The organism is Pantoea sp. X-Soil-YNGN-785 (assembly GCF_059730585.1).
This window is the reverse complement of record NZ_AP035942.1, coordinates 3,900,453-3,958,123: the sequence shown is the minus strand read 5'-3', so window position 1 is coordinate 3,958,123 and position 57,671 is coordinate 3,900,453. Positions and strand designations below refer to the sequence as shown.

52 protein-coding genes, 1 tRNA gene and 3 rRNA genes (2 of these 56 cut by a window edge) are annotated in these 57,671 nt (G+C 53.3%); 30 read left to right on the top strand and 26 right to left on the bottom strand.

The window, feature by feature from the left end; translation table 11 throughout:
* The 4 genes from rbsC to rbsR form a co-directional block, all read left to right on the top strand.
* Positions 1-365 carry the 3' portion of a ribose ABC transporter permease gene (gene rbsC, locus AC6I8E_RS18475; RefSeq protein WP_013359547.1) on the top strand. It extends 607 nt beyond the left edge of the window, so 365 of the gene's 972 nt are visible here — the last part of the coding sequence; the start codon falls outside the window, past its left edge; the stop codon is at positions 363-365.
* Positions 366-390: 25 nt separating this feature from the next.
* Positions 391-1,266, top strand: a complete 876-nt coding sequence (gene rbsB / locus AC6I8E_RS18470) for a ribose ABC transporter substrate-binding protein RbsB (RefSeq protein ID WP_033784335.1) — start codon at positions 391-393, stop codon at positions 1,264-1,266.
* A 62-nt stretch (positions 1,267-1,328) separates the two neighbouring features.
* Positions 1,329-2,258, top strand: a complete 930-nt coding sequence (gene rbsK, locus AC6I8E_RS18465) for a ribokinase (protein ID WP_497824297.1) — start codon at positions 1,329-1,331, stop codon at positions 2,256-2,258.
* Between the two features lie 13 nt (positions 2,259-2,271).
* Positions 2,272-3,255, top strand: a complete 984-nt coding sequence (gene rbsR / locus AC6I8E_RS18460; RefSeq protein WP_497824296.1) for a ribose operon transcriptional repressor RbsR — start codon at positions 2,272-2,274, stop codon at positions 3,253-3,255.
* Here rbsR and mdtD read toward each other — a convergent pair.
* Positions 3,252-4,652 (bottom strand): multidrug transporter subunit MdtD, encoded by a 1,401-nt coding sequence (gene mdtD / locus AC6I8E_RS18455; protein WP_013359543.1) that lies wholly within the window; start codon positions 4,650-4,652, stop codon positions 3,252-3,254. The genes rbsR and mdtD overlap by 4 nt on opposite strands.
* A gap of 534 nt (positions 4,653-5,186) precedes the next feature.
* Here mdtD and AC6I8E_RS18450 point away from each other — a divergent pair.
* From AC6I8E_RS18450 to AC6I8E_RS18430, 5 genes are all read left to right on the top strand, one after another.
* Positions 5,187-6,726: ribosomal RNA gene (locus tag AC6I8E_RS18450) — 16S ribosomal RNA — on the top strand.
* An 88-nt stretch (positions 6,727-6,814) separates the two neighbouring features.
* A tRNA-Glu gene (locus tag AC6I8E_RS18445) sits at positions 6,815-6,889 on the top strand.
* A 230-nt stretch (positions 6,890-7,119) separates the two neighbouring features.
* Positions 7,120-10,028 (top strand): 23S ribosomal RNA (locus tag AC6I8E_RS18440).
* 92 nt (positions 10,029-10,120) lie between these two features.
* Positions 10,121-10,236: ribosomal RNA gene (gene rrf, locus AC6I8E_RS18435) — 5S ribosomal RNA — on the top strand.
* The 16S, 23S and 5S rRNA genes sit together here with 1 tRNA gene alongside, the layout of an rRNA operon.
* A gap of 408 nt (positions 10,237-10,644) precedes the next feature.
* Positions 10,645-10,959 (top strand): hypothetical protein, encoded by a 315-nt coding sequence (locus tag AC6I8E_RS18430; RefSeq protein ID WP_041457144.1) that lies wholly within the window; start codon positions 10,645-10,647, stop codon positions 10,957-10,959.
* Positions 10,960-11,202: 243 nt separating this feature from the next.
* Here AC6I8E_RS18430 and mobA read toward each other — a convergent pair whose 3' ends face one another.
* Positions 11,203-11,778, bottom strand: coding sequence for a molybdenum cofactor guanylyltransferase MobA (gene mobA / locus AC6I8E_RS18425; protein ID WP_370417549.1), 576 nt, complete (start codon positions 11,776-11,778; stop codon positions 11,203-11,205).
* A 47-nt stretch (positions 11,779-11,825) separates the two neighbouring features.
* Between mobA and AC6I8E_RS18420 the strand changes: the two genes are divergently transcribed.
* The 5 genes from AC6I8E_RS18420 (at position 11,826) to spfP (ending at position 17,285) form a co-directional block, all read left to right on the top strand.
* Positions 11,826-12,101 carry a YihD family protein gene (locus AC6I8E_RS18420; protein WP_201252774.1) on the top strand — a complete coding sequence of 92 codons (276 nt, stop codon included), beginning with the start codon at positions 11,826-11,828 and terminating at the stop codon, positions 12,099-12,101.
* Between the two features lie 45 nt (positions 12,102-12,146).
* Positions 12,147-13,133 (top strand): serine/threonine protein kinase, encoded by a 987-nt coding sequence (locus AC6I8E_RS18415; RefSeq protein WP_013359540.1) that lies wholly within the window; start codon positions 12,147-12,149, stop codon positions 13,131-13,133.
* Positions 13,134-13,159: 26 nt separating this feature from the next.
* The gene (gene dsbA / locus AC6I8E_RS18410; protein WP_013359539.1) at positions 13,160-13,789 is read left to right on the top strand and encodes a thiol:disulfide interchange protein DsbA; all 630 of its coding nucleotides are present in this window, start codon (positions 13,160-13,162) and stop codon (positions 13,787-13,789) included.
* Positions 13,790-14,166: 377 nt separating this feature from the next.
* Complete coding sequence (polA, locus tag AC6I8E_RS18405) at positions 14,167-16,953, top strand: DNA polymerase I (RefSeq protein ID WP_013359538.1); 2,787 nt, start codon at positions 14,167-14,169, stop codon at positions 16,951-16,953.
* A 284-nt stretch (positions 16,954-17,237) separates the two neighbouring features.
* Positions 17,238-17,285 (top strand): small protein SpfP, encoded by a 48-nt coding sequence (gene spfP / locus AC6I8E_RS18400; protein ID WP_071892919.1) that lies wholly within the window; start codon positions 17,238-17,240, stop codon positions 17,283-17,285.
* A gap of 85 nt (positions 17,286-17,370) precedes the next feature.
* Here the strand turns inward: spfP and yihA are convergent, their stop codons facing one another.
* Positions 17,371-18,006, bottom strand: coding sequence for a ribosome biogenesis GTP-binding protein YihA/YsxC (yihA, locus tag AC6I8E_RS18395; protein ID WP_013359537.1), 636 nt, complete (start codon positions 18,004-18,006; stop codon positions 17,371-17,373).
* A 549-nt stretch (positions 18,007-18,555) separates the two neighbouring features.
* Here yihA and yihI point away from each other — a divergent pair.
* Complete coding sequence (yihI, locus tag AC6I8E_RS18390) at positions 18,556-19,080, top strand: Der GTPase-activating protein YihI (protein ID WP_497824295.1); 525 nt, start codon at positions 18,556-18,558, stop codon at positions 19,078-19,080.
* 233 nt (positions 19,081-19,313) lie between these two features.
* A complete protein-coding gene (gene hemN, locus AC6I8E_RS18385; RefSeq protein ID WP_497824294.1) occupies positions 19,314-20,687 on the top strand; it encodes an oxygen-independent coproporphyrinogen III oxidase in 1,374 nt (457 codons plus the stop codon).
* A gap of 41 nt (positions 20,688-20,728) precedes the next feature.
* Here the strand turns inward: hemN and glnG are convergent, their stop codons facing one another.
* From glnG to glnA, 3 genes are all read right to left on the bottom strand, one after another.
* Positions 20,729-22,138: a nitrogen regulation protein NR(I) gene (gene glnG, locus AC6I8E_RS18380; RefSeq protein ID WP_010258440.1), complete on the bottom strand. Its 1,410-nt coding sequence runs from the start codon at positions 22,136-22,138 to the stop codon at positions 20,729-20,731.
* 7 nt (positions 22,139-22,145) lie between these two features.
* Positions 22,146-23,195 carry a nitrogen regulation protein NR(II) gene (glnL, locus tag AC6I8E_RS18375; RefSeq protein WP_013359534.1) on the bottom strand — a complete coding sequence of 350 codons (1,050 nt, stop codon included), beginning with the start codon at positions 23,193-23,195 and terminating at the stop codon, positions 22,146-22,148.
* 138 nt (positions 23,196-23,333) lie between these two features.
* Positions 23,334-24,743, bottom strand: a complete 1,410-nt coding sequence (gene glnA / locus AC6I8E_RS18370; protein WP_013359533.1) for a glutamate--ammonia ligase — start codon at positions 24,741-24,743, stop codon at positions 23,334-23,336.
* A 438-nt stretch (positions 24,744-25,181) separates the two neighbouring features.
* On the opposite strand from glnA, the gene typA reads away from it, so the two are divergent.
* The 5 genes from typA to fabY all read left to right on the top strand — a co-directional run bounded on the left by typA (position 25,182) and on the right by fabY (position 30,112).
* On the top strand, positions 25,182-27,005 hold the full coding sequence (typA, locus tag AC6I8E_RS18365; protein WP_013359532.1) for a ribosome-dependent GTPase TypA: 1,824 nt from the start codon (positions 25,182-25,184) through the stop codon (positions 27,003-27,005).
* 199 nt (positions 27,006-27,204) lie between these two features.
* Positions 27,205-27,801: a glucose-1-phosphatase gene (gene yihX / locus AC6I8E_RS18360; RefSeq protein WP_033784325.1), complete on the top strand. Its 597-nt coding sequence runs from the start codon at positions 27,205-27,207 to the stop codon at positions 27,799-27,801.
* A gap of 3 nt (positions 27,802-27,804) precedes the next feature.
* Positions 27,805-28,674 carry a virulence factor BrkB family protein gene (locus tag AC6I8E_RS18355; RefSeq protein WP_497824293.1) on the top strand — a complete coding sequence of 290 codons (870 nt, stop codon included), beginning with the start codon at positions 27,805-27,807 and terminating at the stop codon, positions 28,672-28,674.
* Positions 28,671-29,108, top strand: coding sequence for a D-aminoacyl-tRNA deacylase (gene dtd, locus AC6I8E_RS18350; protein ID WP_033734544.1), 438 nt, complete (start codon positions 28,671-28,673; stop codon positions 29,106-29,108). Before AC6I8E_RS18355 ends, dtd begins: the two co-directional genes overlap by 4 nt.
* A 56-nt stretch (positions 29,109-29,164) precedes the next feature.
* Positions 29,165-30,112: a fatty acid biosynthesis protein FabY gene (gene fabY / locus AC6I8E_RS18345; protein WP_013359528.1), complete on the top strand. Its 948-nt coding sequence runs from the start codon at positions 29,165-29,167 to the stop codon at positions 30,110-30,112.
* 32 nt (positions 30,113-30,144) lie between these two features.
* On the opposite strand, the gene AC6I8E_RS18340 is transcribed toward fabY, so the two are convergent.
* The 7 genes from AC6I8E_RS18340 to gmk all read right to left on the bottom strand — a co-directional run bounded on the left by AC6I8E_RS18340 (position 30,145) and on the right by gmk (position 39,280).
* On the bottom strand, positions 30,145-31,824 hold the full coding sequence (locus AC6I8E_RS18340) for an AsmA family protein (RefSeq protein ID WP_278495755.1): 1,680 nt from the start codon (positions 31,822-31,824) through the stop codon (positions 30,145-30,147).
* A 118-nt stretch (positions 31,825-31,942) separates the two neighbouring features.
* Positions 31,943-33,316, bottom strand: a complete 1,374-nt coding sequence (locus AC6I8E_RS18335) for a nucleobase:cation symporter-2 family protein (protein WP_497824292.1) — start codon at positions 33,314-33,316, stop codon at positions 31,943-31,945.
* A gap of 105 nt (positions 33,317-33,421) precedes the next feature.
* Positions 33,422-35,500, bottom strand: coding sequence for an ATP-dependent DNA helicase RecG (gene recG / locus AC6I8E_RS18330; protein WP_033784321.1), 2,079 nt, complete (start codon positions 35,498-35,500; stop codon positions 33,422-33,424).
* Positions 35,497-36,195: a tRNA (guanosine(18)-2'-O)-methyltransferase TrmH gene (gene trmH, locus AC6I8E_RS18325; RefSeq protein ID WP_013359524.1), complete on the bottom strand. Its 699-nt coding sequence runs from the start codon at positions 36,193-36,195 to the stop codon at positions 35,497-35,499. Before trmH ends, recG begins: the two co-directional genes overlap by 4 nt.
* Positions 36,196-36,197: 2 nt before the next feature.
* A complete protein-coding gene (spoT, locus tag AC6I8E_RS18320) occupies positions 36,198-38,306 on the bottom strand; it encodes a bifunctional GTP diphosphokinase/guanosine-3',5'-bis pyrophosphate 3'-pyrophosphohydrolase (RefSeq protein WP_013359523.1) in 2,109 nt (702 codons plus the stop codon).
* A gap of 20 nt (positions 38,307-38,326) precedes the next feature.
* Positions 38,327-38,602: a DNA-directed RNA polymerase subunit omega gene (rpoZ, locus tag AC6I8E_RS18315; RefSeq protein ID WP_003851346.1), complete on the bottom strand. Its 276-nt coding sequence runs from the start codon at positions 38,600-38,602 to the stop codon at positions 38,327-38,329.
* Between the two features lie 54 nt (positions 38,603-38,656).
* Positions 38,657-39,280 (bottom strand): guanylate kinase, encoded by a 624-nt coding sequence (gmk, locus tag AC6I8E_RS18310; protein WP_033734537.1) that lies wholly within the window; start codon positions 39,278-39,280, stop codon positions 38,657-38,659.
* Between the two features lie 239 nt (positions 39,281-39,519).
* Between gmk and ligB the strand changes: the two genes are divergently transcribed.
* Entirely contained in the window at positions 39,520-41,271 is a 1,752-nt protein-coding gene (ligB, locus tag AC6I8E_RS18305; protein WP_497824291.1) for an NAD-dependent DNA ligase LigB, read from the top strand.
* On the opposite strand, the gene AC6I8E_RS18300 is transcribed toward ligB, so the two are convergent.
* From AC6I8E_RS18300 to lpxP, 6 genes are all read right to left on the bottom strand, one after another.
* Positions 41,209-41,826, bottom strand: coding sequence for a trimeric intracellular cation channel family protein (locus AC6I8E_RS18300; protein ID WP_013359520.1), 618 nt, complete (start codon positions 41,824-41,826; stop codon positions 41,209-41,211). The genes ligB and AC6I8E_RS18300 overlap by 63 nt on opposite strands.
* A gap of 440 nt (positions 41,827-42,266) precedes the next feature.
* Positions 42,267-42,911, bottom strand: coding sequence for an oligosaccharide flippase family protein (locus AC6I8E_RS18295; protein ID WP_041457277.1), 645 nt, complete (start codon positions 42,909-42,911; stop codon positions 42,267-42,269).
* Between the two features lie 82 nt (positions 42,912-42,993).
* Positions 42,994-43,260: a hypothetical protein gene (locus tag AC6I8E_RS18290; protein ID WP_497824290.1), complete on the bottom strand. Its 267-nt coding sequence runs from the start codon at positions 43,258-43,260 to the stop codon at positions 42,994-42,996.
* 434 nt (positions 43,261-43,694) lie between these two features.
* Positions 43,695-44,090, bottom strand: a complete 396-nt coding sequence (locus tag AC6I8E_RS18285) for a hypothetical protein (RefSeq protein ID WP_033734531.1) — start codon at positions 44,088-44,090, stop codon at positions 43,695-43,697.
* 136 nt (positions 44,091-44,226) lie between these two features.
* Positions 44,227-45,369 (bottom strand): alanine racemase, encoded by a 1,143-nt coding sequence (locus AC6I8E_RS18280; protein WP_041457141.1) that lies wholly within the window; start codon positions 45,367-45,369, stop codon positions 44,227-44,229.
* A gap of 218 nt (positions 45,370-45,587) precedes the next feature.
* Entirely contained in the window at positions 45,588-46,511 is a 924-nt protein-coding gene (gene lpxP / locus AC6I8E_RS18275; RefSeq protein WP_013359516.1) for a kdo(2)-lipid IV(A) palmitoleoyltransferase, read from the bottom strand.
* A gap of 20 nt (positions 46,512-46,531) precedes the next feature.
* On the opposite strand from lpxP, the gene AC6I8E_RS18270 reads away from it, so the two are divergent.
* Positions 46,532-46,762: a hypothetical protein gene (locus AC6I8E_RS18270; RefSeq protein ID WP_143813119.1), complete on the top strand. Its 231-nt coding sequence runs from the start codon at positions 46,532-46,534 to the stop codon at positions 46,760-46,762.
* A 319-nt stretch (positions 46,763-47,081) separates the two neighbouring features.
* Here AC6I8E_RS18270 and AC6I8E_RS18265 read toward each other — a convergent pair whose 3' ends face one another.
* From AC6I8E_RS18265 to AC6I8E_RS18255, 3 genes are all read right to left on the bottom strand, one after another.
* A complete protein-coding gene (locus AC6I8E_RS18265) occupies positions 47,082-47,561 on the bottom strand; it encodes a DUF943 family protein (protein ID WP_061061140.1) in 480 nt (159 codons plus the stop codon).
* Positions 47,561-48,373 carry a DUF3289 family protein gene (locus AC6I8E_RS18260; protein ID WP_346436952.1) on the bottom strand — a complete coding sequence of 271 codons (813 nt, stop codon included), beginning with the start codon at positions 48,371-48,373 and terminating at the stop codon, positions 47,561-47,563. Before AC6I8E_RS18260 ends, AC6I8E_RS18265 begins: the two co-directional genes overlap by 1 nt.
* Before the next feature lie 327 nt (positions 48,374-48,700).
* Complete coding sequence (locus tag AC6I8E_RS18255; protein WP_013359515.1) at positions 48,701-49,564, bottom strand: YicC/YloC family endoribonuclease; 864 nt, start codon at positions 49,562-49,564, stop codon at positions 48,701-48,703.
* Between the two features lie 155 nt (positions 49,565-49,719).
* Here AC6I8E_RS18255 and AC6I8E_RS18250 point away from each other — a divergent pair, with 155 nt between their 5' ends.
* The gene (locus AC6I8E_RS18250) at positions 49,720-50,145 is read left to right on the top strand and encodes a DUF3574 domain-containing protein (RefSeq protein WP_497824289.1); all 426 of its coding nucleotides are present in this window, start codon (positions 49,720-49,722) and stop codon (positions 50,143-50,145) included.
* Positions 50,146-50,183: 38 nt separating this feature from the next.
* Here AC6I8E_RS18250 and AC6I8E_RS18245 read toward each other — a convergent pair whose 3' ends face one another.
* Entirely contained in the window at positions 50,184-51,368 is a 1,185-nt protein-coding gene (locus AC6I8E_RS18245) for a NupC/NupG family nucleoside CNT transporter (RefSeq protein WP_013359513.1), read from the bottom strand.
* A gap of 150 nt (positions 51,369-51,518) precedes the next feature.
* Between AC6I8E_RS18245 and rph the strand changes: the two genes are divergently transcribed.
* Together rph and pyrE are read left to right on the top strand one after the other, a co-directional pair.
* A complete protein-coding gene (rph, locus tag AC6I8E_RS18240; RefSeq protein ID WP_003851334.1) occupies positions 51,519-52,235 on the top strand; it encodes a ribonuclease PH in 717 nt (238 codons plus the stop codon).
* A 49-nt stretch (positions 52,236-52,284) separates the two neighbouring features.
* Positions 52,285-52,926, top strand: a complete 642-nt coding sequence (gene pyrE, locus AC6I8E_RS18235) for an orotate phosphoribosyltransferase (protein ID WP_003851333.1) — start codon at positions 52,285-52,287, stop codon at positions 52,924-52,926.
* A gap of 35 nt (positions 52,927-52,961) precedes the next feature.
* Here pyrE and slmA read toward each other — a convergent pair whose 3' ends face one another.
* The 3 genes from slmA to coaBC form a co-directional block, all read right to left on the bottom strand.
* Positions 52,962-53,558, bottom strand: coding sequence for a nucleoid occlusion factor SlmA (gene slmA / locus AC6I8E_RS18230; RefSeq protein WP_033734520.1), 597 nt, complete (start codon positions 53,556-53,558; stop codon positions 52,962-52,964).
* Positions 53,559-53,677: 119 nt separating this feature from the next.
* Positions 53,678-54,136: a dUTP diphosphatase gene (gene dut, locus AC6I8E_RS18225; RefSeq protein ID WP_013359511.1), complete on the bottom strand. Its 459-nt coding sequence runs from the start codon at positions 54,134-54,136 to the stop codon at positions 53,678-53,680.
* Positions 54,114-55,334, bottom strand: a complete 1,221-nt coding sequence (coaBC, locus tag AC6I8E_RS18220; RefSeq protein ID WP_095706495.1) for a bifunctional phosphopantothenoylcysteine decarboxylase/phosphopantothenate--cysteine ligase CoaBC — start codon at positions 55,332-55,334, stop codon at positions 54,114-54,116. Before coaBC ends, dut begins: the two co-directional genes overlap by 23 nt.
* A 180-nt stretch (positions 55,335-55,514) precedes the next feature.
* Between coaBC and radC the strand changes: the two genes are divergently transcribed.
* The 4 genes from radC to mutM form a co-directional block, all read left to right on the top strand.
* On the top strand, positions 55,515-56,171 hold the full coding sequence (gene radC / locus AC6I8E_RS18215) for a RadC family protein (RefSeq protein WP_095706496.1): 657 nt from the start codon (positions 55,515-55,517) through the stop codon (positions 56,169-56,171).
* Positions 56,172-56,412: 241 nt separating this feature from the next.
* Positions 56,413-56,649, top strand: coding sequence for a 50S ribosomal protein L28 (gene rpmB, locus AC6I8E_RS18210; RefSeq protein WP_013359508.1), 237 nt, complete (start codon positions 56,413-56,415; stop codon positions 56,647-56,649).
* 19 nt (positions 56,650-56,668) lie between these two features.
* Complete coding sequence (gene rpmG, locus AC6I8E_RS18205; RefSeq protein WP_001051798.1) at positions 56,669-56,836, top strand: 50S ribosomal protein L33; 168 nt, start codon at positions 56,669-56,671, stop codon at positions 56,834-56,836.
* A gap of 69 nt (positions 56,837-56,905) precedes the next feature.
* Positions 56,906-57,671: the 5' portion of a bifunctional DNA-formamidopyrimidine glycosylase/DNA-(apurinic or apyrimidinic site) lyase gene (gene mutM / locus AC6I8E_RS18200; protein WP_013359507.1), read on the top strand. Its footprint extends 44 nt past the window's final position; the window shows 766 of its 810 coding nt (coding positions 1-766); it begins with the start codon at positions 56,906-56,908; its stop codon lies off the right edge, out of view.

Here is a 57,671-nt window from a genome sequence, read left to right as displayed (position 1 = left end):
TTGGCGGTAACGAAGCGGCAACGCGTCTCTCCGGCATCAATGTGAATCGCGTCAAAATCATCGTCTATTCACTGAGCGGCATGCTGGCAGCGCTGGCGGGCACCATTGAAGTGGCGCGTCTCTCATCAGCACAGCCGACAGCGGGTACCGGCTATGAGCTGGATGCAATTGCTGCGGTCGTGCTGGGCGGAACCAGCCTGGCTGGCGGTAAAGGCCGTATTTTCGGCACCCTGATTGGCGCGCTGATCCTCGGCTTCCTGAACAACGGCCTGAACCTGATGGGCGTCTCTTCGTACTACCAGATGATCGTTAAAGCGGTGGTCATCCTGCTGGCGGTGCTGGTGGATAATAAAAGCAGTAAATAACTCTGACCTTACACAGGATAATAAGATGAAAAAGTTAACCGCACTGGCCATGATCCTCGGCGCAACGCTCAGTACCAGCGCCATGGCAAAAGATACCATCGCGCTGGTGGTTTCAACCCTCAACAACCCGTTCTTTGTTTCTCTAAAAGAGGGTGCTCAGAAAGAAGCGGACAAACTGGGCTACAACCTGGTCGTGCTGGATTCACAGAACAACCCGGCTAAAGAGCTGGCGAACGTGCAGGATCTGACCGTTCGCGGTACTAAGCTGCTGCTGATCAACCCGACTGACTCTGATGCTGTGGGCAACGCCGTGAAGATGGCTAACCAGGCGAATATTCCTGTCATCACGCTGGACCGCGTTGCGGCACAGGGCACGGTGGTCAGCCACGTCGCTTCCGATAACCGTTTCGGCGGTAAAATGGCCGGTGACTTCATCGCCAAAAAAGTCGGCGAAAATGCCAAAATTATTGAGCTGCAGGGCATTGCCGGAACCTCTGCTGCCCGCGAACGTGGCGAAGGCTTCAAACAGGCCGCTGATGCGCATAAATTCCAGATCCTCGCCAGCCAGCCTGCTGACTTTGACCGCACCAAAGGTCTGAACGTCATGCAGAACCTGCTGCAGGCACACCCGGACGTTCAGGCTGTATTCGCTCAGAACGACGAAATGGCGCTGGGTGCACTGCGTGCGCTGCAGACTGCCGGAAAAACTGGTGTGATCGTGGTGGGTTTTGACGGCACTGCTGATGGCGTGAAAGCCGTAGAAGCTGGCAAACTGTCTGCCACCGTGGCACAGATGCCAGAAAAAATTGGCATGATCGGCGTGGACACCGCTGATAAAGTGCTGAAGGGTGAAAAAGTGAAGGCGATCAATCCGGTCGACCTGAAGCTGGTCACTCAATAACTCAAAGAAAAGCAGGGCACCGCGCCACCCTCCCGGTGGCGCACTTATTCCGGACTCCCCTAATGAGCAAAAACGCAAAACTGGCCGTTCTTGGCAGCATTAATGCTGACCACATCCTTAATCTGGCGCACTTCCCTCGTCCCGGTGAAACGGTGATCGGGCAGAATTATCAGGTTGCGTTTGGCGGTAAAGGCGCGAATCAGGCGGTCGCCGCGGGTCGTGCGGGTGCCGATATCGCCTTTATTGGCTGTGTGGGCGCTGACGACATTGGCGAACGTATTCGTGAGCAGCTCGCGCAGGACAATATTGATACCACGCCCGTAGAAGTGGTTGAGGGCGAGTCGACCGGTGTGGCGATGATTTTCGTCAACGGTGACGGTGAGAACAATATTGGTATCTACTCCGGAGCAAATGCGGCCTTAACACCCGATTGCGTGGCGCGTCATCAGCAGGTTATTGCCAGTGCCGATGCACTCTTAATGCAGCTGGAATCGCCGCTGGAGAGCGTGCTGGCCGCCGCGACATTTGCCCGGCAGCATCAGACGCAGGTAATTCTCAATCCGGCACCCGCTACCCCTCTCTCCGATGAGCTGCTGGCGCTGATCGACATTATTACGCCGAATGAGACCGAAGCCGAGAGTCTGACCGGCATTGCGGTTAACAACGATGAAGATGCGGCTCGCGCTGCGGCAGTGCTGCATGCGAAAGGCATCGGCACGGTACTGATTACGCTGGGTCGCCGCGGTGTCTGGCTGAGCGAGCAGGGAGACGGTCAGCGCATTGCGGGCTTCAGCGTTAAAGCTATTGATACCATCGCGGCGGGCGACACCTTTAACGGTGCCTTTATTACCGCGCGACTGGAGCAGAAGCCAATGTACGACGCGGTGCGATTTGCCCATGCCGCCGCCGCGATTGCCGTTACGCGTTCAGGTGCGCAGCCCTCCGTGCCGTGGCGCGCGGAGATTGATGATTTTTTGCAACAGCAGGGCTAAGCCTTTGAGCACCATGAAAGATGTCGCTCGGCTGGCGGGCGTCTCTACCTCCACTGTCTCGCACGTGATCAATAACAATCGCTTTGTCAGTGAAGGCGTGCGGGAAAAAGTTGAGCAGGCTATCCGCCACCTTAACTACGCCCCTTCTGCACTGGCGCGCAGTCTGAAAATCAATCAGACGCACACCATCGGTATGCTGCTGACCACCAGTAGTAACCCCTTTTATGCCGAAGTGGTGCGGGGCGTGGAAGAGAGTTGCTATCAGCGTGGCTACAGCCTGATTCTCTGCAACACGGCGGGTGATGAGGAGCGGATGAACCGCAGCCTGGAGACGCTGATGCAGAAGCGCGTCGATGGTTTACTGATCATGTGCACTGAAAGTCACCTGCCGTCGGCAGACATCCTGAATCGTTATCCCTCTATACCTGCGGTGATGATGGATTGGGCACCGTTTGAAGGTCGCGGTGACATCATTCAGGATAACGCGTTGCTGGGCGGCGAGCTGGCCACTCAGCATCTTATCGACAGCGGCTATACCCGCATCGCCTGTATCGCCGGTCCCCAGGATAAAACCCCGGCCCGTATGCGCCTGGAAGGTTATCGCAACGCCATGACTAAGAGTGGGCTGGAGATTGTGCCTGGCTATATCGTGAATGGTGACTTTGAATTTCAGGGTGGCTACAACGGGATGGTCGAGTTGCTGGCGCTGGAAACGCTGCCGGAAGCAGTATTTACCAGTAACGATGCGATGGCTGTCGGCGTTTATCACGCCCTCTATCAGGCTGGCATGCAGGTTCCGCAGCAGATGGCGGTCATGGGGTATGACGATATTGAACTGGCGCGCTATCTCACTCCGCCACTGAGTACGATTCACCAGCCCAAAGATGCGCTGGGCGAACTGGCGATAGATACCTTAATTCATCGTCTCAGCGATCCCGACGCCAGCCAGCAAACGCTGGTGCTGACGCCGGAGCTGGTGGTACGTGGCTCAGTTTAGCGTTTTTTCTTCCTGTCGCGATTCGTGATCAGATTACGGCCATCGCCATTTTTCAGCAGCAGAAAAGTCAGCGCTGAAAGCACGGTAACGACACCCATGGTCAGGAACGTGGCATGGAACTGTGAAATGGTGCTGGTTTCAAACTCCTGATAGAAGCGCAGTACCGCAGCACTGACCGCCACACCGAAACTGATCGCTAACTGCTGCGTCACGGCCAGCACGCTGTTACCCCCGCTGGCGTTATCATCATCCAGATCGGCCAGAGTAATGGTGTTCATGGCGGTGAACTGCGTAGACATCGCCATGCCGAGAATAAACAGCGGAAGCAACAGCACAAAGATGCTTTCAGCAGGCGACTGCAGAGAGAAGCTGGCGATCAGGATGCCAATAATAGCGGTGATGCCGACCAGCAGACGGCGGTAGCCCAGCCAGCGCAGCAGTTGTGTCACCGTGGACTTCGCCAGTATTGAACCAATGGCGGTAGGTGCCATCATGCAGCCTGCAATAATAGCTGAATAGCCAAAGCCAACCTGCAACATGAGCGGCATTAAAAAGGGGACGCAGCCGGTACCGAGACGTGATGCAATGTTGCCGCCAATGCCAACCGAGAAGGTCCGGGTTTTAAACATCGGCAGGTTGATGAGGGGCGACGGGTGATTTCGGGCATGCACTATATAGAGAAGTAAAAGCACGATGCCGCTGAGTAATATCCCGCCAGCCAGCCAGGCGGAAACAATCCGCTCACCGAACAGCTCAATCCCAATCGAGATCATTACCAGCCCAGCCCCGAACAGTATAAAGCCCAGAAAGTCGAAGCGGCGCTTAGGCGTGGTGAAGTCCGGCATATATTTGCGTGCGTAGATAATGCCGAGAATACCTATCGGGATATTAATCAGGAAGATCCAGTGCCACGTCGCATAGGTGACCAGCACACCGCCCAGCATCGGGCCCAGTATCGGGCCAACCAATCCTGGCATGGTGACGAAATTGAGCACCGGCAGCAGTTCACTGCGCGGATAGGCGCGTAGCAGTGCAAGTCGTGCGACCGGCATCATCATTGCGCCACCCACGCCCTGCACGATTCGCGATATAACCAGCACCGAAAGCGTCGGTGAGAGCGCACACGCCAGCGAGCCGAGGGTGAACAGCGAAACCGCAATGATAAATACCTTACGCGTGCCGAAGCGATCGGCGAGCCAGCCGCTGACCGGAATCAGCATCGCGACAGTGAGGGTGTAACTGATGACGGCGGATTGCATGGCCAGGGGAGAACGGTCGAGGCTGGTGGCGATAGCGGGCAGGGCAGTATTCAGTATAGTGGCGTCGAGTGACTGCATGAAAAAGGCCATAGCCGCTATCCATGGCAAACCTGCCATGCTGCGCGAGGATTTTATCATTGAGTGTCCTTCCTGGGGTTATCCTGCGAGAAGAAGCAAAATAATAGCACCCGCAACCCGCAACGGCAGGTCTCTTTACAACGTTTGATCGCTGTTTTTGTGCGTTATTCGGCCATGAAACGTCTCTTTTTAAGCCGTTCGTTTAAAAAAGATGCGCTCAGTAAATTAATTCGAAGAAACACTTGTCAGCCTGAGGAATCTCCCTATAATGCGCCTCCATCAACACGGAACACCGGCAACGGGAAACGCGCTGAGAGGCACAGGAGACTGCGCCGCCGGAGAAAAACTTCTGAGAAAGAGGTTGACTCTGCAGGAGGAAAGCGTAATATACGCCACCTCGCGACAGGACGCTAACGCACTGTTCGCACTGCTCTTTAACAATTTATCAGACAATCTGTGTGGGCACTCGCAGGATTGATATCAGCGTCTTAGGACGCAACAAAATATCAAAGCCTCACGAGTGAACACATAATGAAATTCATTATGACGTTTTACAGATGAGCACCGCTTAACTTGTTTAAGCAAATCAAACTTAAATTGAAGAGTTTGATCATGGCTCAGATTGAACGCTGGCGGCAGGCCTAACACATGCAAGTCGGACGGTAGCACAGAGAGCTTGCTCTCGGGTGACGAGTGGCGGACGGGTGAGTAATGTCTGGGGATCTGCCCGATAGAGGGGGATAACCACTGGAAACGGTGGCTAATACCGCATAACGTCGCAAGACCAAAGAGGGGGACCTTCGGGCCTCTCACTATCGGATGAACCCAGATGGGATTAGCTAGTAGGCGGGGTAATGGCCCACCTAGGCGACGATCCCTAGCTGGTCTGAGAGGATGACCAGCCACACTGGAACTGAGACACGGTCCAGACTCCTACGGGAGGCAGCAGTGGGGAATATTGCACAATGGGCGCAAGCCTGATGCAGCCATGCCGCGTGTATGAAGAAGGCCTTCGGGTTGTAAAGTACTTTCAGCGGGGAGGAAGGCGATGCGGTTAATAACCGCGTCGATTGACGTTACCCGCAGAAGAAGCACCGGCTAACTCCGTGCCAGCAGCCGCGGTAATACGGAGGGTGCAAGCGTTAATCGGAATTACTGGGCGTAAAGCGCACGCAGGCGGTCTGTTAAGTCAGATGTGAAATCCCCGGGCTTAACCTGGGAACTGCATTTGAAACTGGCAGGCTTGAGTCTTGTAGAGGGGGGTAGAATTCCAGGTGTAGCGGTGAAATGCGTAGAGATCTGGAGGAATACCGGTGGCGAAGGCGGCCCCCTGGACAAAGACTGACGCTCAGGTGCGAAAGCGTGGGGAGCAAACAGGATTAGATACCCTGGTAGTCCACGCCGTAAACGATGTCGACTTGGAGGTTGTTCCCTTGAGGAGTGGCTTCCGGAGCTAACGCGTTAAGTCGACCGCCTGGGGAGTACGGCCGCAAGGTTAAAACTCAAATGAATTGACGGGGGCCCGCACAAGCGGTGGAGCATGTGGTTTAATTCGATGCAACGCGAAGAACCTTACCTACTCTTGACATCCAGAGAACTTTCCAGAGATGGATTGGTGCCTTCGGGAACTCTGAGACAGGTGCTGCATGGCTGTCGTCAGCTCGTGTTGTGAAATGTTGGGTTAAGTCCCGCAACGAGCGCAACCCTTATCCTTTGTTGCCAGCGATTCGGTCGGGAACTCAAAGGAGACTGCCGGTGATAAACCGGAGGAAGGTGGGGATGACGTCAAGTCATCATGGCCCTTACGAGTAGGGCTACACACGTGCTACAATGGCGCATACAAAGAGAAGCGACCTCGCGAGAGCAAGCGGACCTCACAAAGTGCGTCGTAGTCCGGATCGGAGTCTGCAACTCGACTCCGTGAAGTCGGAATCGCTAGTAATCGTGGATCAGAATGCCACGGTGAATACGTTCCCGGGCCTTGTACACACCGCCCGTCACACCATGGGAGTGGGTTGCAAAAGAAGTAGGTAGCTTAACCTTCGGGAGGGCGCTTACCACTTTGTGATTCATGACTGGGGTGAAGTCGTAACAAGGTAACCGTAGGGGAACCTGCGGTTGGATCACCTCCTTACATGAAGATACCTTCCCGCGCAGTGTCCACACAGATTGTCTGATAAAAAGTAATGAGCAGGACGGCTGCGAAGTCGTGACACTATCGTGTCCCCTTCGTCTAGCGGTTAGGACTCCGCCCTTTCACGGCGGCAACAGGGGTTCGAATCCCCTAGGGGACGCCACCTGCTTGGTGACAGGTGAAAGGTGTCTCCATACAGTATCTCAAAACCGATTTGGTTGCGTAAGCAGCCGGGCCGCGTTTGAGATATTTGCTCTTTAACAATCCGGAACAAGCTGAAAATTGAAACGACGTGTCGTTTTCATTCTCCGTAATAAGAATGAAAAATACGATGCGTTCGAGTCTCTCAAATGCTTGCAGTTCGCAGCGTTGTAAAACGCCTGTGGGTTGTGAGGTTAAGCGACTAAGCGTACACGGTGGATGCCCAGGCAGTCAGAGGCGATGAAGGACGTGCTAATCTGCGTAAAGCGACGGTAAGGTGATATGAACCGCTACAGCCGTCGATGTCCGAATGGGGAAACCCGGTGCACTCTGTGCATCATTGCAGCATGAATACATAGTGCTGCAAGGCGAACCGGGGGAACTGAAACATCTAAGTACCCCGAGGAAAAGAAATCAACCGAGATTCCCCCAGTAGCGGCGAGCGAACGGGGAGCAGCCCAGAGCCTGAATCAGCATGTGTGTTAGTGGAAGCGTCTGGAAAGTCGCAGGGTACAGGGTGATACTCCCGTACACAAAAGCGCATATGCTGTGAGCTCGATGAGTAAGGCGGGACACGTGGTATCCTGTCTGAATATGGGGGGACCATCCTCCAAGGCTAAATACTCCTGACTGACCGATAGTGAACCAGTACCGTGAGGGAAAGGCGAAAAGAACCCCGGCGAGGGGAGTGAAACAGAACCTGAAACCGTGTACGTACAAGCAGTGGGAGCCTTCTTTATGGGGGTGACTGCGTACCTTTTGTATAATGGGTCAGCGACTTATATTCTGTAGCAAGGTTAACCGTATAGGGGAGCCGCAGGGAAACCGAGTCTTAACTGGGCGTTAAGTTGCAGGGTATAGACCCGAAACCCGGTGATCTAGCCATGGGCAGGTTGAAGGTTGGGTAACACTAACTGGAGGACCGAACCGACTAATGTTGAAAAATTAGCGGATGACCTGTGGCTGGGGGTGAAAGGCCAATCAAACCGGGAGATAGCTGGTTCTCCCCGAAAGCTATTTAGGTAGCGCCTCGTGAACTCATCTTCGGGGGTAGAGCACTGTTTCGGCTAGGGGGCCATCCCGGCTTACCAACCCGATGCAAACTGCGAATACCGAAGAATGTTATCACGGGAGACACACGGCGGGTGCTAACGTCCGTCGTGAAGAGGGAAACAACCCAGACCGCCAGCTAAGGTCCCAAAGTCATGGTTAAGTGGGAAACGATGTGGGAAGGCACAGACAGCCAGGATGTTGGCTTAGAAGCAGCCATCATTTAAAGAAAGCGTAATAGCTCACTGGTCGAGTCGGCCTGCGCGGAAGATGTAACGGGGCTAAACCATGCACCGAAGCTGCGGCAGCGACGCTTAGGCGTTGTTGGGTAGGGGAGCGTTCTGTAAGCCGTTGAAGGTGTGCTGTGAGGCATGCTGGAGGTATCAGAAGTGCGAATGCTGACATAAGTAACGATAAAGCGGGTGAAAAGCCCGCTCGCCGGAAGACCAAGGGTTCCTGTTCAACGTTAATCGGAGCAGGGTGAGTCGACCCCTAAGGCGAGGCCGAAAGGCGTAGTCGATGGGAAACAGGTTAATATTCCTGTACTCGGTGTTACTGCGAAGGGGGGACGGAGAAGGCTATATCAGCCGGGCGACGGTTGTCCCGGTTTAAGCGTGTAGGCGGAGGGTCCAGGTAAATCCGGTCCCTTATTAACGCTGAGGCGTGACGACGAGGCACTACGGTGCTGAAGTGATAAATGCCCTGCTTCCAGGAAAAGCCTCTAAGCATCAGGTAACACAGAATCGTACCCCAAACCGACACAGGTGGTCAGGTAGAGAATACCAAGGCGCTTGAGAGAACTCGGGTGAAGGAACTAGGCAAAATGGTGCCGTAACTTCGGGAGAAGGCACGCTGGCGCGTAGGTGGAGGGATTTACTCCCCGAGCCGAAGCCAGTCGAAGATACCAGCTGGCTGCAACTGTTTATTAAAAACACAGCACTGTGCAAACACGAAAGTGGACGTATACGGTGTGACGCCTGCCCGGTGCCGGAAGGTTAATTGATGGGGTTATCCGCAAGGAGAAGCTCTTGATCGAAGCCCCGGTAAACGGCGGCCGTAACTATAACGGTCCTAAGGTAGCGAAATTCCTTGTCGGGTAAGTTCCGACCTGCACGAATGGCGTAATGATGGCCAGGCTGTCTCCACCCGAGACTCAGTGAAATTGAACTCGCTGTGAAGATGCAGTGTACCCGCGGCAAGACGGAAAGACCCCGTGAACCTTTACTACAGCTTGACACTGAACATTGAGCCTTGATGTGTAGGATAGGTGGGAGGCTTTGAAGCGCGGACGCCAGTCTGCGTGGAGCCAACCTTGAAATACCACCCTTTAATGTTTGATGTTCTAACGTAGGCCCGTGATCCGGGCTGCGGACAGTGTCTGGTGGGTAGTTTGACTGGGGCGGTCTCCTCCTAAAGAGTAACGGAGGAGCACGAAGGTCAGCTAATCACGGTCGGACATCGTGAGGTTAGTGCAATGGCATAAGCTGGCTTGACTGCGAGAGTGACGGCTCGAGCAGGTGCGAAAGCAGGTCATAGTGATCCGGTGGTTCTGAATGGAAGGGCCATCGCTCAACGGATAAAAGGTACTCCGGGGATAACAGGCTGATACCGCCCAAGAGTTCATATCGACGGCGGTGTTTGGCACCTCGATGTCGGCTCATCACATCCTGGGGCTGAAGTAGGTCCCAAGGGTACGGCTGTTCGCCGTTTAAAGTGGTACGCGAGCTGGGTTTAGAACGTCGTGAGACAGTTCGGTCCCTATCTGCCGTGGGCGCTGGAGAATTGAGGGGGGTTGCTCCTAGTACGAGAGGACCGGAGTGAACGCACCACTGGTGTTCGGGTTGTCATGCCAATGGCATTGCCCGGTAGCTAAGTGCGGAAAAGATAAGTGCTGAAAGCATCTAAGCACGAAACTTGCCCCGAGATGAGTTCTCCCTGACCCCTTGAGGGTCCTGAAGGGACGTTGAAGACTACGACGTTGATAGGCCGGGTGTGTAAGCGCAGCGATGCGTTGAGCTAACCGGTACTAATGACCCGTGAGGCTTAACCTTACAACGCCAGAGGCGTTTTTGAGAGACACGATTTTCAGCCTTGTACCGGATATTCTGCGCGGCCCCCGGCGGCGGCGCGGAGACAGAATTTGCCTGGCGGCTTTAGCGCGGTGGTCCCACCTGACCCCATGCCGAACTCAGAAGTGAAACGCCGTAGCGCCGATGGTAGTGTGGGGCCTCCCCATGCGAGAGTAGGGAACTGCCAGGCATTAAATAAGTGAAGAAGCCCCGCACGCGAGTGCGGGGCTTTTTTACGTCTGCAGATCGTGAAAAACCGCACCATAATCTCCGAAAACAGCCTGAGAACCCCTCTCTGATACGGTAAACTACGGCCAGTGATCTCCTTTATATTGACTATTACGACACTCAACAGGTGAAAAATAGAATAAATATCGAGTTAATTACTTTTAATATTCTACAATTTAATATTTAACTAACTTATTAACTTAATGTGATTGTGGATTTTATAACAGACGGAAAATATATTGCTGGAATAAATGGATTTTATTCTATTTACATTTATTAGTAACTGATTGAAACTAATGATGATGTTTAATTAAGTTAAATGTCTTAGATGGATTTCAATTGCGTATTAACTAATTTAAGGAAGATTAAAATGAAAGAACTTACTATCGCTGAAACAGAATTAGTATCAGGTGCTGCCTCTACTGGATTCTTAGACAGCATCGGTGGCGCAGTGGTTGGAATGATTGCTGGCGCAATGGGCGTTGCATGGTCCTGCTATAATATTTCTGCTAATACTGACGGCGTAACCAGTGGAATTCTGGCTCCAGCACAGGGTGTCCTTGGTGGCCTGTTTGGCGGTATTTGGGGTGCTGTTTTTGGACTGGTAGTCGGTGCTGCTGAAGGGACTACTGACTCAGTGGCCCGTGCTGATGCAGTTTGGACTAATATCCTCACTGCTGGCTGATAGCTCTCTAAAGCGCCTGGGCAGTAATGACTATTATTGCCCATTTAATGTAGTCCGCTGACTTCCCGTTAACAATTTTATTGGTCACTTTCAGGAAAATTCAACTCAGATACAATTCTATTATTTTAAATGAGTAACGGATTATTTTTTCGAGCGTGATAAATTGCCTGCCTTATTTTTAATAAAAAAAGACATTGTTAACTGAGCTTCGTTTTTTAAATTTTATCTATATTAATCCCCTCCTCAGTTGGTTGAGCTAGTATGATTTAGATCATCAGGCGTATTGATATTGCGGAAGGCAGCTTCATCATTATCCAGCTGAACAGCATGGCCGCCGTGGTCGCGCAGGAAATGCATCAGACGTCGTTCACCGGCGTGAAGATAGTCATGAAGAGGCACTGCCATCTTCCGATGAATCAGCGCCAGCGTGGGGTGGTCGCGTGATTGTGAGCGGACCCAGACTGCAGGGGCGTCTCCACGTTGTTCAGCCAGCTTTTCAACGAAGTTAAGAGGAACTGCAGGCGTATCACAGGAGCAAAACGCAGCCCATTCACCGTCGATAGCTACTAATGCACTGTAGATACCGGCCAGCGGACCCGGATAGCCATCAAAAACATCCTGCACAACCCGACACCCGCTTAACTGATAGCGATCAATATTACGATTGGCATTAATCATGACAATGTCGACTTGTGGCCTGAGCCGTTCAAGGACATGCTGATAAAGCGGCCTGCCATCCAGTTGCACTAATCCTTTATCCTGACCACCCATACGGCGGCCCTGACCACCAGCCAGAATGATGCCGGTCAATATTGTCATGGCTTTGCCCTCGCTGATGACGCACTGTGAATAACGGAGAAACCTCAATGAAATGCCATCGTTTAAACGAGTTGATCGAACTGCTGCAACCCGCCTGGCAAAAAGAGCCTGACCTGAATCTGGTCACATTTTTACAGAAACTGGCGCAGGAATCTGGTTTCCGTGGCCCGTTAAGTGAATTAAGCGACGATGTATTAATTTACCATCTCAAAATGCGTGACTCAGCCAGCGATGATGCGATCCCAGGCCTGAAAAAAGACTATGAAGTTGATTTCAAAACCGCACTGCTCCGCGCACGGGGTGTCATTAAACAGGACGAGTAGTGTTATCCTTGGCTGCTATTTGCAAGGGCAACTACAGGTAATATGATGAGCGACGCTGCTTTCAACTTCCAGACATTGAATCCCGACGTATTGCTTGATGCGCTCTGGGATACAGGAATTCGCGTCGAATCAGGTCTGACAGCCCTGAACAGCTATGAGAACCGGGTTTACCAATTCAGCGATGATGAAAAACGCCGCTATGTCGCGAAGTTTTATCGCCCACAGCGCTGGCGTGCTGAACAGATCGCTGAAGAGCATCAGTATGCGCTCGATCTGCTGGCTGATGAGGTGCCCATCGCGGCACCATTGCGGTTAAAGGGCGAGACACTGCACAGCCACGCTGGCTTCTTCTTTGCCGTATTTCCCAGTCTGGGCGGACGGCAATATGAGACAGACAATGAAGATCAGATGGAATGGGTAGGCCGATTCCTGGGCCGCATTCATCAGACCGGGCGCAAAGCGCTGTTCAACCATCGTCCTGCCATCGGTCTTGATGAGTATCTGCATGAACCCCGACAGGCGCTGGAGCACTCACAATTAGTGCCTGCTTCGCTTAAGACCGCGCTGCTACAGGCTATCGATAAGCTAGGTAACACGCTGCAGCAACAGTGGCATACCACGTGGCAGCCGCTACGATTACATGGCGACTGTCATCCGGGGAATATCCTGTGGCGCGATGGACCGCTATTTGTCGATCTGGATGATGCCCGTAATGGTCCGGCGGTACAGGATTTGTGGATGCTCATCAGCGGCGATCGACAGGAACAGCGTATACAGTGGGATATTTTGCTGGAGGCTTACAGTGAATTCAGTGACTTTGATATTAATGAATTGTCACTGATTGAACCTTTACGCGCTATGCGCATGGTTTATTATCTGGCCTGGGTTGTCCGACGCTGGCAGGATCCCGCTTTTCCGCGCGCTTTCCCCTGGATGACAGATGAAGATTTCTGGCGCAGGCAAATTTCACTCTTTACCGAGCAGGAGAAGCTGTTGCAGGAACCTCCTCTGCAGCTGACACCGCAATATTAACGACGTAGTCAGGAGAAGTTTTCACGATGAAAAAAATTTGGTTTGCACTGATGGGTTTAGTGCTGGCATTCAGCGCGTCTGCTGCCCAGTTCACTGAAGGTAAACAATATGTGAGTCTGCCAAAACCTGTGGCCAGTGAACCTCAGGTGATGGAGTTCTTCTCCTTCTTCTGCCCGCACTGCTATCAGTTTGAACGTATTTATCACGTTAATGACGCGGTGAAAAAGAATCTGCCTGCTGATACAAAGCTGGTGAAATACCACGTCGATTTCCTTGGTGGTGATCTGGGACCGGTTGTGACTCAGGCATGGGCTGTCGCCATGGCGCTGGGCGTTGAAGATAAGGTGACAGCACCGATCTTTGATGGCATTCAGAAAACGCAGACCATTACCGATCCTGCCAGTCTGAAAGAGGCTTTTGTTAAAGCGGCCGGTATCTCCGCTGCTGACTACGATGCTGCCTGGAACAGCTTTGCCGTAAAAGCGCTGGTTGCACAACAGCAGAAAGCGGCTGCGGATGTTGATCTGCGCGGTGTGCCAGCGATGTTCGTGAATGGCAAATATATGGTGAACAACGGCGGCCTCGATACCAGCTCTATGGACAATTTCGTTGCTGATTACGCGAACGTGGTTAAATTCCTCGTAAGCCAGAAGTAATCTGCCTTACCACCCCATCTGACGCCAGCTCTGCTGGCGTTTTTTTATGCCATTAAACAGAGACGTAAATTTTGTCCATCTCCAGGGCATAAATTTAATATCCACACAAGGGATCACGTAATTAAAAATGGCGATCGGGTCACGGAAATTAAATAAGCTAATGAAAATTATGTATTTTATTAATAGCCAAATCATTTAAGATCCTGAATAGCAGCGCGTTATAATTTTTACGCACAAAGTTATCCACAGAATGATCGTTGCGATCTTTCCTCCAGAACCGTTAAAAACGCGACATATCCTGTGCCTTAGTTCACCATTTCCGCCAGCTTGTGGCATCCTTATAGACCAACCCATAGCAACGAAGACAACACAGACTTATGGCGCAAATAGCAGAAAATCCCCTCATTCTGGTCGATGGCTCATCCTATCTTTATCGCGCGTATCACGCGTTTCCGCCGCTGACCAATAGTGCAGGTGAACCCACTGGCGCCATGTACGGCGTGCTCAACATGCTGAAAAGCCTGCTGGCGCAATATAATCCGAGTCACGTTGCTGTAGTGTTCGATGCCAAAGGCAAAACCTTCAGGGATGAGCTGTTCGAGCATTATAAATCTCATCGTCCGCCGATGCCTGACGAACTGCGGGCGCAAATCGAGCCGCTGCATGAGATGGTGCGGGCGATGGGTCTGCCGCTACTGGCTGTGAGCGGCGTTGAAGCCGATGATGTTATCGGTACGCTGGCGCTGGAAGCGGAGAAAAAAGGCCTTTCAGTGCTAATCAGCACCGGCGACAAGGATATGGCGCAGCTGGTCACGCCAGCCATCACGCTGATTAACACCATGAGCAACACCATCCTGGGGCCGGAAGAGGTCGAGCAGAAATATGGTGTGCCACCAGCCTTAATCATCGATTTTCTGGCCATGATGGGCGACAGCTCAGATAACATCCCTGGCGTTCCCGGCGTGGGTGAGAAAACGGCACAGGCTCTGCTGCAGGGTCTGGGCAGCATGCAGACCATCTATGACAATCTGGATAAAGTAGCGGATCTCGGGTTTCGTGGCGCGAAAACCATGGCGACCAAACTTGAGCAGAATCGGGATGTGGCGTTTCTCTCTTACCAGCTGGCGACCATCAAGACGGACGTCGAGCTGGCGCTGCCCTGTGAAGAGCTCACGGTCACTGAACCCAATGTCGAGGCGCTGCAGACCCTGTTCAGCCGTTATGAGTTCAAACGCTGGCTGAGTGACCTGCAGGATGGGAAATGGCTGCAGGGCAAGAAAAGTAATACTCAGGCACAGAAAGCGCTCTCCGATGAGCCGGTTGCTGTGCCTGAAACCAGCAGCGTATTACCGACCGAGAATTATGTCACCATTCTGGATCAGGATCTTTTTGACAGCTGGCTGGAGAAACTGAAAAACAGCGAGGTCTTCGCCTTTGATCTGGAAACCGACGCGCTGGATACCCTGAGCGCTAACATCGTGGGCATCAGCTTCGCGATTGCGCCCGGCGAAGCCGCCTACCTGCCGGTTGCCCATGACTATCTCGATGCGCCTGAACAACTGGATCGCGCGGCCGTTCTGGCACAGCTCAAGCCCCTGCTGGAAGATGACAGCGCCTGGAAAGTGGGCCAGAACCTGAAATACGATCGTGGCGTACTGAAAAACTACGATATTGAACTGGCCGGTATCAAATTCGACACCATGCTTGAGTCCTATATTCTCAACAGCGTGGTGGGTAAACATGACATGGATAGCCTGGCTGCTCGCTGGCTTAACCACAAAACGGTCACCTTCCAGGAGATCGCTGGTAAAGGCAAAAATCAGCTGACGTTCAATCAAATCGCATTGGAGCAGGCATCCCATTATGCTGCCGAAGATGCCGATGTGACCCTGCAGTTGCATCTGAAGATGTGGCCAGAGCTGGAGAAAGAAGCGGGCCCGAGAAAAGTCTTCGAGCAGATTGAGATGCCATTACTGACGGTAATTTCCAGGATTGAGCGCAATGGCGTGTTAATCGATCAGGCTATTCTGGCGCAACATTCGAAAGAGCTGACTGCCCGACTGGCTGAGCTTGAATTAAAAGCACATGAGCTGGCGGGAGAACCCTTCAACCTCTCATCCACCAAGCAGCTGCAGGTGATCCTGTTTGAAAAACAGGGTATCAAACCCACCAAGAAAACACCGGGCGGTGCGCCGTCAACCAGCGAAGAGGTGTTAGCTGAGCTGGCACTCGACTATCCGCTGCCCAAAGTGATTCTGGAACATCGCGGCTTATCTAAACTTAAGTCGACCTATACGGATAAATTACCCCTGATGATCAACCCGCTGAGCGGGCGGGTGCATACCTCTTATCATCAGGCCGTTACCGCAACCGGTCGCTTATCCTCTGCCGATCCGAATCTGCAAAACATCCCGGTGCGTAATGACGAAGGACGCCGAATCCGTCAGGCCTTTGTCGCGGCCAAAGGTTATCGCATTGTGGCGGCAGACTATTCACAAATCGAACTGCGTATCATGGCGCATCTCTCTCAGGATAAAGGATTACTGGACGCTTTTGCCCAGGGCGAAGATATTCACCGTGCCACGGCATCCGAAGTATTTGGTGTACCACTGGACAAGGTCAGCGCCGAACAGCGCCGTAGTGCGAAAGCGATCAACTTTGGTCTGATCTATGGCATGAGTGCATTTGGTCTTTCGCGCCAGCTGAACATTGGCGCAGGCGAAGCGAAAAAGTATATGGACCTCTACTTTGAACGTTATCCGGGCGTACTGCGCTATATGGAGAACACCCGCCAGCTGGCGGCAAGTAAAGGCTATGTCGAAACGATTGAAGGCCGTCGACTGTGGTTGCCGGATATTAAATCCAGCAATGCCATTCGCCGGAAAGCCGCTGAACGTGCCGCGATCAATGCGCCGATGCAGGGAACGGCAGCAGATATTATCAAGCGGGCGATGATTGCTGTTGATGCGTGGCTGGAACAGCAAAACGACAATAGTGTCAGAATGATCATGCAGGTTCACGATGAACTGGTGTTCGAAGTGAAAGCGGAGGCCGTTGAAGCAGCCAGTCAGAAAATCCGCGCGCTGATGGAAGGTAGCGTGCAGCTCGACGTGCCTTTACTGGTTGAAGTCGGTGTGGGTGACAACTGGGATGAAGCCCACTGATTCACGGCTTCAGGTCGGTTCCACAGAGCGGAATCGACCCTTAGTCAGGTATAAGTAAATCGTTTAATTACCTGGTTTAACCCGGCCAGCGCTGGTACTGAGATTACGCGCTTTTCTAACTGCTTATCGGCTAAACACTTTTTTCGTTATTTAACTACATCGCAACGCTATTTTTGTGATGTGTATGGTAAAAAAAGCCCTGTTTGATGTAAGTAAGCAACAAAAAAGCCTTTGTCACGCACACAAAATCAGGTAAAGTTCGTCGCGTAGGGTACAGAGGTAAGATGTTCTATCTTTCAGACCTTTTACTTCACGTAATCGGATTTGGCTGAATTTAGCCGCCCCAGTCATTCTGTGACTGGGGCGTTTTTTATTGGGCTTTTTGTACCGCCAGCTTCAGCGGCACCGTGTTGCCAGTTACTCTTCCCCGTCCTGATCCTCAACCGCCGGTTCAAGCGTATTAAACCAGCTGTCCAGCTTCTGACGAACCTTATCCACGCCGATTTTCTTCAGCGAGGAGAAGAGCTCTACCTGCACATCACCCACGAATTCGAGTGCGGCTTCACGCACGACATTGAGCTGCGCTTTACGGGCACCTGAGGCCAGTTTGTCTGCTTTGGTCAGAAGCAACAGCACCGGAATACCGCTTTCCACTGACCACTGAATCATCTGTCGATCAAGGTCTTTCAGCGGATGACGGATATCCATCAGCACGACCAGTCCTTTCAGGGCCTGACGTTTTTGCAGGTATTCTCCTAATGCACGCTGCCACTTCAGCTTCATCTCTTCCGGCACTTCGGCATAACCGTAACCTGGCAGGTCGACCAGACGCTTACCTTCTTTCACTTCGAACAGGTTAATCAGCTGCGTACGTCCCGGCGTTTTACTGGTACGTGCCAGACCTTTCTGATTGGTTAACGTATTCAGCGCACTCGATTTTCCCGCGTTCGAACGGCCAGCAAAAGCCACTTCAATTCCGGTATCGGCAGGCAGATGACGGATATCCGGCGCGCTCATGACAAAGTGGGTAACGTGATAATTCAATTCAGACAAGGTAACACTCCAGAAAACGCATTAAGGCAATGGCGGCGATTATACGCGTTATGGCGCGAAAGTGCTCAATCACATCTCGATAACAAAGTGTGTAAGAGATTTGCCATTCAGGCTGCAGGTTATTTCGCTTTTTACTTTAATTACTAAAAATAAAAAACATTAAAATTCATAATGTTGGCAATAATCGTTCTTTTTTTGAACTAACTATTTTTGACACCGACTTGAGGCTTTTACCAGTTGGTCTACATTATTGTGCAGTGAACGGCAGCACACATCAGTATGATGCGCTCAGGGATGTCAGGAAGGCAACGAGCGGTGGAATGGAAACGGTCAGGGATACGGCCAGACAGGGATAAGGAAAAGCTCAGGAGTTGAGCAGGCGCGGGATTGACCGGGATGTTACGAGCCGAAAAGGACTTAAAACATGATTCCTTCTTATGAAGGTATGAAATAAGGCGACAGCTTGAGCTGTCGCCTTTTTTCTTTGTCTGGTTTCTGCTAGATTTCGCCGCAATTCTATACTGAATAAAAAAGCCGGGACCGAATACTATGAAGCAACCTGCACGAGCTGCTAACGGCAAACCTGCCGTCAAAGCCAAACGCAAATCGCGTGACGATATCAACCATGAAGCACGCGATCGCAAACGTGATAAAAAGCATCGCGGACACGCATCTGGCAGCCGTGCTAATCCGGCTGCGTCCGAAAGCAGCGGCGGACGTCAGGAGAGCAGCGTAAAAGATCCGCGTATCGGCAGTAAAAAACCGGTGGCCCTGATTGCTGAGGGGAAAACCGCAGCCGTTAAGCCAAAGAAAAGCGTGGCAAAACCGGCAGCTGAGAAGAAAGTGCGTCTGACGCCCGAAGAAGAGCTGGCGAAGCTGGAAAATGACGAGCGTCTGGATGCGCTGCTGGATCGTCTGGAAAATGGCGAAACGCTGTCGGCTGAAGATCAGGGCTGGCTGGATGCCTCGCTGGATCGTATCGACGAACTGATGGAGCAGTTAGGCATTGTGATGGATGATGCTGAAGATGAGCAGGCTGAAGAAGATATGTACCGTCTGCTGAAGGGCAACTAAGCAGATTTGATCGGCATGCGGTTTCCGCATGCCGTACTTATCAGGTAAACAACAATGTTTTGGCCTGGATCAATTTTCGCGCTGCTGGCGACATGTTATCTGCTGTGGTTATTGTTTAAACTACGACGCCTGTCGCGGCTGAAGCAACGTTTACGTCGGGTCTCAACCCGCTCACCTTTCATCTCCTCTTCTTCGCGACCTTCTCTAAGACGACGTCACCGGAAGGAGTGAGCATGCCATCGCAGCAGATTGAGTGGGATCAGGCGTTAATTGAAAAGTACAATTATGCCGGCCCGCGTTACACCTCTTATCCCACCGCGCTGGAGTTCAGCGAGCACTATGCGGAAGGCGATTTTCAGCGAGCCGTGGCGCGCTACCCTGACCGTCCGCTGTCACTCTACGTCCATATTCCCTTCTGCCATCGTCTCTGCTACTTCTGCGGCTGCAATAAGATTGTGACCCGTCAGCGCCACAAAGCGGACCGTTATCTGGATGTGCTTGAGCAGGAGATTATTCAGCGTGCGCCGCTGTTTCTTCAGCGTCAGGTCACGCAGCTTCACTGGGGCGGCGGCACGCCAACTTTTCTCGACAATGCGCAGATTTCACGGCTGGTGGGTTTACTGAAGCAACACTTCAGCGTGGCCAGCGATGTTGAAATGTCGATCGAGATTGATCCCCGAGAAATTGAGCTGGATATGATTGATCACCTGCGATCGCTGGGATTCAATCGTCTGAGCATGGGCGTGCAGGATTTCAATAAAGCGGTGCAGGAACGGGTTAACCGGGTGCAGGACGAAGAGGTGATTTTCGGCCTGATGGCGCGCGCCCGTGAACAGGGCTTCAGCTCTGTCAGCATCGACCTGATCTATGGCTTGCCCCTGCAGACGCCAGCCAGCTTTGCCTGGACGCTGGAGCGGGTACTGGCACTCAATCCCGATCGCCTTAGCGTGTTTAACTATGCGCATCTGCCAGCGATGTTCGCGGCACAGCGTAAAATCAAAGAGGACGAACTGCCCTCCGCTCAGCAAAAGCTGGATATCTTACAGCAGACCATCACGACGCTGACTCAGCAGGGCTACCAGTTTATCGGGATGGATCACTTTGCGAAGCCGCAGGATGAGCTGGCCATCGCGCAGCGGAAAGGGCAGCTGCATCGTAATTTCCAGGGATACACGACGCAGGGCGACAGCGATTTGCTGGGGCTTGGCGTTTCAGCCATCAGCATGATTGGCGACAGTTATGCGCAGAACCAGAAAGACCTCAACACCTGGTACAAGAGTGTTGAACAGCAGGGGAATGGCCTGTGGCGCGGCATCGCCTTAACCGACGATGATTGCCTGCGTCGTGACGTGATTAAAACGCTGATCTGTAACTTCTCGCTGGATTTTGCCGCGACAGAAGCGCAATGGGGAATTTGCTTCAGCGACTATTTTGCTGAGGACCTGGCGCTGCTGAAACCGTTAATCGCCGATGGGCTGTTGGTACAAACGGCTGGCGGGCTGGAGGTGACGGGGATTGGCCGGTTACTGATTCGTAATATCTGCATGTGTTTTGATCGTTATCTGCGTCAGAAAGCGCGTCAGCAGCAGTTCTCGCGCGTTATCTGAAGAAACGGGCTGGCAGACCACACCAGCCCGTACTGAACCGCTTACTCCATGCCCAGCTCTTTCAGCTTGCGCGTCAGCGTGTTTCGGCCCCAGCCCAGCAGACGTGCTGCTTCCTGCTTGTGGCCTTGCGTATGACGCAGCGCAGTGGTGAGCAGCGTACGCTCCATCTCTGGCTGGGCTTCTGACAGCAGATTCTGATGACCGGAACGCAGGGCGCGGTCGGCCCACTGTGCCAGCAGGGTTGCCCAGCTGTCAGGCAGCGACTGCACCGGATTTTCCGGGGTACTGGATTCAAACAGTTCTCCGGGCAGATCCTGAATCAGTACTTCCTGGCCCGCCGCCATCACGGTCAGCCAGCGACAGGTGTTCTCCAGCTGACGAACGTTACCGGACCAGTGAAGACGGGTTAAGGCTGTCTCGGTTTCCGGATGCAGAATCTTCGCTTCCACCCCCAGCTCACGGGCCGCCACCTGCAGGAAGTAACGTGCCAGACGCGGGATGTCCTCACGACGCTCACGCAGCGGTGGCAGATGCACGCGAATCACATTCAGGCGGTGGAAAAGGTCCTCACGGAACTTGCCTTCCTGCACGCGTAATTCCAGATTCTGGTGGGTTGCGGCGATAATACGTACATCCACTTTCACTGGCGCATAACCACCAACGCGATAGAACTGGCCATCGGCCAGCACGCGCAGCAGACGGGTCTGCACATCCAGCGGCATATCACCGATCTCATCCAGAAACAGCGTGCCGCCATCCGCCTGCTCAAAACGGCCCTGACGGATCTGGTTGGCGCCGGTAAAGGCACCTTTCTCGTGACCGAACAGTTCGGATTCAATCAAATCTTTGGGAATCGCCGCCATGTTAAGCGCGATGAAAGGCGCTTTGGTACGCGGACTATGGCGATGCAGCGCATGAGCTACCAGCTCTTTACCGGTTCCTGACTCACCGTTGATCAGCACACTGATCGACGAGCGCGATAACCGGCCGATGATACGAAACACATCCTGCATCGCTGGCGCTTCACCAATGATATCGGTGGTGGGTCCGCTGACCGGCTGATTTCGCGGCTGCTGCTGTTCCTGATAGTGACTGATGGCTCGCTCGACCAGCGCCACCGCTTCGTCAATATCAAACGGTTTAGGCAGGTAATCAAAGGCACCCTGCTGATAGGCGCTGACAGCGGCGTCCAGATCCGAATGCGCCGTCATTATGATGACCGGAAGCATCGGATGACGCTGCTTAATCTGTTTCAGCAGCGCCAGGCCATCCATACCGGGCATGCGAATATCTGACAGTAAAACGTCCGGGGTCTTGGTTGAGAGGGCATCCAGCACCTCGCTTGCGCTGTCAAAGGTCGCACAGCTCAAACCGGCTCCAGTGAGCGCGCGTTCAAGCACCCAGCGGATGGAGCTATCGTCATCGACGATCCAGACTATCCCTCGTTGCATAGAAACCTCACTGGCGAATAGGCAGGTAAACCGAAAATTCGGTGTGTCCCGGCCAACTGTTAAATTCTATTTTTCCTGAATGTTGATCAATCAGGCTACGGGCGATGGAGAGGCCTAAACCGGTTCCGCCTTCACGTCCGCTGACCATCGGATAAAACAGCGTATCCTGCAGCTGGGCCGGAATGCCGGGGCCATCATCTTCAATATCAATACGTGCCACCAGGCGATAACGCGTGCCGTGCAGCGTCAACTGGAAAGCAGTGCGGGTGCGGATAACAATGGTGCCACCGTCGTCGCCCAGCGCCTGAAGTGCGTTGCGAACTACGTTAAGCAGCACCTGTTCAATCTGGTCGGGGTCATGCGGCAGTTCCGGCAGGCTGGGGTCGTAATCCCTGACCAGCGAAACATTCTCCGGCAGCTCCATCGACACCAGATTGACCACCCGTTCGGCCACCTGATGAATGCTCTGCGTGATGTGCATGCCTGGCTGCTGCGGTCCTAACAGACGATCTACCAGATTTCGCAACCGGTCGGCCTGTTCAATAATCACTTTGGTGTATTCATTCAGTGACGGATCGGGCAGGGCGCGGGATAGAAGCTGTGCCGCGCCGCGTAATCCGCCCAGCGGATTTTTAATCTCATGGGCCAGACCGCGAACCAGATCGCGAGCGGCGACCTGCTGCGCGTGCTGTAACTGCTCCTGACTGAGGCGACGCTGATTATCCATCGGCGCCATTTCCATCAGGATTAAGCCATCGGGTAACCGCTGGGCGGTCAGCGACATAATATGTGCGCGACCATCTACCACCAGCGTGACCTCACTGTCAGTAAATCCCTGGCCAGCCTCAAGACTCTCGCGCATCACCTCAATATTCAGCGAAAAGTAGCCGGTTAATTCCGGTAATGGTGTGCCGAACAATTTGCGTGAGCTTTGCGCCAGTAATTGCTGCGCCGCCGGATTGGCGTAATGAATAACCAGATCGTTATCCACTAACAAAATACTGTTGATTAACGCGTTGAGAATCTGCCCTGCATCGGGCAGAGAGCCAGTTGCCATACAACGTTCCTCTGCACCAGTCAGGTGCATTTTAGTCTTTAAGCCGAAAAGAGGGCGAATGAACGGTGAATTCGCGGAGAAAAAAGCCCATCCGAAGATGGGCTAAAAGTTTCCACGGCAACAAAAACGTCTGACCAGTTAAACGCTGTAGTAAAGCTCGAACTCAACCGGGTGTGGCGTCATGCGAACGCGATCCATCTCTGCTTTACGCAGTTCGATGTAAGCATCGATCGATTCGTCTGTGAATACACCGCCACGGGTCAGGAACTCGCGGTCTTCGTTCAGTGCATTCAGCGCTTCTTCCAGTGAGCCTGCAACTTTTGGAATCTCAGCTTCTTCTTCCGGTGGCAGGTCATACAGGTTCTTATCCATCGCGTCACCAGGATGGATTTTGTTGATGATGCCATCCAGGCCAGCCATCAGCAGCGCGGTGAACGCCAGGTATGGGTTAGCGGCTGGATCCGGGAAGCGCGCTTCGATACGACGGGCTTTCGGGCTGGCAACAACCGGGATACGGATTGAGGCAGAACGGTTACGGGCAGAGTAAGCCAGCATAACTGGTGCTTCATAACCCGGGACCAGACGCTTGTAAGAGTTGGTTGTCGGGTTCGCCAGGGCGTTGATCGCTTTCGCGTGCTTAATGATACCGCCGATGTAGAACAGCGCCATTTCAGACAGGCCGCCGTACTTATCGCCGGCAAACAGGTTCTGGCCACCTTTAGAGAGTGACATGTGGCAGTGCATGCCTGAACCGTTGTCGCCAAACATTGGCTTCGGCATAAAGGTCGCCGTTTTGCCGTAAGCGTGCGCAACGTTGTGAACGACATATTTGTAGATCTGAATTTCGTCCGCTTTTTTGGTCATAGTATTGAAGCGGGTTGCCACTTCGTTCTGACCTGCGGTCGCCACTTCGTGGTGATGCGCTTCAACAACCAGACCCATCTGCTCCATGGTCAGACACATGGCAGAACGGATGTCCTGTGATGAGTCAACCGGTGGAACCGGGAAGTAGCCGCCTTTCAGACCCGGACGGTGACCTTTGTTACCGCCTTCGTACTCTTTACCGGTGTTCCATGCCGCTTCGATATCGTCGATAGCCACATGTGAGCCGGACGTTGATGAACCGAAACGGATGTCATCGAACAGGAAGAATTCGGGTTCTGGTCCAAACAGCACGGTGTCCGCGATGCCGGAAGAGCGCAGGTAATCTTCAGCGCGCTTGGCGATAGAGCGTGGATCGCGATCGTAGCCCTGCATGGTGCCTGGCTCAAGAATGTCACAACGGATGATCAGCGTAGAATCTTCGAAGAAAGGATCCATGACTGCCGTAGTGGCGTCAGGCATCAGCACCATGTCTGATTCGTTAATGCCTTTCCAGCCGCCAATAGACGAACCATCGAACATTTTGCCTTCTTCGAAGAAGTCAGCGTTAACCTGGTGAGCAGGGATCGTAACGTGCTGTTCTTTACCTTTGGTATCGGTAAAACGCAGGTCAACAAACTTAACTTCATGCTCGTTCATCATCGAGAGAACGTGTTCAGCGGACATACTCAACTCTCCTGGAAATGGTCTTTCATTATCTACATGGCGAGGAAACGTCGTTTCCGGAATCCATTGCGGGAAAACACCTCCCTGACCAACTTCACCCGGCACGCTCTTCAACCGACATCTGTCTGGCGTTTACGCTTGATTTAGATAAAGCGAATTCTGTGCCAACTTTTTTGATGTTGCTTAAATCGCCTTGTGATGCACCTTTTTGTCATAAAGCGCCTGCACCACGATGGTCTTAGTGCACCAATGTGGTGCTTAATGGTGATTTATTGGCACTATTTTGGTGCGCAGGACCAACTTAGTGCATTTTCTGCACCGGGAACAGGGCAAATTTGCGCCGATGCAATAAACTTTCAGTGAAAAGTGTGATCCTGTTCAGTCTTCCGCTTAATCCGTGTACAATACCGCGCTATTTCTAATGCCTGAGGCAAAGCTGTGATCGAAAATTTGCGTAACATCGCCATCATCGCGCACGTTGACCATGGAAAGACCACCCTGGTTGACAAACTGCTGCAACAATCCGGTACTTTTGATGCCCGTACCGAAGCAACCGAGCGCGTGATGGACTCCAATGATTTGGAGAAAGAGCGTGGGATTACCATCCTCGCAAAAAACACCGCCATTAAGTGGAATGACTACCGTATCAACATCGTTGATACCCCAGGACATGCCGACTTCGGTGGTGAAGTTGAGCGCGTCATGTCCATGGTGGACTCGGTGCTGCTGGTTGTAGATGCGATGGATGGCCCTATGCCGCAAACCCGCTTCGTGACCAAAAAAGCGTTCGCGCATGGTCTGAAGCCGATTGTGGTTATCAACAAAGTAGACCGCCCTGGTGCGCGTCCGGATTGGGTTGTGGATCAGGTATTTGACCTGTTCGTAAACCTGGATGCCACTGACGAGCAGCTCGACTTCCCTATCATTTTCGCCTCTGCGCTGAATGGTATTGCGGGTCTTGAGCACACCGACATGGCTGACGATATGACCCCGCTGTATCAGGCTATCGTTGATCACGTTGCGCCTCCGCAGGTTGAGGCTGATGCCCCACTGCAGATGCAAATCTCTCAGCTGGACTACAACAACTACCTGGGCGTGATCGGCATCGGCCGTATCAAGCGCGGTAAAGTTAAGCCTAACCAGCAAGTCACTATCATCGATAGCGAAGGCAAAACCCGTAACGCTAAAGTCGGTAAAGTCCTGACTCATCTGGGTCTTGAGCGTATCGATAGCGATCTGGCAGAAGCGGGCGATATCATTGCTATCACCGGTCTGGGCGAGCTGAACATCTCCGACACTATCTGTGACACGCAGAATGTGGAAGCGCTGCCAGCACTGAGCGTCGATGAACCAACTGTAACCATGTTCTTTAACGTCAACACCTCACCGTTCTGCGGTAAAGAAGGTAAGTACGTGACTTCACGTCAGATCCTTGAGCGTCTGAACAAAGAACTGGTTCACAACGTAGCACTGCGTGTTGAAGAAACTGAAGATTCTGACGCCTTCCGCGTATCAGGTCGTGGTGAACTTCACCTGTCAGTCCTGATCGAAAACATGCGTCGTGAAGGTTTCGAGCTGGCGGTATCCCGTCCGAAAGTTATCTTCCGTGAAATCGATGGCCGTAAACAAGAGCCATTTGAGAACGTTACGCTGGATATCGAAGAGACGCATCAGGGTTCCGTTATGCAAGCCATGGGTGAGCGTAAAGGCGATCTGAAAAACATGGATCCGGATGGCAAAGGCCGCGTACGTCTCGACTACGTCATCCCAAGCCGTGGCCTGATTGGCTTCCGTAACGAATTCATGACCATGACGTCCGGTACCGGTCTGCTCTACTCTACCTTCAGCCACTACGACGATATTCGTCCAGGCGAAGTGGGCCAGCGTCAGAACGGCGTACTGATCTCTAACGGTCAGGGTAAAGCCGTCGCGTTCGCCCTGTTCGGTCTGCAGGATCGCGGTAAGCTGTTCCTGGGTCACGGTGCAGAAGTCTATGAAGGCCAGATCATCGGTATTCACAGCCGTTCTAACGACCTGACCGTAAACTGTCTGACCGGTAAGAAGCTGACCAACATGCGTGCTTCCGGTACTGATGAAGCAACGACGCTGGTTCCACCGCAGAAAATGACGCTGGAACAGGCTATCGAGTTCATCGATGATGACGAACTGGTAGAAGTAACACCACTGTCAGTGCGTATCCGTAAACGTCACCTGACTGAAAACGACCGTAAACGTGCTTCACGTGGTCCTAAAGACGCATAAGTGCGCCTTTAACTGATAAAAAGCCCCGCATGCGGGGCTTTTTTTTGCCTGAAATTCCGGCTTCTCCAGTCGGGCCAGTAAATATCTGGGTGCGTTCTATCCACCTTCTGGCGTTTACGCTTTTCTCTCCACGCGTGCCTGTTCAGCCTGCACTTTTGCCGCTAGAGTGAATACTCCAGGGAACAGAAGGAGACACACCATGCTGTATATCTTTGATTTGGGCAACGTGATTATTGATATCGACTTTAACCGCGTGCTGGGTGTCTGGAGTGACCTTAGCCGTGTGCCGCTGGCCTCGCTGCAAAGCCATTTCCAGATGGATGAAGCGTTTGAACAACACGAACGTGGAGAACTCAGCGATGAAGACTTCGCGCTGGCGCTGTGTGAAAAGCTGGCAATAGCGCTGAGTTATGAACAGTTTACTGCTGGCTGGCAGGCGGTCTTCGTAGATGTGCGTCCTGAAACCCTGGCGCTGATGAATCGGCTGCGGCTTGAAGGTCATCGGGTGGTGATTCTCTCTAACACTAATAAGCTGCATTGTGAATTCTGGCCGACGCAGTATCCCGACGTACAGCAGGCAGCTGACAAACTCTATCTCTCGCAGGAGCTGGGTATGCGTAAACCGGAAGCCCGGATTTATCAGCATGTGCTGGACGCGGAGGGTGTGACTGCCGATCAGGCGGTGTTTTTCGACGATAACCCGGAGAACATTGAGGCGGCGCGCGCTCTGGGCATTGAAAGTGTACTGGTTACTGACAGTAAAACGGTACCTGACTGGTTTGCAGGTCAACCGTAACTCATGATGTCACGTAAATTTCGTCCCGGGCTGCATGCGTTCTGGTTGTGGCTCAAATTGTTGTGGAAACGCATAGATGAGGATGGCATGACGACGCAGGCTGGTAATCTGGCCTATGTCTCATTGCTGGCGCTGGTACCACTGATTGCGGTGGTGTTTGCGCTGTTTGCTGCGTTTCCGGTCTTCTCTGATATCAGCGTGCAGTTAAAACAGTTTGTCTTTAACAATCTGATGCCGGCTGCAGGCAACACGCTGCAACGCTATCTTGAGCAGTTTGTGGCTAACGTCAACCGGATGACGGCGGTTGGTGCCGTCGGCCTGATCGTAACGGCCTTACTGCTGATGCATTCGGTTGATACCGCGTTGAATACCATCTGGCGCAGCAACAAGAAGCGGCCGATGGTTTACTCCTTTGCGGTCTACTGGATGATCCTGACGCTCGGCCCGCTTCTGGCCGGTGCCAGCCTGGCGATCAGCTCCTATCTGCTGTCACTGCGCTGGATTAATGCGACCGGCGTCACCAGCCTGGTCGACCAGATGCTGCGCATTTTCCCGCTTCTGCTGTCGTGGCTCGCCTTCTGGTTGCTCTACAGCATTGTACCCACCCAGCGGGTGCCGCCGCGCGATGCGCTGATTGGCGCGCTGGTGGCGGGTGCGCTGTTTGAGCTGGGTAAAAAGGGCTTTGCGCTCTATGTTACTATGTTCCCCTCTTATCAGCTGATCTACGGCGTACTGGCCGTGATCCCCATTCTGTTTCTCTGGGTCTACTGGACCTGGTGTATTGTGTTGTTAGGCGCTGAAATTACCGTCGCGTTAGCCGACTATCGGCAGTTAAAACAGCAGCACAGAGAAGAACAACGCGAGGAAACATGATTGCATTGATTCAACGCGTGCAGCGTGCCAGCGTCAGCGTCGATCAGAACGTAATCGGCGAAATCGGTGCCGGTTTACTGGTTTTACTGGGCGTGGAAAAGGGTGATGACAATGCGCGTGCGGAACGTCTCGCAGAACGCGTACTGGGCTATCGCATCTTTAGTGATGAACAGGGCAAAATGAACCTGAGTGTTCGTCAGGCGGGCGGAAGCGTGCTGGTGGTGTCGCAATTTACGCTGGCCGCAGATACGCAAAAAGGGATGCGCCCCTCCTTTTCAGGGGGCGCGGAGCCTGCTGAGGCCGAACGCCTGTATGACTACTTCAGCGATTACTGTCGCCAGCAGGGCATGACCACGGCGAATGGCCGTTTTGCGGCGGATATGCAGGTCTCGCTGGTGAATGATGGTCCTGTGACGTTCTGGTTACAGGTGTGAGATCGCAAGCGGAGCGGCAGGGAACAGGTCACCTATCCGAGCGGGAGAAACATTACATGTATCATCTTCGCGTGCCACAGACGGCGGAAGAGCTGGATATCTATTATCAGTTCCGCTGGGAAATGTTGCGTAAACCGCTGCGTCAGCCGCAGGGATCGGAACGTGACGCCTGGGATGCCCTGGCGCATCATCAGATGGTGGTTGATGAGCAGGGAAATCCGGTCGCCATAGGCCGTCTCTACATCAACGCCGACAATGAGGCCGCTATCCGCTTCATGGCCGTTCATCCGTCGGTGCAGGGGAAAGGGCTGGGTACGCTGATGGCGATGACCCTGGAGTCGGTCGCGCGTCAGGAAGGCGCGAAGCGGGTAACCTGCAGCGCCCGCGAAGATGCGGTCGCCTTCTTCGCTAAGCTCGGCTATATCAATCAGGGTGAGATTACCGCGCCGCAGACGACGCCGGTACGCCACTTTCTGATGATCAAGCCGGTCGTTACGCTTGATGATATCCTGCATCGCGCCGACTGGTGCGGTCAGCTGCAACAGGCCTGGTATGATCATATTCCGCTCAGCGAGAAGATGGGTGTGCGTATCCTGCAGTTTACCGGGCAGAAATTTATCACCACCATGCCTGAAGCGGGCAACCAGAATCCACATCACACGCTGTTCGCCGGCAGCCTGTTCTCGCTTGCCACACTGACCGGCTGGGGATTGATCTGGTTGCTGCTGCGCGAGCGCCATCTCGGCGGCACCATTATTCTGGCAGATGCGCACATTCGCTACAGCCGTCCGATCAGCGGACGGCCTGGCGCGATTGCCGATCTCGGCTCACTAAGCGGCGACCTTGACCGTCTGGCACGCGGACGTAAAGCACGCGTTCAGCTTGAAGTGGAGCTGTTTGGCGATGATGAATGTGGCGCGGTGTTTGAGGGCGTTTACATCGTTCTGCCAGCCGATCCGGATGGGCCGCTGGAAGAGGGCGGTTCCGGCGCACGTATCAATTAATCATAAGGGCCGCATTTGCGGCCCTTATGTTATTAACGTACCTCGCCTGCCTGCATGGTCTGCTGCACCTGCTGACTGTCGGTTGTCACCGACAGTGTGCCATTAACCGTCGGGCGTATTGGCTGGCCTGCGGCTAAAGCGCCGCTCAGTTGCAGCTGCATATTGCTGTCACCGGTTAACGGCAATGCGGGCCATCCCCAGTTCTGCAACACATTCACCGGCACCGCACGCCCCGTCAGTTGCAGCGTAAGCGGACGGGCTGGCTGCTGGCCGACGGTAGCCGTCCCTTCCAGCAGGCCCTTGTTACTGAACGCACTCAGCTCGGTCACCTGAATCTGTTGTGGGTCGGCACTCAGCGCAATCGACGGGTGACGCAGATCGGTGCGGTTAAAGGTCGACTCTGCCGCGTTCAGGCTGAGCTTACCCGACCAGATCCCCCACTGATGCTGCTGCGCCAGCAGCAGGTTCTCGCCGGATCCATCCAGTGAGGTCAGTTGGAAGGGAAATGCCGGATTGATGTCGATAATCAGGTTACGATTAGAGGTGAAACGCGTCACCGCTACGCTATCCAGCCACGCGGGCAGTGCCGCCTGCCAGCGGTCGCGCCAGTCCTGCGGCAGGGTATATTCCAGTCCGGCAACAGCCAGATTTTTCAGCGTCAGGCGTTTATCGCTGCGTGACCAGTCACCGTCAGCCCGAATCACCCCGTTCGCCCAGCGAGAACTGAACTGCGTCAGCGCCAGGCCCTGCGGAGAGAAATCCAGGGTAACGATAGGGTCATTAAGCTCGAATCCACCGTTGATAAAATTGCTGGCATTCAGCGCCAGCGAACCATCATTACTCTGCCAGTCATCGCCCTGCCAGTTAACGTTTCTCAGCGTCAGGTCAAGATCTGTCACCGCCCAGTCAGGCCCCTGCAGGCGGGCATCAGTCATGTCGAGGCGCGTAATCGCAATCGAGGGAACCACCTGCAGGCTATGCAGGAAATCTTTCAGGCTGCTGGCGGTCTGCAGACGAATATCATTCAGTCGCAGCTGATTAATTTTCCAGTTGCCTTGGGCATCGCGCTCACCGTTGCCGGTCATGGAACCACGCGCCAGGTCGGCACCCATATTGTCAAAGCGCATTCGTCCTTCGGAAACACTGCCCTGAATCAGGACGTTTTCAGCTGGCACCTTATTCAGCGTCATGCTGCCTGCGCTCATCTGGAAGCGGGCATCGCGGCCCAGCATATCAAGGGCTGTGGGTTTCCACGGCAGAATGCCGCCATTAACCTGCTGAGCAAACAGCGGTAGCGTGCTGTTGGGGCTGTCGATACGCATGTTATTGAGCTGCAGGCGATCGGCCTGAATGGGCAGCGCACTGCCTGGCGTCAGATTGGCCAGATTCACTTCCCCGTCGCGCAGTTCAAGACTGCTGAAATGCAGCGGATCGCTGAACTGAATCAGTGCCAGACCGAGATCGACCCGTTTCGCTACCAGAACCGCAGGCTGCCCATCATGACCAAAGCTGAAGTCATCCAGAATGATGTGAGAGGGAGAAGAGAAATTGTGTTCAATTTTACTCAGGGAGAGATGCCATTCGGTTTTGTCGCTCACCCAACGGCTAAACCAGCCTGCACCCCACTGTGTCTGCAGCAGCACATAGATCACCACGAGGATGAAAAGCAGCAGCAAAAGTAAGGTGAGGAAAAACTTTCCAATAAATTTCATAGCATCCTTCCCGAGTTAAATCCGGTGAGAGGTTGTTATGCCTGAATTACCGTTACAGCTCAACAGCCTGGATGTAAATCCGAATAATTAGCAGGCAGGCCGAAGCCTGCCTGTGGACTTACTTCTCTTGCGGAAAAATCAGGTTGAGCACGATGGCGGTAATGCCACCTGCCGCAATGCCGGAAGAGAGCAGGGTTTTCAGCCACTCGGGCGCAAACTGCAGGATTAAGGGTTGCTGAGAAACACCCAGCCCCACCGCCAGCGACAGCGCGATGATCATGATGGCGCGACGGTTAAGCGGCTCGCGTGACACGATGCGAACGCCCGAGGCGGCGATGGTGCCGAACATCACAATGGTTGCGCCGCCGAGCACCGGCTCAGGAATGAGCTGAACCAGACCGCTGACCGCCGGGAACAGTCCCAGCACAATCAGCATCAGTGCGACCACAAAGCCCACGTAGCGGCTGGCCACGCCGGTCAACTGAATCACGCCATTGTTCTGACCGAAGCAGGAGTTAGGGAAGGTATTAAACAGCGCGGAGACAAAGGAGTTAAGACCATTCGCCAGCACGCCACCTTTCAGGCGTTTCATATAGAGCGGTCCGCTCACCGGCTGCTCTGAAACATCCGAGGTGGCGGTGATATCGCCGATGGTCTCCAGAGAGGTGACCATAAACACCAGCATCAGCGGGATAAGCAGATTCCAGTCGAAGCCCAGTCCGTAGTAGAGCGGCGCTGGCACCATGATTAACGGCTGATCAGCAGGAATACCTGCTGCAGGCAGCATGCCCATCGCCCAGGCCAGCAGATAGCCCACCGCCATGGCAATCACCAGGGAGGCGACGCGCAGGTAGGGATTCTTCTGTCGGTTCAGCAGCACGATCACCATCAGCACGGCTCCGGCCAGCATCAGATTTTTCGGCGCACCAAAGGTATGGTCGTTCATCGCACTGAAACCGCCGCCAATGGAGGTCAGGCCGACCTGAATCAGCGACAGGCCGATAATCATCACCACAATACCGGAAACCAGCGGCGTAATGATCCGGCGCGCCAGATGCAATACGCGCGACAGCACCATCTCGGTACAGGAGGCCACCATCAGCGTGCCAAAAAGTGCCGCCATCATAGTGGGCACGTCAGCACCGCCATTTTTCAGCGCCATCCCGCCCATAATCAGAGGCGTCACGAAGTTGAAGCTGGTGCCCTGAATCGACAACAGGCCCGAACCCACCTGTCCCCAGGTTTTTATTTGCAGCAGTGATGCCACGCCCGATGCAAACAGCGACATGCTGATCACGTGCCGGGTATCTTCTGCAGGCAGGCCCAGCGCCTGACAAATCAGAATCGCAGGCGTAATAACCGCGACAAACATTGCCAGCAGGTGCTGACCGGCGGCAAACAGCGTTTGTGGCAGGGGTGGACGATCTTCAAGACGATAAATCAGTTCACTTTTCGTGGCGGAAGGCTGATCTGGCTGAGGAGTGGTAGACATCTTCTGTTCTTCCCAAAAAATAGTGTGGCGATTGTAATCATCCGTCGGGCAAAAGCAATCGTTTGCCCGGCGAGGATAAAAAAGGCCGACTCAGATGGAGATCAATCAGACGTTGGTATAACGGGTGTTCTCTGGCAGCCAGCGTTCAATCAGGGCGCTGGCCTGCTCGGGATAGTGCTGGTGGATGTGGCGCGCCACACGCTGAACTTCCGGCACCATTGCGGCATCGCGTAGCAGGTCGGCGACTTTGAACTCCGCGTTGCCGGTCTGACGCGTGCCCAGCAGTTCACCCGGCCCGCGAATCTCCAGATCGAACTGAGCAATGACGAAGCCGTCATTACTGTCACGCAGCACCTGAAGACGCTTCTGCGCCGTTTTGCTCAGTGGCGCTTTATAGAGCAGCACACAGTGCGATGCCACGGCACCACGACCTACACGGCCCCGTAGCTGATGCAGCTGCGCCAGCCCTAACCGCTCCGGGTTTTCGATAATCATCAGGCTGGCATTCGGCACGTCAACGCCGACCTCGATGACTGTCGTCGCCACCAGCAGCTGCAGTTCATTCGCTTTAAAGGCCTGCATTACTGCCTGCTTTTCCGCGGGCTTCATCCGGCCATGCACCAGTCCAATATTTAAGTCGGGCAGCGCCGTTTTCAGGGATTCCCAGCTGGCCTCTGCCGCCTGCGCTTCCAGCAATTCGGACTCTTCAATCAGGGTGCAGACCCAGTAAGCCTGACGCCCTTCGCGGCAGGCATGCTCAACCCGCGCCACAATCTCATCGCGTCGGGTATCTGGGATCGCCACGGTGGTCACCGGAGTACGTCCCGGCGGCAGCTCATCGATGGTTGAGGTATCAAGATCGGCATAGGCGGTCATCGCCAGGGTGCGCGGGATCGGGGTAGCGGTCATGATCAGCTGATGCGGATGGAAACCCTGCTCCTCGCCTTTTTCCCACAAGGCCAGTCGCTGGTGGACGCCGAACCGGTGCTGTTCATCAATAATGACCAGCGCCAGACCGTTGAACTGCACCTGCTCCTGAAACAGCGCGTGTGTACCCACGACCATTGCCACCTGACCGCTGGCTATCGCTTCCTGTTGTGCCTGGCGGGCTTTGCCTTTCTGTTTTCCGGCCAGCCAGCCCACTTCAATGCCCAGCGGCGCAAACCACTGGCGGAAGTTACTGGCATGCTGTTCAGCCAGCAGTTCGGTCGGCGCCATCAGCGCAACCTGCTTACCATGGGCGATAACGTTCAGCGCAGAGAGCGCGGCTACCAGTGTCTTGCCCGAGCCAACATCGCCCTGCACCAGCCGCATCATCGGGAAATCGTTGGCCAGATCTTTCTCTATCTCCGTCACCACGCGTTTCTGCGCATTAGTCGGTGAGAAGGGCAGCGCGGCCAGCAGCTGGTCGCTAAGATTGTGTCGCGGCGTCATTGGCAGCGCGTAATAGCGCTGAGCACCGGCGCGTACCGCCAGCATGCTGAGGTTGTGCGCCAGCAACTCTTCCAGAATCAGTCTGCGTTGCGCCGGATGACGGCCACTTTCCAGCTCACTGAGACGAAGATCGGGCGGAGGGCGATGCAGGGTACGGAGCGCATCAGGTAGGCTGATTAAACCGCCGCTCAGCTCCTGCGGCAGCAGCTCGGCAATCGGGCAGCTCTCCAGCAGCGTCAGCGCCTGGTCGGTAAGATTACGCAGCGTGGCCTGCCGGATGCCTTCGGTGGTGGGATAAACCGGCGTTAAGGTCTCTTCCAGCGCCACATTGCTCTGTTCGCCCTGGATGCGGTACTCGGGATGAATAATCTCCGCGCCGCGCTGACCGCGTTTAATCTCACCATAGGCGGTGACGCGACGGCCTGGCGACAGGTTGTTCTTCATGCCGGCATTGAAATTAAAGAAGCGCATCGTCAGGACACCACTGCCATCGCTGATCTGGCACACCATCATCCGGCGGCGACCAAAGGTGATGTCAGTGTGCAGTACTTCACCTTCTACGGTGGCCCAGATACCGGGCAGCAGATCGTCAATGGCATAGAGCTGGGTGCGATCTTCGTAGCGTAGCGGGAGATGAAGCAGGAGATCCTGAATGGTATGCAGGTCAATTTTGGCCAGTTTTGCTGCCTGGCTGGCACCGACGCCGGTCAGGGTACTGAGCGGGATGGCATCCAGCAGACGGCCTTTCATCTTTTTTTACCGGTCGATTGCATGGTTGCCCACCAGCTGGGATCGGCGTCGACTTCGCCCTGCGCATTGATGCGCGGATAGGGTAAACCTTTCTGCTTTGCGACCCGTGCCAGTACCGGGAATCCGCCTTCAAACAGCAGGCGTTGCTGCTCATCGTCGTCCAGCAGGCTGTAATCGCGCAGGTAAAGACCGGCATTTTGTCGCTGCCGCTGCGCTTCATAAAGAATCAGCGCACAGGCGACTGAGACATTCAGCGACTGCACCATGCCTACCATGGGAATCACGATCTTCCGGTCGGCCAGCGCCAGTGCTTCTTCGGTAATGCCGGTTTTTTCCTGTCCCATCAGGATGCAGGTGGGAAGGGTATAATCGATTTCACGGAAATCCACGGCATCGTCAGAAAGATGGGTCGCCAGAACCTGCATCTTCTGCTGTTTAAGCTGTTTTACAGCGTCGCCGATGGTGGGATGGGTAACCACTTTCACCCAGCTGTTGCTTCCGGCAGACGCGGAAGCCTGGGTGCGCATCCGCTGGCTGGGCCAGACAGCATGCACTTCGTGGATGCCGACTGCGTCGGCCGTGCGGATCACCGCCGACACATTGTGCGGCTTATGCACCTGCTCCATACAGACCGTAAGGTCGTGCTGGCGCAGTGCCAGCATCGCCTGAATCCGGGCAAAACGTTGATCGTTCATGCCTAATTACGGTTACGGTGGACTTTGATCACATCCGGCATCACGCGAATTTTACGCATGATATTCGCCAGATGGACACGGTCGCGTGCGGTCAGGCGGATAAAGGCGCTGTAGACGCGGCCATCACGCTCTTCAGTATTCAGGCTCTGAATATTGGAACCGGCCGTGTTGATTGCTGCCGTCAGGTTCGCCAGTGCGCCCTGATGGTTAAACATGTCGACTTTGATTTCCGCCACGAACTCCTGCTCGGTGACTTTATCCCACTCGACCGGCATGAATTTTTCCGGCTCTTTCTGGTAGCCGCGGATATTGCGACAGGATTCATGATGCACCACCAGTCCTTTGCCAGGGCTGACATGAGCAACAATCGGGTCACCGGGAATCGGTCGGCAGCATTTAGCGAACGTAATCAACACGCCATCAGCACCTTTGATCGGCAGCTTACCACGCTTGCTGTTACTGCTGATGGTCTTGCTGTCCGCCTGCAGCAGGTTCTTCGCCACGACCACGCTCATCGCATTGCCCAGACCAATTTCCGCCAGCAGATCGTCAAGCGAGGTCAGCTTCATACGGTCCAGCTCCTGACGGATATTCTCCGCCGGGATCTCCGCCAGTTTACGGCTGCCGCCCAGCGCATGGCTGAGCAGACGGCGCCCCAGATTAACCGAGTCTTCACGCTTGAGGTTTTTCAACAGCTGGCGAATTTTGGCGCGGGCTTTGGAGCTGACGACAAAGTTGAGCCAGGCGGCGTTGGGACGGGCGCCTGGCGCGGTGATGATCTCAATCGTCTGTCCGCTGGTCAGGGATTGCGACAGCGGATAAGGCTGACGATCAACGCGTGCGCCGACGCAGGCATGGCCGATGTCGGTGTGAACCGCATAGGCGAAGTCCACCGGCGTCGCGCCGGTTGGCAGCTCAACAATGCGGCCTTCAGGCGTAAAGACGTAGATCTCATCCGGGAAGAGATCGGACTTCACGCTTTCGATAAATTCAAACGAACTGCCCGCACTTTGCTGCAGCTCCAGCAGGCTTTGCAGCCAGCGCTGAGCGCGAATCTGTGCGGTGGTGCCACTTTCGCCCGCCTGTTTATACGCCCAGTGCGCAGCGACCCCCATTTCCGCCATCTGATCCATATCCTCGGTGCGAATCTGCACTTCAACCGGCACGCCGTGCGGACCGATCATGGAGGTATGGAGCGATTGATAGCCGTTAGCTTTGGGGATGGCGATGTAATCTTTCACGCGGCCCGGACGCGGCTTATACAAGCTGTGCATCTGGCCCAGAACGCGATAGCAGGTATCCAGATCTTTCACGATGACGCGAAAGGCATAGATATCCATGATCGAGTGAAAACGCTGCTCTTTAAGCGTCATTTTGCGGTAGATCGAGTAAAGATGCTTTTCACGACCGCTGACGCGGCAGGGAATGCCCGCTTCCTGCAGACGGCCATCGATCTCAGAAAGAATCTTCTGGATCATCTCTTTACGATTGCCGCGCGCGGCTTTCACCACCTCTTTAATCACCCGATAGCGGTTCGGGTAGAGAGCCTCAAAACCGAGCTCTTCCAGCTCCGTTTTAAGATGGTGAATACCCAGGCGATGCGCCAGCGGACTGTAAATCTCTAACGTTTCCAGCGCGATGCGGCGACGTTTGTCCGGGCGTAATGACCCCAGGGTGCGCATATTGTGGGTGCGGTCAGCCAGCTTGATGAGAATGACGCGGATATCCTGCACCATCGCCATAATCATCTTGCGAAAGTTCTCTGCCTGCGCTTCTTTCTTGTCGCGGAATTTCAGCTTATCCAGCTTGGAAACGCCTTCGACCAGCTCCGCCACGCTTTTACCGAACAGCTGTTCCATGTCCTGGTAAGTGGCAGGCGTATCTTCGATCACGTCATGCAGCAGCGCGGCCATGAGGGTTTCATGGTCGAGCTTCATTTCCGCCAGAATACAGGCCACGGCAACCGGATGGGTGATATAAGGCTCACCGCTGGAGCGTGTCTGTCCCTCGTGGGCATCACGTGCGACAAGGTAGGCTTGCTGGAGGCGCTTGATCTGCTCCTCTGGCAAGTATTTTTCAATCAGTTGATTGAGACTTTCAAACAGATACAAGGGCGACCTGCAGGTGGCTGTTAACGACGACCTTCAGCGATAGCGGTAACGGCCTGTAACTCAGCGGCTTCCTGCTCTTGCTGTTCCTGACGGTCACGCACATCTAAAATCTGATTGGTGACCAGACCTTCTTCGATTTCGCGCAGAGCGATAACGGTAGGCTTGTCGTTCTCTTCCGGAACCAGCGGATCTTTGCCGCCAACCTGCATCTGACGTGCACGACGTGCAGCGACCAACACCAGGTCAAAACGATTACCAACTTTTTCTACTGCGTCCTGAACGGTTACGCGTGCCATAGGTGTGCTACTCCACAGATGAAGAAATGACTGCGCATCATACTGAAACTGTATTCAGACTGCCAACAGTTTGCTGATTAAAGCATCGTGACGCGCCTTCTGGCGCGCCATACGCAGACGTTCGGCGCGAATAATGGTTTTCAGATCGGACAGCGCCAGATCGAAATCATCATTCACAATTAAATAGTCATACTCGGCGTAGTGGCTCATTTCCGCTACTGCCTGCGCCATACGACGCGTGATGACCTCTTCGCTGTCCTGGCCACGACCGCGCAGACGGCGATCGAGCTCTTCTTTCGACGGCGGTAAAACGAAGATGCTGCGTGCGCCTGGCATTCTGGCGCGGATTTGCTGCGCACCTTGCCAGTCGATGTCGAGAAACACATCAACGCCGGTTGCCAGCACCTGCTCAATAGCATGGCGCGACGTACCGTAATAGTTGTCGAAAACTTTAGCGTGTTCGAGGAAAGCATCTTCCGCGATCATCCGCTCAAATTCATGTTTCTCAACGAAAAAATAATGTTCGCCATGGGCTTCACCCGGACGCATGCCGCGCGTCGTGTGCGAAACAGAGACCTGCGTATCATACAACGGCTGGGTCTTTAACAGTGCCTGAATCAGGCTGGATTTCCCTGCGCCGCTGGGTGCAGAAACAATATAGAGCGTGCCTTGAGCCATGGTTTTCTTGAATTGATTAAAAGCGGAGTCGATTTCCTGCACAGTATACACAGCTTCCCGCTGCCACGCAGCGTTTGCGCAGCGGCAACAGCCAACTTTTGCGTCTCTTCGCGCAAATGTCTGTCAGACCGCTGCAACTAATCCTTTATTGCCACGATACCCCTTCCTGAACCGGACATCGTTTCTGGCTGACGCCAAAGCATTGATATTGAATACCGAAAAACGTCAGGGGAAAGAGTATGAAAGGATTCGGCTGGCCGCTGTTTGCGGCTGTTTTGTGGATCGTTACATGGCCTGTGCATAGCGCCGTTTGTCCGGTCTGGACACCGAACCGGGCGACGGAAGAGATCCGCCGCCTGCAACAGCAACTGCAACACTGGGATGACGCTTACTATCGTCAGGGCCAGAGTCCGGTGGCGGATGCGGATTATGATGCTCTTCAGCAGCGACTGATTCAGTGGCAGCACTGCTTTAGCCTTTATCAGCCGGCTTACGCCCCACAACTGCCGGGTAATGGCACGTCATTGCACCCGGTCGCCCATACTGGCGTAAAAAAGATGCGGGACAAGCTGGCACTGGCTTACTGGATGCAGGGGCGACGCGATCTCTGGGTGCAGCCAAAAGTCGATGGTATCGCCGTTTCACTGGTGTATCGCCAGGGCAGACTGGTGTCGTTGTTAAGTCGTGGCGATGGATTGCGCGGTGAAGAGTGGCTGGCTAAAGCCGCCTGGATCCCGGCGATTCCGCTGAATATCGAGACCCGACTCGACGAGGTTGTGCTGCAGGGTGAGCTATTTCTGCCGATGACCGATCATCAACAGGCCATTGATGGCGGTAAAAATGCTCGCGCACAGGTGGCCGGGGCCATGATGAGTAAACAGCGTGTTCCCCTGCTGAATTCGCTCGATGTTTTCATCTGGGCCTGGCCAGATGGCCCGGCAACAATGACGGAACGCCTTGAGCAACTCAGTCGCTGGGGACTGGGCGTTGCGGCAAAATGGAGCCACAGCGTTAAAGATGAAGAGGAGGTCGCTGCCTGGCGGGATCGCTGGTTCCATGCTGCGCTGCCCTTTGTCACTGACGGTGTGGTGGTTCATCAGAGTCTTCGTCCTGCGGGCAAAAACTGGCTGCCGGGAGAGGGAACCTGGGCTGTTGCCTGGAAGTATCAGCCTCCGGAAGTCAGCGCTGAAGTGCTCTCCGTTGATTTTCCGGTTGGCCGAACCGGGAAAATAGCTGCCGTCCTTAATCTGCAGCCGGTGCAGCTGGATGACAAGACCGTCAGGCGGGTTAATGTCGGATCCCTGCGTCGCTGGCAGGAAAGCGATATTGTGGCGGGTGATGTGATTACGCTGAGTCTGGCGGGTCAGGGGATTCCCCGGCTGGAGCGGGTGATCTGGCGCGTGGCAGAGCGCGACTATCCTCAGCCTCCCGACGCGTCGCATTATACGCCGCTAAGCTGTTACACCTTCAGTGCGGAGTGCCAGAAGCAGTTACTGGCAAAATTACGCTGGCTCAGTCAGAAAACGGTGCTGAATATTCCGGGCGTTGAGCGCAGCACCTGGCTGCGCTTACTGGAAACCGGCAGTATGACGCATCTGTTCGGCTGGCTGACGTTAACACCGGAACAGGTCGCTGCCGCAACGGGCTTCTCTCCGGAACGGGCAGATCAGCTCTGGCACCGTTTTAATCTCACCCGTCAGCAGCCGTTTCGTCGCTGGGTGGATGCCTTAGGTATTTCACTGCCGCGGAAAGCCCTGAAGTCGCTACCCGATCAGCAGTGGGAGAGCTTAATGCAGCGGGATGTGGCGGACTGGCAGGTGCTACCGGGCGTTGGTGCTGCGCTGGCAAAGCGTCTGGTTGCGCAGTTCCATGATGCCCGTGTGCAGGCGCTGATCGCGTTCCTGCAGCAGCAGGGCATACCTTCTTCCTCAATGCTCGGGATGGGGATAGTTGAAAATCGGCAAACCGAGGCGGAAGCGCAGCGCCAGTAAACGGGCAAAGAAGCCGAACAGCAGGGTAATGATAATCACCGCTTCATGTGCCAGCGTAGTTTTCAGCAGCAGGATATAGATCCAGCCCGAGGCGAAGGCGATACCGGCGTAGAGCTCCTTCTGAAACACCAGCGGAATGCGATTACAGAACATGTCACGCAGTACGCCACCGAAGACGCCGGTAATGACCGCGCTTATTGCGGCAATAATCATGGCATGTCCGGAATCGAGCGCAACCTGCGCGCCGATAATGGAAAAAACCACCAGTCCCAGCGCATCAAGCACCAGGAACACTTTGCGCAGATGTGTCATCAGTGGCGCCAGGAAAGTGGTGATGACCGCTGCTGCTGCCACAATCATGATGTATTCGGGATTTTTAACCCAGCCCAGCGGGTAGTGACCCAGCAGGATGTCGCGCACCGAACCACCGCCGATGGCAGTCACTGACGCGATAATAATGACACCGAACAGATCCATTTTGCGGCGGCCTGCCGCCAGCGCACCGGTCATGGCTTCAGCAGTAATACCAATGATGTAGAGAACGGTCAGTAACATAGCAGACTCCGGTAAAACGGCGGCAAGGCGATGCCTTTGCCTGAAAGACGGCGACAGAGATTTTCAGGCGATCGGCGTCCGTGATAAGCGCAGTGTATACCAGCTAGCCCTGGCGTCCGTATAGAAAGACTTTTCTGCGCGGAGCCTGCGGTGAGTGCCTGTTTAAATCTGAGAAGAAACAGTCTGCAGAAGGTTTGTGCGTTGCGGCCCGCTGTTTTCCGGTTCCGGACGGGCGGATATTAACCGACCGTGAACGCCAGACAACGGCTGGAGGTAAGTCAGTTTATAAGTGAGGTAAAAAGGCTGGATGCGGCAGATAAAGAAGGGAATCGATCAGAGAAATAAAGCAACAGGCTTAATAAAAAGAAAAGGCGTGCTGGTTAACAGCACGCCAACGCATCGTTTCGGATGCTCAGAGCCCACCATACAGACTTATTTTATTATTTGTTTCTTGCACGAATTTTAGAAAAGGCTTTCAGGCTAAAATGGTATTCCGGCTGGAACCATGAACGACCATAGTAGCAGTAAATCAGCATGCGAATAGATGCCATCGCCAGATAACCCCAGATCGCACACAATACTGAAGGTGTCAGCCAGACGGTAAATAAAGTGACGGCAAGACCGGCTAATACTGATGAGGTTTCAGCAAAAGCGATACGGGTATATTGTTTTTCGCGCTGTAATATCGCACGGTAATGCTGACCCTGCGGGATGATAATAAACACCACTGAGACCATCTGCAGCATTAACGCCAGTTCAGGTTGACCAAACAGACTGTTCAGTAGGTGACTGCCCGTAAATAACAGACCAAACACCGCGACACCCATCAACATATTACCCCAGTAGATCGTGGAGAGGTCGTTGATAGAGAGCATACAGCGGCGGATCAGCTTATTTGAGAAGCCGCGATCGGCCAGCGTATCGATAGCCAGTAAAGCTATCACGGCGATCGCCAGCAGGTTCAGTTCATTCGCCTGCAGAATCTGCGCCAGCAACGAAAGCTGCAGTACGCCGATGCCAATAATTTTGATTGAAGAGAGCAGAGACCACTTTGCGCTATTAAGACTGCTTTCACGTATTGCCATAATATACTCGTTAGAGTTCATTGACTCTGTGAGAATTAAATCGTTGTGTAACAGCAATGAGAGGTTGCTGTGACACCGTTGGTTAGTGCAATTTTTCCGGCCGGAGTCCTGAAATATCTTCCCAGGCTTGCCATGTTATTATGGGTTCAATCAAATGGTGCCCGGATAAAAAACAGATATCCCTGGTAAATTCTCTGTTTCGTGTCATGGCGGAATCCCCTGCAGAGAATAAGAATTCCGCCAGATCACGAATAAACCCTGTTGTAGTTTTATATTCTCCTGCCAGCATCCTTGCGGCAATCTCAACGAATTCTTTTTCTGATAACAAAGGATACGCAGAGCGGTCCATGACTTTTTTCCTGCTTTATCATTATAGGTATTGCTGTGTGTGGAATGATTTATACATTGTTTTATTTAATTTAACACCATAAGAAAAGTCTGATTACGCGACCGCAGAAATAAATGGTTTCACTTCATGCATGATAAATATTAAATCTCCAGTACGAGAGTAATAAACGATTGTTGATGATTAATGTATGTGTTTTAGCGAAATTGTTTACACAGCAGATGAAGATGCCTGAAATCAGCGGGGATAGCCTGCCTGTCAGGCATTGTTGCCAGGAATTTTCCTGGCAACAATGCTTAAGCAGGGTTGGTGATAAACGTGCAGAAGGGGCATGCAATCAGATAAACGCTTTATGCTTTATCATCGGAAGTTTTTCTGTTTTTTTTCATAAACAGCCAGTGATAAGTACAGAGAAAAAATCGAGCTAAGTCATTGATTTACTGTGTCAGAAGCTGGTTAAGCTTCTCAAGATCGTTGCTAACCCATTCAATATCCTGCTTAAATCTCTCATCTGAAGTAAATGGCTGGCGGTAAACCGTCACCATCACCTCGGCACCCTGCTCGTTGGCTATCACGCGCATCGGCACATAGATTTCCTTTCCTGAGCCACTGTCAATCCAGTGATCCATTACGCCAAACGGATTATGTGGCGAGAACCGGAGCTTTACATTTCCCTGAGGGCCTTTAGCACGCCAGCGATTGCCATCAGGCTCTAACGCACTATTCGTCAGCCCGGACGCCCACTTTGGAAAAAATTCCGGCTTCCAGATGGTTTCATAAAGATCTAACCAGTGACGCGGAATCGTCAGGCTCAGCGTGCGCGAGGAGAGCATATAACCTCCGGAGGATAAGCTAAAAAAGCATTAAAGCATGGGGTCAGGCTCGTTAATACGTTGTAACAGCAGAAGTGTGGTGTTGAGAGGGTTTCGTACAAACGGCAGACAACGGATGAGGCTGTCTGCCGCTGACTCAGATGAAATTGCCGCGTGCAGAAACTGCGTGCTCTTCGCTATGCCCACTGGCACGACGCAGAACAAAGCCATCCGACTGAGCCATCACTGCGCAACTGTGATTCGGGAAGATACGAAGCAGCGTGCCGACTTCAGGACGGCGATCCTGATAAAGCAGAAAACCATGCTCCTCAGATAACTTTGTCACCTCATACGTGTGGCCCGCTTCGTCGGCTGCAACACCAAAGCCGCTGGCATTGGTGCCGTGTGGCCCTTTATCCGAACTCAGCATTTTCGATCCGGCATCCACAATTGCGAAATGATCGTTTACCGCTACCACACGGGTAATGACGCTCATTGCCAGCTGGTCGACGTGACTTAGCCCGAGGCGACAGGCGGTAAGGTCCAGCAGTGCATAGTTGCCAGGCCGGATTTCACTGATGCCGGGCGCAACCTCGGCTGCCAGGGCCGTAGGCGTTGAACCCACAGAGAGCGGGCAGTCGGTAAATCCCGCAGCCTGCAGTTTTGCCTGAAGCTGCTGCATCAATACCGTTTCCTGCCTGGCAACATCAACAATAGCCGCGGCATTACCGGCACCATAAGCGTGACCGGCATGCGACACTAATCCGGCAAAGCGTAAGCCTCTGTCCCGCAGCGCCTGAGCAATCAGCACAGCTTCATCACTATCAGGATTAACACCAATCCGGTGTAATCCAACATCCACCTTAATCGCCACCGCCAGCGCGCAGTCTGGCTGTTGCTGCCACGCATCCGCAATCGCTGCCACACCCTGCAGCCTGTCCGCGATCAGGGTAAGTTTTGCCTGATGAAGCACGGCGAGACGCAGCAGCTCAGCTACGCTTTGCGGTTGCACAACCGGGTAGGCTAACAGCAGATCGCGAACGCCCCCCTGAATAAAGCTGATACCTTCGCTGGGTTTAGAGACCGTGACACCCTGAGCACCATATTCAAGCTGACGCTGAGCAATCCAGACACTTTTATGTGTTTTGATATGCGGACGCAACGCGACGCCTGTTGCACTGGCTTTGCGCTGCATATGCTGCAGATTCTGCTCCAGGCGCTCTGCATCCACTTCAATATAGGGCGTAAGGCGGTCATCAATCAGCGGCCTCTGCCACTGCTGTGTATCGTTGATATCCATAAGCTTATCCGGCTTTAACGAGGTAAGAGGATTCATCATTCCTTAATTAACTTTCTGATACCAGCCTGGTGGCCGTGGAAGAGGCGCTGAACAGCAAAATTAAAGCGGGTATTAACCCAGGATAGAGCATGCAGCACATGGATGAACCGGAGAGGATACTAAGCGGGCGGGATTAGAAAAATAAAAAAGCAGGCGCGGTGCCTGCTTTATCTGTTTACTCAGACGTAGAGTGATTGTTCACCCGGCGGACGGGTTTTGAATCGGCGATGCAGCCAGAGGTATTGTTCCGGTGCACGCAGAATCTGATTCTCGATCACTTTATTCATATAAGCTGCAGCAGCAGCCTCATCCGTATGAGGATAATTTTCCAGCATCGGCTCAATGATCAGATGATAGCCCTCATTATCTGCATTACGAATCAGCATAATCGGCACCATCGCTGGCTTCGCCAGACGCGACAGCACAAAAGTGCCGTTGGTGGTGGCCGCTTTTTCTACCGCAAACAGTGGCGCAAAGGTGCTGCCTTTCGGGCCGTAATCCTGGTCCGGCGCAAACCAGACCGATTCACCCTGTTTCAGAGCATTAACCATGCCGCGCAGATCGCGGCGGTCGATCATCGCTTTGTTTGAGCGCATCCGGCCTTTGGTCTGCACATATTCCATTGCCTGATTGTTGTGCGGGCGATACATCGCCATCATCGGCTGACAGAGACCGCTGATGCGGCCGCCCAGCTCCAGTGACATGAAATGCACGCCAATCAGCATCACACCGCGCTTTTCACTCTGCGCAGCGTGGAGATTATCCATACCTGACACTTTAAACAGACGTTTTACCGCACGGTCAGACCAGAACCAGGCAATACCGGTTTCAGCCAGCGCCATACCTAACGACGCAAAATTACCGGCAATCATATGTTCTGTTTTTTCTTCACTGATGCCAGGAAAGCAGAGCTCAATGTTACGACGGGTGATGCGCTCACGGCGTTGCAGGAAATGACGGGAAATTTTGCCGGCACCGGCACCGAGACGCATAAGAACAGGGTAGGGAAGCTGGACCAGAAGCCAGAGTACACCAAGACCAAACCAGGTAAACCAATAACGCGGATGCAGCAGCGAACTGCTAAATTTTCCGGTGTTTTTCATTAACAACCTTCATGAGATAGATGGATGTATCGCATAAAGAGCACTTCCATAAGTCTCCAGGCGGTACAGCTGTACTGATTTCGACCAACACTTTATCAAAAAGTGCCTTCAAAGAAAGGGAAACTACGGAATCTACAGGATTGACCTGTTTCATGGAGCCAGCGTTTCGGGTGCGAAAAAAGGGTTCACAACAGGAAAAAGATTTTAAATTCAAAAAATTAAAAAAGACAGACCTGAAATGCGAAGTGTGACTGACAGGCGTTCCGGAAGAGTCCGGAAATGTTTATTTATCAATCTTTACGTAGTGTTGAAGCCAGCCACGGTAATAAAAGGTCGGAGGTGTTGATGAATCTCAAACTATAGTGCCTGAAAAATGAACAAATCGCCATCAATGGCGCTTCATTAATGACCTGCCGGAAATGTATTACTCGATATTCTGAATCTGAAAGTTGATTGTTCAAAATTAGTCATTAATATCGGTGAAGTGATTGATTTATTGCGATATTTTTTGATTTTACTCACCAAGCCACTCTCCAGTGAGCACCGCTACAAGCTGGTCGGCTAACATGCTCACTTAATGGTTGTCGTAAATCGTTCACCTTTGACCAGTTCACCAGAAGGTTTTCGATAGTAAGACTCGCCATCAAGTCGGTAGTAAGTGTATCCATCTTTTGTTTTAGTGATGTCCATGATCCAATTTGACTTGTCTATACAATTTTCATCTGATTTCATGTCATAAAAGCACAGTAAGTAATCAATATCATGGTCTGGAAAAGCGCCTGAGTTCTCAGGAGCGAGCTTTTGATACTTACCATCAGAGTTCCAGATTGAAACATTGTAAGTTTCACGAGAAGAAATGGTTTTGACTCCATTGTTATCCCACCATTTTATTTTATCACTATCAGAGAAAGGAATATTTTTAACTAAAAAATCTTTTCTCGTATCAGAATTGTGAATTGCAAGCACTTTTGGAGAATTAAAGAACCTAACATAAAATAATGCTAACATTGCCAACGCTACAATAAAAACGATAATCTTTTTGATTCTCATTAATTTCTCCTGCTATTTATTTCAAACTCTGCTTTCATGTTGGTTAAAAAAGGCTTGAAAGCAAATTGTTCCCATCTTTGAAGAACAAACCAAATACGAAAGGCTCTGATAAAATGAAATTTAGGATTCATGATGTCAGTTTTATCGAGACCGAAATGGTCTTGCCCTGTAAAGGTTATTTTTGCTACATAACCACTGTCAGTTATATCGATCTGATTTATCTGTATGTTTGTAGCATGAATATCATGTATCGACATGCCTAATCCATTGAAACTATCAGCCCATCTATTGAACTTAGGAAGTATGGAGTTTCTTATTGCTTGTGTTATTAACTCCATATCTGGGTCTGATAAGCTTTGTTGTCCTGTAACAATGATCTTATCTAATGAAGACTTAATTACAGTCAATGGAGACAGTGGCGAAGATTGCCCACTGATAATTAGATTTTTATATGCACTATCAAGGAAAGGGCTGGAATAAATTTTTCCATTCCCGTGATAGAGATGCTTTACAAGATTGTTGAATATTTGGTGCTGCCCAAGATAATATGCAGGCATAGAAACACGAAGAAACTCATTGAAAAGAAGTTCAGCCATTTCTGTTCTGGATTTTGGGCGGGCATCCCGGAAAGAGTTGAATATAGATACTTCTTTACCAGTCCAGGGATCAACCACATCAGAAACATCATCCAAACCCAAATCGCTTCTTAGTTGCTTTTCACTAAGATCTCCATACTTCATATCATCAGTGCTGTAATCGTTAAACTTATGCTTTGTCTGATAAATTGTGGCAGGCAACTTCAATACTGACATAATCACTTCCTTATGATATTAATTTTTCCGACTGAAAATTCATCTATATAATAGAAGACTCAAATCTTTTACTATCTCCGTATCTGTAAAATCGAATCTTTTCTTGTTACGGTTCTGCTCATAAAACTAACATTCGTAAGCATTAAATAGATCCATGTAATACTAAACGCCATAAGCAAGAAAGTGAAGTAGTGCTGACCAGTTCCCCATTTCCCCGCCGAAAAGCCGTAGATAGTTATGGAGTAATATGTACATTAATGAAACGCAGGAGAATTAAAAAAGCCCATTTAACATGGGCTTATGAATATTTACGGAGCGATGGGCATTTTACTCAATATTCTGAATCTGCTCGCGCATCTGTTCAATCAGCACTTTCAGTTCGATCGCTGATGCGGTGATATCGGCATTGATCGACTTTGATGCCAGCGTGTTCGACTCACGGTTGAACTCCTGCATCATGAAATCGAGCCGACGGCCAACCGCTTCTTTCTTTTTCAGGATGTTGTAGGTCTCTTTAACGTGCGCATCCAGACGATCCAGCTCTTCGGAGACGTCGACACGCTGCGCCATCATCACCAGTTCCTGCTCAAGGCGATTGTTCTCCAGCTGAACTTCAGCATCTTCCAGTTTGGCGACCAGACGTTCACGCTGCCATTTGATGACTTCAGGCATCTGCGCACGCACTTTACTGACTTCCTGCGAGACCCCTTCCAGACGCTGCTCAATCATCGCTTTCAGCGCGGTGCCTTCGCTTTCACGTGCCGCAATGAAATCATCCAGCGCACTATCCAGCGCCTTCAACAACTGTGTGTTAATGGCATCCAGATCCTGCTCCTGTGCAGACATCACACCGGGCCAGCGCAGGATATCCAGCGGATTAATCGCGCCTTCATCGCTCTGCATTTTCACCCAGTTGGCTGCCTGCACCAGCTGTTTCGCCAGCGTTTCGTTGAGCATCAGCTCGCCCTGTGCACTGGGGTCTGCGTCATAACGCAGGTTGCACTCAATTTTACCGCGCGTCAGACGCTGACGAATGCGTTCGCGGATAACCGGCTCCAGCCCACGAAACTGTTCCGGCAGACGGATGTAGGTTTCCAGATAACGCTGGTTAACAGAACGCAGCTCCCAGGCGGCGCTGCCCCATTCGCCTTTGGCTTCGCTGCGGGCATAAGCGGTCATACTGCGGATCATAAGCGGTACTCATTTGCGGAAAGATGGGTGAAGTATAGCGAGGCGAGCCACGGCATAACAGGCATAAGCGTCTCACCGGAAAATAACGAACCATTTCCGCTTTCCGCGAGAGCCACTTATGATGACCACTAACCCCTTGTGAGGATGATCGATTTATGTCACGCGTTATTGCTCTTCCTGTTGTGATGGCTCTGCTGCTGGCAGGTTGCCAGACGCGCCACGCGCCGCCCACGAAACCGCAACCCATCTGTGCGGGTGGCGACATGATGATGCAAACCACACTGTGGTTTGGACTGAGCAAACCAGGTGGCGGCAGGGTGAGTTCACTCGACTGGATGAACTTTGTGGATAATGAGGTCACGCCACGCTTCAAAGCGGGACTGTCGGTTTATGACGCTAAAGGGCAATGGCTGGGCGAGAACGGCAAACTGGCACGTGAGAACAGTAAAGCGCTGATGCTGATCCACGGTATCGATCCTGCCATCAATCAGGACATTGAGGCGTTACGTACCCTCTATAAAAAACGCTTTGGTCAGGAGTCGGTGATGCGGGTGGATGCACCCGTCTGTGTCGGATTCTAGGATGAACGCGGGCGGCAGCGAGGCCGCCCGCGGAGTACTCAGATAAACAGACCGGCAAAAGCCGCAGAGAGCAGGCTCACCAGTGTGGAGCCATAGACCAGCTTCCAGCCAAACCGGGAAACCACATTTCCCTGTTTCTCGTTCAGGCCTTTAATTGCGCCCGCCACAATGCCGATAGAGGCAAAGTTAGCAAAGGAAACCAGGAACACCGACAGAATACCCAGCCCACGCGCACTCATGCCCGCCGCGACTTTCTGTAGCTCAATCATCGCCACAAACTCATTCGCGACCAGCTTGGTTGCCATGATGCTGGCCGCCTGCAGGGCATCCGCTTTGGGAATGCCGATCAGCCAGGCCAGAGGATAGAACAGATAGCCAAGCAGCTGCTGGAAGCTGTAACCGAACACCGCCGCAAACAGCGCGTTGATGGCAGCAATCAGGGCAATAAAGCCAATCAGCATGGCCAGAATGATCATCGCCACTTTGAAACCAGCCAGGATGTACTCACCCAGCATCTCAAAGAAACTCTGCTCTTCATGCAGTTTTTCCAGCGCGATAGGCTGCTCATTCTGGCTCTCCATCGGGTTAATGATCGACAGAATGATGAAGGTACTGAACATGTTAAGCAGCAGTGCGGCAACCACATACTTCGGTTCAATCATCGACATATAAGCACCGACAATCGACAGCGAAACGGTAGACATCGCGGTCGCTGCCATGGTGTAGAGCCGGCGCGGCGGGATATCACCCAGAATCCCTTTATAGGCGATGAAGTTTTCCGACTGACCGAGAATCAGCGTGCTGACGGCGTTAAATGACTCCAGCTTGCCCATGCCGTTAATCTTCGACAGCAGCGTCCCGAAAATCCGGATCAGCAGCGGCAGGATGCGCCAGTGCTGCAATATGCCGATGAGTGCTGAAATAAAGACAATCGGGCAGAGCACGCCAAGGAAGATAAATGCCAGCCCCTGTTTGCTCATTCCGCCAAACACGAATTCTGTACCCTGTGCGGCAAAGCCAAGCAGCGTCTCAAAGAATCCCGCGAACGAGCCAACCAGCGCCAGCCCTCCGGCAGAGTGAAGGAAGAACCAGCCCAGCGCGGCTTCCACCACAATCAGTTGAACAATAAAGCGCAGGCGAATCTGTTTACGGTCATGACTGACCAGCAGCGCAAGGGCGAAAATCACCACCAGCGCCAGCAGGAAATGAAGAATGGCGGCCATATGTCTTTTTTATCAGAGAGAAAGGAAAGCGCATTTAGCCACAGCTGGCCGGGAATTTCATCTGGTGCCTGCGTCAGACCGGCGCAAGAGACAGCGGGCAAGGAAGTCCGTATAATGCGCAGCCAATCATTAGCAAGCCGGAGAATACCCATGCGTCCAGCAGGCCGTAGCGCACAACAGGTGCGTCCAGTCACATTGACCCGCAATTACACCAAACACGCAGAGGGTTCCGTTCTGGTGGAATTCGGCGAAACGAAAGTGCTTTGCACTGCCTCCGTAGACGAAGGGGTTCCGCGTTTCCTTAAAGGCCAGGGCCAGGGCTGGGTCACGGCTGAATATGGCATGCTGCCGCGTTCTACCCACAGTCGTATGGCGCGTGAAGCCGCAAAAGGCAAGCAGGGTGGCCGTACGCTGGAGATTCAGCGTCTGATCGCCCGTTCACTGCGCGCCGCGGTTGATCTTAAAGCGCTGGGTGAATTTACCATCACGCTCGACTGTGACGTCATTCAGGCCGATGGCGGCACCCGCACCGCGTCAATTACCGGCGCCTGCGTGGCGCTGGCCGATGCGCTGAACAAGCTGGTGGCCAGCGGCAAGCTGAAAGCCAATCCAATGAAGGGCATGGTCGCGGCGATTTCAGTAGGTATCGTTAAAGGCGAAGCGCTGTGCGATCTGGAGTACGTTGAGGACTCCGCGGCAGAAACCGACATGAACGTCGTGATGATGGAAGATGGTCGCATGATCGAGGTGCAGGGCACCGCTGAGGGCGAACCGTTCAGCCATGAAGAGCTGCTGACGCTACTGGCGCTGGCACGTGGCGGCATTGAGGAATTGATTCAGGCGCAGAAAGCAGCGCTGGAAAATTGATGTAACAGGCGACCTCAGGGTCGCCTTTTCTTTATTTGAGGAGTGAGAAATGAAAGCCTGGCAGCGTCAGTTTATTGAATTCGCCCTGAACAAGCAGGTGCTGAAGTTCGGTGAGTTCACTTTAAAGTCAGGGCGTAAAAGCCCCTATTTCTTTAATGCTGGTCTGTTTAACAGCGGACGGGATTTAGCGCTGCTGGGACGCTTCTACGCGCAGGCGCTGGTGGATGGCGCTGTCGATTTCGATCTGCTGTTCGGCCCGGCCTATAAAGGCATTCCGATTGCGACCACCACTGCGGTGGCGCTGGCGGACCATCATGACCGCGATGTGCCCTACTGCTTCAACCGCAAAGAAGCCAAAGATCACGGTGAAGGCGGCCTGCTGGTGGGCAGCCCGCTGCAGGGCAAAGTGATGCTGGTGGACGATGTGATCACGGCAGGTACAGCGATTCGTGAGTCGATGGATATTATCGGTGCGCATAACGCTACCCTGGCAGGCGTGCTGGTGTCGCTTGATCGTCAGGAGCGTGGACGTGGAGAGATGTCGGCGATTCAGGAAGTGGAACGTGATTACGGCTGCAAAGTGACCGCCATTATCACACTGGCCGACCTGATTAGCTGGCTGGAAGAGAAACCGGAGATGGCCGATCATCTGGCTCAGGTTCGTGCCTATCAGAAAGCGTACGGGATTTAACAGAGGCGGGCGAGATGCCCGCCTTCTTTGACTCTTTACACCAGCTGAGCGGCCATCAGCGGCCAGCGAGCCTCAAAGTCTGCGGTGGGACTGAAACGAAACTCAGAACGGACATAGCGCGACAGTAAACCTTCACAGAAAGCCAGCAGCTGGCTTGCCAGTAACGCCTCATCAGCCTGAAAAGCTTCGCCCTCACGCATTTTCCGTTCACGCATCACCTGTCGCAGTTGCACTTCAATCCGCTCAAACAGCTGATTAATACGTCCCTGCAGCCGGTCCTGCTCGAACATCAGCGCATGGCCGGTCAGGATGCGCGTCAGTCCCGGATTACGCTCACCAAATCCCAGAATCAGTTGCACGATCAGACGCAGGCGCGTCATGGTCTCTTTTTCATCTTTGAGGATCAGATTGATGCGGGTAATCAGACTGTCTTCGATAAACTCAATCAGGCTATCGAACATGCGTGTCTTACTGGGGAAGTGACGATACAGCGCCGCTTCGGAAACGCCTACCGTGGCTGCCAGCTTGGCGGTGGTAATGCGCTGACTGCCATCACCTGACTCCAGCATCTGTGCCAGCGCCTGCAAAATCTCTTCGCGACGGTTCCGCTTCGCGACTTTTTTTTCTGCCATGACCTTAAAAACCCCTGAAATTCACCTAAAAACAGGCAACACCTACGCATCTGCCACAGGAACGCGTCCCATGGCGATGAGGAAAAATAACGGGCGTAAGTGAAAGTCGGTAATGCGGGTTACTGGCGACCTGAGTGGCCGAAGCCGCCTTCGCCGCGCAGGCTAGCGTCGAAATCGTCGACCAGGTTAAATTCCGCCTGTACCACCGGTACAAAGACCAGTTGTGCCATGCGATCGCCGGGTTGCAGAGAGAAACTTTCCTGGCCGCGATTCCAGACCGACACCATCAGCTGTCCCTGATAGTCGGAGTCAATCAACCCGACCAGGTTGCCCAGCACGATGCCGTGTTTATGGCCAAGACCGGAGCGCGGCAGGATCACAGCGGCCAGATCGGGGTCGGCGATATGAATCGCCAGACCGGTCGGGACCAGCGTGGTTGTGCCTGGTGCGATGTCGAGCACCTCATCAATACAGGCGCGTAAATCTAACCCAGCGGAACCTGACGTGGCGTAGGTCGGCAGTGGAAACTCTTTGCCGACACGCGCATCCAGAATTTTAACGTCTATTTTTTTCATCATAACGGCTGACAATCTCGTCTATTAATTGTTGGCCAAGGAGAGACTTATCGCTGAGCGGTAAGCGTTTTTCTCCATCCTGCCAAAAAAGGTGAAGAGCATTGGTGTCGCTATTAAATCCCTGTCCGGCTTTAGCGACATCATTAGCGCAGATCAGGTCCAGATTCTTGCGCACCCGTTTTTGCCGGGCGTATTCTTCCACATTCTGTGTTTCAGCAGCAAATCCAACCACAAATGGCCGGTTTTCCTGAAGTGCGGCGACCCCGGCAACAATATCGGGATTCTTTACCAGGTTCAGCGTGACGTTATCATCGCCGCCCTGTTTCTTGATTTTATCGGCCGCAATATCGGCTGCCCGGTAGTCTGCCACGGCTGCGCTTGCAATGAAAATATGTTGTTTATCTATCTCGCTCATGACGGCGGCCTGCATCTCCAGGGCGCTGGTAACATCAATGCGCCGCACACCCGCTGGTGCCGCCAGGCTGACCGGACCACTGACCAGCGTTACCTGTGCGCCACGCCTGGCAGCAGCGGCGGCAATCGCAAAGCCCATTTTGCCGGAGCTGTGATTCGAGATGTAGCGCACCGGGTCCAGGGCCTCACGGGTTGGACCGGCGGTTATCATAATGTTGAGATGTTGCAGATCGTTGACGGGCGCCGCCCACTGCACCGCATGGTCAACAATCACCAGCGGGTCAAGCATCCGGCCCGGCCCGACATCACCGCAGGCCTGGCTGCCGCTGTCCGGCCCCCAGATCAGCACGCCACGCTCATGCAGCGTCTGCAGGTTGTACTGGGTCACCGCCGCACGATACATCTGCTGATTCATGGCGGGCACTACCGCTACGGGTGAGGCCGTCGCTAAGACGGCGGTGGTCACCAGATCGTTTGCCATACCGGCAGTGATACGGGCAATCAGGTCGGCAGTGGCCGGTGCCAGCACAATCAGGTCGGCCCATTTTGCCAGTTCAATATGACCCATCGCCGCTTCCGCTGCCGGATCAAGCAGATCGTCAAACACCGGATAGCCTGAAACGGCCTGCAGGCTGAGCGGAGTAATAAAGGCCTTTGCCCCCTCCGTCATCATTACGCGGACATCAGCGCCGCGGTCGCGCAGGCGACGCACCAGCTCAGGTGCTTTATAAGCAGCGATACCGCCACTCACGCCAAGAAGAATTTTTTTGCCGGCTAATCCCATCATGATGTTGGCCTCACTAAGCTCTCTGCCGCCCGCGGCGGCGAATGCACGGACTTTATCACAAAAGCGTGTACGCGCCTTTTCACCAACTGCGTTTGCGAGCTGCCTCGAAGATTGATGCGCCACTGATAGCGGTACGCTTCAGGATGGGCCACTCTTAGGCGCATCTCAGGGAGAGCAAAGATGAAAATCAAGGGACCACGGGAAAAACTGCAAAAACTGGGCGCGCATTCGCTCAGCGATACCGAACTGCTGGCCATCTTTCTCCGCACCGGCTCGCCGGGGCAGAACGTCCTTGAGCTGGCCGGGCAGATGCTGGAGGGATTTGGCTCGCTTTATCAGCTCATGACGTCAGACAAAGCGGCAATTTGCAAAATTAAAGGGGTCGGTGATGCCAAGCTGGCGCAACTGCACGCGATTGCCGAACTGGCGAAGCGCTTTTTCGCCAGTAAGCTGGCGCGCGAAAGCGTGATGGAAAATCCACAGATTACACGCCAGTATCTGCAAAGTCTGTTAGCCCACCAGGAGCGGGAGATCTTTATGGCCCTGTTTCTGGATAATCAGCATCGGGTGCTGCGGGCACAAAATATGTTCTCTGGCTCCATTAATAGCGTGGAAGTTCACCCCCGCGAGATCGTCCGGGAAGCGCTGAAGCTCAACGCAGCCGCCCTGATACTGGCGCATAATCATCCGTCGGGGATGGCGGAACCGAGCCGTGCTGACCGTGAAGTGACCCATAAAGTCAGCGAAGCCTGTCAGCTATTCGACATCCGTCTGCTCGATCATCTGGTGATTGGCCATGGCGAATATGTCTCCTTTGCTGAGCGGGGATGGCTCTGATTCAGGGAAAATTCGCGCCAGGTGGCGGCTTTTTGCCCGATCATTCGGGATCTTTATCTGTTCGGGACTTGAGCACTTGGGCTGAGCGGCGTATACTACGCCACCTTTGAGAATCTCGGGTTTGGCGGTTAGGCCAGCTTAGCGGGTTCCATGGAACTCGCCTGGCGGGCTGCAAGCCTGACGAGGCGGCCAAAACCTAATTTTTAAAGCTCGAGCTGATTTGATTTTTGGAGATATAGACATGTCACGAGTCTGCCAGGTAACTGGAAAGCGTCCGGTAACGGGTAACAACCGTTCCCACGCAATGAACGCGACGAAACGCCGTTTCCTTCCGAACCTGCACTCACACCGTTTTTGGGTTGAGAGCGAGAAGCGCTTCGTTACTCTGCGTGTATCTGTTAAAGGTATGCGCATTATTGATAAAAAGGGCATTGATACGGTTTTATCCGACATGCGTGCCCGTGGTGAGAAGTACTAAGGTACTAAGGAACTGAATCATGGCTAAAGGTATTCGTGAGAAGATCAAGCTGGTTTCCTCTGCTGGTACAGGTCACTTCTATACCACCACGAAGAACAAACGTACTAAACCAGAGAAGCTGGAACTGAAAAAGTTCGATCCGGTTGTACGTCAGCATGTGATCTACAAAGAAGCTAAAATTAAGTAATTTTAGTGTTCTGCTAAAAACCCGGCTCCGGCCGGGTTTTTTGTTTGTGTAAAACGCTGAGGAGAAGGTATGCCAGAGTTGCCAGAGGTTGAGACCAGCCGCCGCGGTATCGAGCCGCATTTGGTCGGTGAAACCATTCTTCACGCCGTGGTGCGTAATTCACGTCTGCGCTGGCCTGTTTCGCAGGAGATCCTGGCGCTAAGCGATCAGCCGGTGCTTAGCGTGCAGCGTCGGGCGAAATATCTGCTGCTGGAACTGCCGCATGGCTGGATTATTATCCACCTGGGCATGTCGGGCAGCCTGCGGGTGCTTTCCGAAGAGCTGCCAGCAGCGAAGCATGACCATGTTGATTTGGTGATGAGCAACGGCAAAGTACTGCGTTACACCGACCCGCGCCGCTTTGGTGCCTGGCTCTGGAGCAGCGATCTGACGGGCAGCAGCGTGCTGGCACATCTTGGGCCTGAGCCGCTTAGCGACCAGTTTGACGGTACTTACCTGTTTGATAAGTCACGTGGCAAACGGACGCTCATCAAGCAGTGGCTGATGGATAACAAAGTGGTGGTGGGCGTGGGCAACATTTACGCCAGTGAGTCACTGTTTACCGCCGGGATCCTTCCCGATCGTGCCGCAGGAAGTCTGTCGCAGGCTGAAGCGGAGCTGCTGGTCAACACCATTAAAGCGGTGCTGTTACGTTCAATTGAACAGGGCGGTACTACGCTGCGTGACTTTTTACAGACCGACGGCAAACCTGGCTATTTTGCCCAGCAGTTGCAGGTTTATGGCCGGGCCGGTGAACCCTGCCGGGCATGCGGTACGCCGATTATCAGCGGCAGGC

Coding starts and splice junctions, on each gene's coding strand:
- rph (WP_003851334.1), top strand. CDS start 51,519: ATGCGTCCAGCAGGCCGTAGCGCACAACAGGTGCGTCCAGTCACATTG.
- AC6I8E_RS18260 (WP_346436952.1), bottom strand. CDS start 48,373: ATGTCAGTATTGAAGTTGCCTGCCACAATTTATCAGACAAAGCATAAG.
- AC6I8E_RS18245 (WP_013359513.1), bottom strand. CDS start 51,368: ATGGCCGCCATTCTTCATTTCCTGCTGGCGCTGGTGGTGATTTTCGCC.
- glnL (WP_013359534.1), bottom strand. CDS start 23,195: ATGGCAACTGGCTCTCTGCCCGATGCAGGGCAGATTCTCAACGCGTTA.
- AC6I8E_RS18285 (WP_033734531.1), bottom strand. CDS start 44,090: ATGCTCTCCTCGCGCACGCTGAGCCTGACGATTCCGCGTCACTGGTTA.
- gmk (WP_033734537.1), bottom strand. CDS start 39,280: ATGGCTCAAGGCACGCTCTATATTGTTTCTGCACCCAGCGGCGCAGGG.
- polA (WP_013359538.1), top strand. CDS start 14,167: ATGGCGCAAATAGCAGAAAATCCCCTCATTCTGGTCGATGGCTCATCC.
- radC (WP_095706496.1), top strand. CDS start 55,515: ATGAAAATCAAGGGACCACGGGAAAAACTGCAAAAACTGGGCGCGCAT.
- mdtD (WP_013359543.1), bottom strand. CDS start 4,652: ATGATAAAATCCTCGCGCAGCATGGCAGGTTTGCCATGGATAGCGGCT.
- hemN (WP_497824294.1), top strand. CDS start 19,314: ATGCCATCGCAGCAGATTGAGTGGGATCAGGCGTTAATTGAAAAGTAC.
- AC6I8E_RS18270 (WP_143813119.1), top strand. CDS start 46,532: ATGGATGTATCGCATAAAGAGCACTTCCATAAGTCTCCAGGCGGTACA.
- slmA (WP_033734520.1), bottom strand. CDS start 53,558: ATGGCAGAAAAAAAAGTCGCGAAGCGGAACCGTCGCGAAGAGATTTTG.
- mobA (WP_370417549.1), bottom strand. CDS start 11,778: ATGACAATATTGACCGGCATCATTCTGGCTGGTGGTCAGGGCCGCCGT.
- rpmB (WP_013359508.1), top strand. CDS start 56,413: ATGTCACGAGTCTGCCAGGTAACTGGAAAGCGTCCGGTAACGGGTAAC.
- fabY (WP_013359528.1), top strand. CDS start 29,165: ATGTATCATCTTCGCGTGCCACAGACGGCGGAAGAGCTGGATATCTAT.
- dut (WP_013359511.1), bottom strand. CDS start 54,136: ATGATGAAAAAAATAGACGTTAAAATTCTGGATGCGCGTGTCGGCAAA.
- trmH (WP_013359524.1), bottom strand. CDS start 36,195: ATGAACGATCAACGTTTTGCCCGGATTCAGGCGATGCTGGCACTGCGC.
- rbsK (WP_497824297.1), top strand. CDS start 1,329: ATGAGCAAAAACGCAAAACTGGCCGTTCTTGGCAGCATTAATGCTGAC.
- yihX (WP_033784325.1), top strand. CDS start 27,205: ATGCTGTATATCTTTGATTTGGGCAACGTGATTATTGATATCGACTTT.
- rbsR (WP_497824296.1), top strand. CDS start 2,272: ATGAAAGATGTCGCTCGGCTGGCGGGCGTCTCTACCTCCACTGTCTCG.
- glnA (WP_013359533.1), bottom strand. CDS start 24,743: ATGTCCGCTGAACACGTTCTCTCGATGATGAACGAGCATGAAGTTAAG.
- AC6I8E_RS18280 (WP_041457141.1), bottom strand. CDS start 45,369: ATGGATATCAACGATACACAGCAGTGGCAGAGGCCGCTGATTGATGAC.
- AC6I8E_RS18335 (WP_497824292.1), bottom strand. CDS start 33,316: ATGTCTACCACTCCTCAGCCAGATCAGCCTTCCGCCACGAAAAGTGAA.
- rpoZ (WP_003851346.1), bottom strand. CDS start 38,602: ATGGCACGCGTAACCGTTCAGGACGCAGTAGAAAAAGTTGGTAATCGT.
- glnG (WP_010258440.1), bottom strand. CDS start 22,138: ATGCAACGAGGGATAGTCTGGATCGTCGATGACGATAGCTCCATCCGC.
- ligB (WP_497824291.1), top strand. CDS start 39,520: ATGAAAGGATTCGGCTGGCCGCTGTTTGCGGCTGTTTTGTGGATCGTT.
- AC6I8E_RS18340 (WP_278495755.1), bottom strand. CDS start 31,824: ATGAAATTTATTGGAAAGTTTTTCCTCACCTTACTTTTGCTGCTGCTT.
- AC6I8E_RS18420 (WP_201252774.1), top strand. CDS start 11,826: ATGAAATGCCATCGTTTAAACGAGTTGATCGAACTGCTGCAACCCGCC.
- AC6I8E_RS18355 (WP_497824293.1), top strand. CDS start 27,805: ATGATGTCACGTAAATTTCGTCCCGGGCTGCATGCGTTCTGGTTGTGG.
- AC6I8E_RS18300 (WP_013359520.1), bottom strand. CDS start 41,826: ATGTTACTGACCGTTCTCTACATCATTGGTATTACTGCTGAAGCCATG.
- AC6I8E_RS18265 (WP_061061140.1), bottom strand. CDS start 47,561: ATGAGAATCAAAAAGATTATCGTTTTTATTGTAGCGTTGGCAATGTTA.
- rpmG (WP_001051798.1), top strand. CDS start 56,669: ATGGCTAAAGGTATTCGTGAGAAGATCAAGCTGGTTTCCTCTGCTGGT.
- lpxP (WP_013359516.1), bottom strand. CDS start 46,511: ATGAAAAACACCGGAAAATTTAGCAGTTCGCTGCTGCATCCGCGTTAT.
- dtd (WP_033734544.1), top strand. CDS start 28,671: ATGATTGCATTGATTCAACGCGTGCAGCGTGCCAGCGTCAGCGTCGAT.
- rbsB (WP_033784335.1), top strand. CDS start 391: ATGAAAAAGTTAACCGCACTGGCCATGATCCTCGGCGCAACGCTCAGT.
- dsbA (WP_013359539.1), top strand. CDS start 13,160: ATGAAAAAAATTTGGTTTGCACTGATGGGTTTAGTGCTGGCATTCAGC.
- yihI (WP_497824295.1), top strand. CDS start 18,556: ATGAAGCAACCTGCACGAGCTGCTAACGGCAAACCTGCCGTCAAAGCC.
- AC6I8E_RS18290 (WP_497824290.1), bottom strand. CDS start 43,260: ATGGACCGCTCTGCGTATCCTTTGTTATCAGAAAAAGAATTCGTTGAG.
- AC6I8E_RS18250 (WP_497824289.1), top strand. CDS start 49,720: ATGTCACGCGTTATTGCTCTTCCTGTTGTGATGGCTCTGCTGCTGGCA.
- recG (WP_033784321.1), bottom strand. CDS start 35,500: ATGAAAGGCCGTCTGCTGGATGCCATCCCGCTCAGTACCCTGACCGGC.
- AC6I8E_RS18415 (WP_013359540.1), top strand. CDS start 12,147: ATGAGCGACGCTGCTTTCAACTTCCAGACATTGAATCCCGACGTATTG.
- AC6I8E_RS18255 (WP_013359515.1), bottom strand. CDS start 49,564: ATGATCCGCAGTATGACCGCTTATGCCCGCAGCGAAGCCAAAGGCGAA.
- AC6I8E_RS18430 (WP_041457144.1), top strand. CDS start 10,645: ATGAAAGAACTTACTATCGCTGAAACAGAATTAGTATCAGGTGCTGCC.
- pyrE (WP_003851333.1), top strand. CDS start 52,285: ATGAAAGCCTGGCAGCGTCAGTTTATTGAATTCGCCCTGAACAAGCAG.
- coaBC (WP_095706495.1), bottom strand. CDS start 55,334: ATGATGGGATTAGCCGGCAAAAAAATTCTTCTTGGCGTGAGTGGCGGT.
- AC6I8E_RS18295 (WP_041457277.1), bottom strand. CDS start 42,911: ATGGCAATACGTGAAAGCAGTCTTAATAGCGCAAAGTGGTCTCTGCTC.